A 57,373-nucleotide genomic window follows, 5' to 3' on the forward strand; every position below is an offset into this window, starting at 1 on the left:
CCCAGTTCGGCCATGGCGCGCTCGGCGTCGGCGTACTGGCCGGTGTTGAAATGAGCCAGGAACAGCGTCTCCAGGCACCATTCATCGAAGGGATCCAGCTTGAGCAACGCCTGAGTGTCGTCGATGAGGGCGTGCCACTGTTTGAGCTCCAGCAGTGAGCGGGCGCGAATGGCCATCAGGTCATAGCTGGTGGGATGCAGCTGCAGGTACTGACTCAGAGACTCGCAGGCCTGCTGATGCCGAGACTGGAAGTGAGCCACCAGTCCGTCAAGGCGCACAAATTCCGCCGAGGAGAAGTTGAAGGCCTGGGCCCGTTGCAGCCATTGGTCGGCGTCGTCGAATCGCTCCAGGGCGATGCAGGCACTGGTGGCGGTGATGTAAGTGGCGGCAATGCCGGGTTGCAGCTGGTGGGCTCGCTGGCAGCTGTCGATGGCCAGTTGAAACTCCGAGGACTGGTAGTGGCAGCCCGCCAGGTTCTGATGGGCGCCGGCATAGTCCGGTGCCAGCTCGAGGCAGCGATTGAATGCGGTCACCGCCTGCTCCATCTCGCCGCTCCACACCTCCAGGTAGCCAAGGTGGAAGTGGCACAGGTGGTTATCCGGCATCAGCCTCAACGCGTCTTGCAGGCATTGGCGGGCCGACTCACGCTCCCCCAGTTGAAACAGTGCTAAAGCACGCTTGAGCTGCACGTCCCCTGCCGACAGCTGGGATGCCGAATGGTTGACCAGAATCAGCGCCAGACGAGGTAATTTCACGCTCATCAACAGCTCAAACAGCTCATTGAGGGCGGGGAGGGCGAGCTCGCCGCTGGTCAGCAGTTCACTGACAACCAATGTGAAGGCTTCATGGGCGATCCAGTCGTCGCTGTGGTCGCGATTATTGATGTCGGTGAGCCGTTGCTGCGTTGACTGAAAGGTATCAATCAACCGGGCTTCGGTTTGCGGATAGCGTTCTTCAGCGTTATAGATTCGATGAATTTGCTGAAGCAGGGTGAACCACTTGGTTTCCAACACTTGGGCCTCGCCGTAATGGAATGGTTAATGGAGAGGATCTTTGTTGTTTTTTTGAATGGTCAAAAGGTGAAAACCGGACCCTGAATGATAAAAATCTGCCCTTAGAAGAAAACTGTGATCTTTCCCATTTATAGGGAGACTTAAAATACTCATAAAACAACGGTTGTTGATGGGTTTTTGCTTATTTTGGGAGGGCGGATGCAGATCGAAATGTGTGGTTTGTCCTAGTAAATTTCAGCGGTGAGGTGAAGCGCAATGGATTGAGCCAAGGAAAAGTAAAAGCCGGGACTTGATCACGAAAGTCCGCTCTGCAACTTCCGATAATTCATTATTCACACAGTGACGTATTGAGAGCGTGATGAATACAGATGATCTTGCCTTGTTTATTGCTGTCATTGAATATGGCAGCCAGAGTGAAGCGGCCAGAGTATTGGGGATTCCGGTATCAAAAGTCTGCCGCAGAATAGCTTTATTGGAAGAAAAGCTCGGCAGCCGTTTATTAGAGAGAACCACTCGAAGCCTGGCATTAACTGAGGCGGGTGAGGCGCTGCTCGAGCGGGCCAATGTCATTTTGGCGGAGATCGATACCCTGGAGTTGACGGTCGGCAGAATGCAGCAGGAGCCCGAGGGCGACGTGGTTATTGCGGCGCCAATCGATTTTGTGAACAAGTTAATGGTGCCGTCACTGCGGCAGTTTTATGACCAGTACCCCAAATTAAGGCTGAAATTCCTCTCCTATCAAAGCCGACAAAACCCCATGGACATTCAAGCCGACATTACCATCTTTATCAGTCAGTTCAGTCCGCCGGACTCGTCATTGGTGGGGCGAAAGCTGGCCTCATTTCAGCGTGGTTTTCTCGCCAGCCCGGAGTTTATTGCCGCTCATCCGCACCTGACTCATCCGCGGCAACTGGTGGATTATCCTTGCCTGATGTCACCCAAGGGCGTAAAGCCGGGCAACCTGTGGATGTGGAACGATGGCAGCAATGACCATTGCATCGAAGTGGATGGACCCATCGAGTCGGAGAATAATGGCTTGTGCATCTCGGCGGCGGTGGCGGGCATGGGGGTGGTCTGGGCGCCGTTGGTGATGTGCATGGAGGAGATTCACAGTGGTCGGTTGCAGTTGCTGTTTGCTGGCCGTTATTGTTGCGAGGTCAACACCTGGGGCTTGTACTCCTACCGCCGCTTTTTGTCTCACAAGGTGAGTCTGGCTCTTGATTTCGTTCAACGGGAGTATCAGCGGTTGCAGCAACAAGTTGAGCAGATGGCGCCAGAGGGGCTGGATATCGAGGCTCAGGGGAAGCGCACTTCCCCTGAGTCCTGAATCAGAATGATTTGGTCAGGGTAAACACCACCGAGCTGCCTTCGCTGGTGTTCTTTGCCCCGAACTCGGTGGCGTAACGCAGGTTGCCCTGCAGATGCCAGGGCAGGTACATCAGGTTCAGCTCGGCGCCGACACTGTAGCTCTCCTTGTGATGGTCAGCCACCACGCCGGGTGCGTCTTTGCTGTCATCGCTGATCTGCCAACTGGCGCCGTAGCTGATGCCGGGGCGAGCCAGCCAGCGGTCATTGAGGGCAAATTGCTTGCCGATGCCCCCCTCAACCGCAAACTCGGCGCCGGGGCGAATGTTGGTGTCATCCTGCTTGCCGTTGTAGATGGTGCGGGTCAGGATGCTGGCGCTCCAGGAGCGGTTGTCGCCCATGTAGTAGGTGCCGCCCAGGGTCAGCATGCCGCTCCAGAATCCCATGCCGGCAGAGGCGGCGTCGTGAGCGTCGTAGTCGCCAGTCGGGGCGATCGCCGCCAGACCTAGGCAGGCGTCGAACTCCTCGCCGTACCAGAACAGCGCCAGCGGTTCCAGAACCACGTCGCCGAGGCTGAAGCTGGTGTTGTCGTGGATTCCCAAGGCATCGGAACTGAATTTCTCATGCACCATTGGCACGATCACATTGTAGGCCCAGTTGGCGCCGAATAACTTTTTGTCGGTGACATGCACCAGCCGGTGCAGCTGCACGTAAGCGTCAATGTCGACGTCCAGCCCGGTGTCATCGCCGTTGTTGTCGGTGAGTTTATCGGCACTGTACCAGGTGTTGTACATACGGTAATGGACACCGGGAGGCGGCGGGGTGCCGGCCATGACCCCTTCACCACCAATGGGATAGTGAGAACCGGAAGTGGCGGCAAAGGCTGAGCTGGCCATGATGGCAGTCAGAGCGAAAGAAAGGGGAAGCGTTTTCATCATTGGTTCCTCGATACTGATATAAATGAATTAGGTCGAGTTATTTTTTAATTTATTTTGTTGCTGATGCCGAGTTTTGAATTAACTCATAAACTTAATTCGGCTTTGAATATGTTTGGCTTACTGTTTTGGTGAGCGTTTCTATTCGGTGCTCATTCTATTGGTCAGCATTAATGCTTTATGTGAGTTTGATCTTTATCTGCGGTGATTCTTTTTTGCTTAATTTGCAAAGGTGTTTTTCAAGCGAACTTTTAAATAGGGTTAGATATTGGGTGTAGAGTGTTTGCCAACGTATTTACATGTTGTTTATTCAATACAGGGGTAACCATGAGTGATAAACCGGAAGTCGGTGTCGATGAGAGTCGTCGCCAGGTTCTGAAACTGGGCGCCGGCGCCGTTGCCGGAGTGGGCGCAGTGGCCGGTGCCGGGGCCTGGCTGAAGCACAAGATGGAGGGGGTGGAGCTGGATGGCTATCCCCGTCCGCTGGCTGCTGACTTCAAGCCGTTTGACCAGCGCAATGTGCTGCTGACCTACGCCTGCAGCAAGGCGCTGGTGGAAGCGCATCCGGAGCGCAACCTCAATTTCAGCCAGGACAGTGGCGGCCCCACCCGCAATGGTGAGACCCCGTTTAACTTCCAGCAGGGGATGTTCCGTTTTGCCACCGCCCACCAGCGGGCGGATAACAGCAAGCCGGGCTACACCCAGCTGGACTTCGCCCTGGAGCAGGCGTGCTGGCATGGCCAGGATGTCATGGCGCCGTTGCAGTCTGCCGGCATTCCCAATAGCGGTGTGTTGGGCTGGGATCAGTCCGGGGTGGATGAGCATCGCTATCCCTTCAAGGGATCGGTCGAGAAGATCAGTGCCATTAAGACTGCCGCCAAGACCTTTGGGGCGGTGCGGGTAGGGATCTGTAAGCGCGACAAGCGCTGGGATTACGATCCCATCTACGACGTGCGCTCGGAGCAGGCGCTCACCTGGGAGGAGGATTTTCCGTTCGAGCCCAAGAGCGTGATCGTGATGCTGGTAGAGATGGACTACGAGGCGATGGCTACCGCACCGGCAATCCCCGCCTCCTCCACCGCTGGTATGGGCTACAGCAACAGTTGCCTGATCGCCGGCTCCATGGCCCACTTCCTGCGCAAGTTGGGTTATCAAGCGGTGGGCTCCGGCAACGACCTGGGCAACTCGGTGGCCTACGCCATCTCAGCCGGTCTCGGTGAAGGCGCTCGCAATGGCGCCCTGGTGGCGCCCAACCTGGGTCCTCGGGTGCGCATCTGCAAGGTGTATACCGATCTGGACCTGGATGAGGTGGCCTACGACAAGCCCCGTGACTTCGGCATCATCTCGTTCTGTGAGCACTGCAAGCGTTGCGGTGACGCCTGTCCCTCCGGTGCCATCTGCATGGATGACAAACCCACCATGGCGCCCGCCTACGACGGCTCCGATAACCCAGAGTACTGCTGGGAAAACCACAAGGGCGTGCTGAAGTTCTACAGCGACTCCAAGAAGTGCTTCAAGTTCTGGGCCGAGAATGGCGGTGACTGTGGCATCTGTATCGCCGCCTGTCCCTGGAATAAGCCGGACTTCTGGCATCACCGCCTGATCGATGCCTCCAACACCTTCACCGGTGGCATGGTGCACAGCATGATGACCCAGGCGGACATCCTGTTCGGTTATGGCAACGTCAACGATGAAAAGGCGATTGAGAAGTTCTGGGTCAGCGGATTCAGTGGCGACTTTAGTTAAGGGGAACAAGCGATGATGGGATTGATGTGGTACTTGATGGGAATGGGCACCACGGCGGCGCTGTGGGGCTACCTGAGGCTGCGGTGCACCTTTGCCCTGGACTGGAAAGCCAACCTGGGTCTTTGGCTGGCTTTTGTGCTGCTGTGGGTGTGTGTGGGCTGGTCCTGGGGGTCCTTTGCCGAAGGGGAGCCCCAGTCTGGCGCCATGGGCTTGTTGTGCTTTGGCTTGTCCTCACTGATGGTCACGGTATTAACCGTGCGCCATTGGGTCCTGCCGGCGAGAAAGTGAGCCTGTGCGGTCTCCATGCCGGCCATGGGGGCCGTTTTCATAAGAGAAGACGATGAAGCAATCGAACAACCGCGGCAGCAACGCGTCGCGGGCGGATACCAATAGGCTGCCATGGTTACAGCGCCTGTGTTGGCTGTCTCTGCTGGCCGCCTTGGTGGTGGGGTTGGTGTGGCGCCAGCCGGATCACCGTTTGCCGTTGCAAGGGGTATTTCCTGGTGCCGAGATTCAGCGACTGGCGGAGGCCTCTGGCGAGCAGTATCGAGTAACGTTAGGGAACCAGGTGATGACGGTGAGCCTGGGGCAGGGGCAGGGCTACGGCGGGCCTCTGGTGAGTGCGGTGATTCTGGATGAGCGGGGGCGGGTACAGGATACTCGACTGGTGTCGCATAAAGAGACGCCGGGATACCTGTTTCGTTTTGCCGACGGTAAGTTTTTGCGCCAGTTTCGCGGCCACATGGCCAACAGTGATTTTTTGCTGGGGCAGGGGGTGGATGCGCTCAGCGGTGCGACCCTGACTTCCCGGGGGCTGACGTCGAGCATTCGACAGGGAGCCCATCAGGCCGCAGCCGGGCTGGGGTTGACGCGATCCTGGGCCGAGCCTGAATTGCACTTTGGCCTGAAGGAGTTACTGGCGGTGTTGTTGTTTGTGGCGGCGGCCCTGAGCCGTCGGGTCCCTCGAGCTTATCAGGGGCGCTACAACCGGGTGCTGTCGGCGGCATCGGTGGTGCTGATTGGCTACTGGTTGAACTCGGCACTGTCCATCGGCCTGATCGGCTCGATGCTGCTGGGCTACTTCCCATCTCCGGCTCAGCAGCCGCTGTGGTACATCATGTTGGCGGGTACCTTAGGCGCGATCCTGTTGCTGGGACGAAATCTGTATTGCAGCCAGTTGTGCCCGTTTCACCAGATTCAGAAGTGGCTACAGCGCATCAGTGGCTTGAACCTGGCGCTGCATCCGGCATTGAAGCGTCGGGCCAAATGGCTGGCCAACGGCTTGCTGTGGTTGTCACTGATGCTGATTTTCTTGTCGCGGACCCCGGCCATGGGCGCCTACGAGCCGTTTTCGATGCTGTTTTCTCTCGATGGCCTGGGCGTTCAGTGGTATCTGCTGCCCTTGAGTCTGCTGGGGGCCTTTGTGGTCAGCGATTTCTGGTGCCGGCTGTTTTGCCCGCTGGGGCGGTTCTTGACCCTGATGCTGGAGCTTCGGGCCAGGGGGCGCCGTTTTCTGTCCGGGGCTCGGATCATTGGGAGGCGCTCATGAGTGGGCAGCGCAACAAAGCCGGGCGTCGCAGTCGCGAGGCGACCACCCGCGAGGCTCTGTGTACCACCCTAGTCATCCTCCTGACGCTTGTGGTTATCCTGTTGTTTTTTCTTCAGCAGTGGCGGGATAGTGGCGTGTTCTAACCCGGCTTAACTCTTGCTTTATTTTGGAATTACTCCTGTTAAACTGCCGCCACTGATGGTTGATTCACTGAGAATTCGATGAAACGATTTTTGTTGCTGCTGCCGGTGTTGTTGGTAACCGCTTGTGCCCAGAGGCTGGTTCAGCATGATGCCCTGTTTAGCTCTTTTGAGGATTTTCGTCCCGGCCCGCAAGGGGGCGTGGATCTGGTGTGGGCGGCACCGACCATCACCTCAGTGGCCGAATTGCAACAGCGGTTGAATGGCTACGATAAGCTGGCTCTGGAGCAGGTGTGGGTGGTGGTGGACGAGGACACCGGCATCACCACCGAGCAAGTGGATGAGCTGACCGGTTACATCACCGAGGCGATCGTGGCAAAGCTCGATGGCCGTTTCACGCTGGTGGACGAGGTGGATGATTCGACCCTGAGGATGAGCATTGCCCTGACCAACATCGAGACGCCGAATCCAATTTTGGCGGTGACCAGTACTGTGTTACCTGTGGGACTGGGGATCTCCACCCTGTCCAAAGTGGTCACCGGTGAATACACCAACGTCGGGGGCGGCACCATTGAACTGCTGGTCAGAGACGGCAAAACCGGCCAACCGCTGATCGCGGCCATCGATCGCCGTCAGGGGGGCAAGGGGCTGGGGGCGATCATCGACTCCACCGATGATGTCAAAGACGCCATCGATTGGTGGGTGGAGCGACTGGGGCAGTCTTTTAACAATTGAGCGTTAAATCGCCAACCCATAAGTCCAGGTGATAACATCCTTTTAATATCTTTATGGATGATTATACTGGCTGTGTTCTACATGGGTTGGCATATGCGCATCCATAAGCGCAGTTGGCCCGGTTATTCATGCAGATTCTGTGGGTCTCAGAATGAAAGAAGTCGCATTTCGCTGGGTGGACAAATGGCTGATCCACCTCAGTTTGAGAGAAAAATTCTACCTCATTTTCCTGTTGCCTTTAGTGGCTTTCCTGTTCTTTTCCTCGGTGCTGATACGGCAGGCGGACCATCGTGCCGACCAAGCTCTGGCTCAGCAACAGCAACTGGTGCAGGGGCTGTTAGCCGCTGCCGACCTGAATCGGACCGAGATGGCCGAACGGTTACAGGGCAGCGGTCTGACTCTGGAGCCAGACCGCTCCGCCAAGGGATACCGGGTGGTGGCCAGTCCACAGCCCGGCCTGTTGTTACAGCTGGCGGCCTGGCAATGGACGCTGTTGGCACTGCTGGTGGTGGTGGCGGCAATGGTGGCGTATTACGTTATGACCTTTATTGGCGGGGCGATGTTCAGTACCTATCGGGCCCTGCAGAACCTGGCCGATGGCGATCTGCAGCAACGACTGAACTACATTCCGGTCCGGGATGAGTTCAGCCTGCTGGCGGTGACCATCGATCGGGTTACCGAGCGTGAGCAACAGTTGGTGTTGGAGATGCGCAACGCCTCATCGCTGCTGTCCAGCATTGGTGAGGAGCTGGCCAGCATGAGCCAGCAGTCTGAGTTGCTGGCGGCGGACCAACAATCGCAGATCGACGGCCTGGCTGGCGCCAGCGTGCAGATGGAGGCCTCCATTCGGGAGGTGGCGGCGCATGCCGAAGACTCTTCGGCACAAACTCAAGATGCGGCCGACGCATCCAATGAAGGGCAGCGCAAGGTGAATGACACCCGAGGTGCCATCGGTACCCTGGCACAGGAGATTGAGCAGGCGCGTCAGGCGGTGGCGGAGCTGGATGCCAGCAGTGTCGAGATTGGCAAGGTGCTGACCACCATCAACGCCATCTCCGAGCAAACCAACCTGCTGGCGCTGAATGCGGCCATTGAAGCGGCCCGGGCCGGTGAGCAGGGGCGCGGGTTTGCGGTGGTTGCCGATGAGGTGCGAACCCTGGCCAGCCGGACTCAGCAGGCCACGGTGGAGATTCAGGGGATGGTCGAGGGGCTGCAAGGACACAGCTTGGGGTTGAAGCGGGTCACCGACAGCACGGTGGACAACGCCCATCAGAGCCAGACCCTGATGAGCGGCGTCCACGATGAGATTGAGCGGGTCAGTGCCCTGAACCTGTCGATTTCCGATCGCAGCGCCGAAATTGCCGCCGCGGCGACCCAGCAGGGCAGTGTGGCGGCGGAGATCGCCTCCAGCCTGGAGCGAGTGCGCAGCCAGTCCCATGACGTGGTGGGGATGATTCGCGATTCCGCCGGCAATGTGGATCGCATCAGCCAGCAGGCACAGGTCATCGAGCGGCTGGTGAAAGATCTCAGGGCGTAACGCACCTGGGAGTGATGAAACCGGCCGTTGGCCGGTTTTTTTGTGTCTGTTCGTCGGAGTTTGGCTTAAGTGACTGTTATGTTTGAATCGAGTTTTTGATACTCTGATATCAAATTTTTACAATGCTAAGGATGGGCAATGGGCTTAACTCTGGCGATGATGGCGGCTGCGCCGCTGGCGACGCAACAGCAGCAGTGCCTGCTGCAGGCGCTTGAAACGGCGACGGCACACACCACCGTGGCTGAGCTGCGCGCCCAGTGCGCTGAGCCGATCGAGACCGATACCCTGGCGGCACAGCGTCGCGACACTGACGTCAGCGAGCCCCAGGAGTCGGCGCTGGAACAGCGCATCGAGGATGAGGAAAAGGTGGCTGGATCCGATTTCAGCCTCACAGCGCACCGACACAATTACATCCTGCCTTTTACCTATAACGACACACCGAATCAGGCGCCGTTTGACCCTGAAGAGTTGCCGTTGCAGCGTTCGGAGATCAAATTTCAGTTCAGTTTCAAGTTGCCGCTGACGGTACCACTGTTCTCTGACTCCGGTCGGCTGTTTTTTGCCTACACCAACCAAAGTTGGTGGCAGGCATACAACACCGACCACTCGGCGCCGTTTCGGGAGACCAACCACGAGCCAGAGCTGTTCTGGGCACAAAAAGTGGATTGGCAGCTGGGAGACTGGCGGTTGCCGGTCGTGGGCTTTGGCATCAACCATCAGTCCAATGGTCAAAACGGCGACAAGAGTCGCAGTTGGAATCGTCTGGTGGGGACGGCGGTGTTCGAACGCGGCGATTGGACCGTGGCGGCCACGGGATGGTATCGCTTGCCAGAGGACGAAAAGACCTCTCCCGAGGATAGCCGCGGCGATGATAACCCGGACATCACCGACTACCTGGGCTATGGCGAGTTAGGGGTGCTGTACAAGTATCAAGAGCACACCTTCATGGGCCAGTTCCGAAATAACCTGGATGTGAAAGACAACCGTGGCTCGGCGGAGCTGGGGTGGACCTTTCCGTTGGGGAACAAGGTCCGTGGCTATGTGCAGTACTTCTATGGCTATGGAGAAAGTTTGATCGACTACAACGTTAAGACCAACCGCATCGGTGTTGGTTTGGAGATGACCCCGATCCTCTAGGTTGCTGCCACCGGGAGCGCCAGCTCCCGGTGGTTTGAGTGACGATTGGGGTCAGGGTGAAGTCAGTCCTGAATATCAGGGGTAAGCTTCGCGGAAGCATTCGCAGAGGTCGATTGCCTCTGGTACCAATTGACATGGCGGGTGATCACCATCACCAGGCTCAATATCGCAAAACACAGCAGGCTGCCCATTAACAGCGCGTAACTCTCCGCCTGAAGCAGGCCAAACAGCATGGCGTACAGCGCCAACAGACAGGCCGAGAACACCCCTCCCTGACGCCGTCCCGGCAGCATTCCGCTAACGTACACCCCCAGCAAGGTTGTGGAAGCCAGTGCCGAGATCAGGTACGCGGGGTTGAAGCCAATGTGTTCGCTGAGTGAAATCAGCAGCAGATAGAACAGCGCCAGCGCCAGACCGACGAAGCCATATTGGATCGGGTGAATCGGCCGCGCTTGAAACAGCTCCAACAGAAAGAAACTGGCGAATATTAGGGTGATCACCAGCAGTGAGTAGTTTACCGTCCGGTGGGACTTCAGATAGTGATCCACCGGGTCGATCAGGCTGACACCCATCTGCCTGGCATTCAGCTGACCGCAGTTGGACGAGCTCTGCAGGCACAGGGTGAACAGCTGGCGAATGTTGGTGGAGAAGTTGTTGGTTACCCAGTGGGCGCGAAAACCGGAGTGGTCGATGTCAGAGCTCACCGGCAGGTAGTCACCGATAAAGCTGGGGTGTGGCCAGGGTGAGGACAGTGTGACCTCGGTGGCATTTCCCACCGGCATTACCTCCAGTTGCCCCATTCCCTGCAGTTGCAGCGCCAACTCGAACGCGAGCGGTGTCTGTTGCTGCAGCAGCGACAGCGGCAAGGGGGCATGAAACCCTTGTGGCCATTGGCGCAACTCGGTGCCGGGTTCCACGTCATAGGCTTGGCCGTCGAGGGTCAGGGTGTCGATGGCGCCGATGCCGCGGCTGTCGCTGACTGCCACCACCAAAGCCAGCGACTCGATGCTGTCCTTGGGCAGATCGCTAAGCGTGGAGAGGTTCAGGCTTCCCTGTACCTGGCTGTCGGCCCGATACAGGCGGGCAGTGTAGATGCCGCGGTATTTCTCGAAACTATTGAGATTGGCCTGGAACTGATAGCGTTCCGGTAACACGATGGCCTGCCGACTGACCTGGTGGGATTGGCCTTCGAGGGTGACGGTTTCCTGATAGCGGGCGACGAGCAGCGGGCCGATGAACTGCTGGGGGCCACTGCTGCTGCGGGCGATCTCCTGCTTGACCTCCTGCTGCCGCAGGTTGCGCTCAGCAATCAGGCTGTCGATCATCATCAGTGGTATCTGCAGCATCAGGAACAGCAGTATCACCACGCCAAATTTAATGGCCATCTCATTGCGTATTATGGGTTTCATATTCACTCTCCTGGTGGGGTACAGGCAGAGTAAAACCCTTGTGTGGAGCGCGTATGGAGCCTGTGTGGAGAGTTTATGGAGACGGTAGCCGCAGGGTCGCCAGAACGCCATCCTGATGATTCTTCAGCTGCAACTCTCCGCCATGGAGAGTGGCAACCTGTTCCACAAAGTGAAGCCCAAGTCCGCTGCTCTTGGCGCCATCAGGGCGTGCCAGGGAGAAGAACCGCTCTCGGACTCGAGGCAGAGCGTAGTCGGGAATGGCCGGCCCCTGATTGAACAGGGACAGCGCAATGCTGCCATGGTCGCACTGGGCCTGCCAGCTGAGGCTGGCGCCCGAAGGGGCAAAGTCGAGGGCGTTGTCCATCAAATTAAACAGGGCCTGGCGCAGCAAGAACCGGTTTGCCTGAATCTGCAGCGAGCCGGGCAGCGACGCTTGGCACTGGAGCTGTTTCAGGGTCAGCCTTGGGGCGGCGGAGGCAATCACCTCCTCCACCAGTGACGCCAGCATTACCGGCTCAACCTGTTCCAACTGAGGCAGCTTTTCCAGTCGAGCCAGTTGCAGCAATTGATCGATCAGCGACTGCATCCTGCGGGCTTCACGTTCAATATTGCCGGCGAAGCGGTTTTGCTTGTCCGCTGGCAGCGGTGCCTGCAAGATCTCGCTGGCCCCACGGATGGCGGACAGCGGGCTTTTCAGTTCATGGGTCAGGGTCTGAACATAGTCCTCTACGTACTGCTTGCCGTCCAGCTGGTTGCGCATCTGCTCCAGGGCATCGCTCAGTGCTCCGTATTCGTAGAAGATGCGAAAACGGGGTTTGGTCACCGGCTTTCCCTGTCCCATATGATTGGCGTAATGGATCAATCGGCTCAGGGCGGTGTTGATACGCCAGGCGACCAGGGCGCCGGCCAGCAGAACCAGCAGGGTCATCATCAGCATCCAAAACGCCACTTTTTGTTTCGACAGGTCGATAAACGGCTGAACAGAGCGGTTGGCCTTGGCGACGGTGACACTGCCGATGATGGCGCCGTTATCCATGATGGGAGCGGCGACGTGCATCACCGTGGACAGCGGGTCATCGGGATCCAGCGCGGTACTGCGGGCGCCGTATTGGCCCCGTAGGGTCAGGTAGACGTCGTTCCAGCGGGAAAAGTCCTGGCCAATGTCCTGTTGCCAGGAGTCGGCTACCACTATGCCATTGCGGTCGGTGATGTAGATGCGGTGGTTGATGGTCTTGTGGCCAAACTCCCACAGTCGTCCCTGTGGCTGTCGTTGGCCATAGGTGCTCAGCAGCTCGGCAAACCGGCTCTGGTTGAGGTTACCGGCGGCCATCGGTTGCTGTGCCAGCACGGCCAGCAGGTTGGCCACGTCCACCAGGGTCTCTTCGGTGGCCTGACGTACGGCCGGTTTGACCTCCTGAATCACGGTTTTGCTGACAAAGTAGGCGGTCATTGCCACCAGGACAAAAAACAGCAGAAACAGGCGCAGTCCAAGAGGAATACGGGGCCAGCGGCTCATGGTGCCGCCCTCTGGTAGTAGTAGCCGAACCCGCGCTTGGTGTGCAGCCGGGCGTCGTGCCCAGCGGGTTTCAGTTTTTGTCGAATCGCTTTGATGTGGGAGTCGATGTTGCGCTCGTACACCGCATCGGCAGCCATGTCGGCGGCGATCATCAACTGCTCGCGGCTCAACACTCTGGGGCCAGCCTCGATCAGCTTGCTGAGTATCTTGAACTCCACCGCTGTCAGGCCCAGAGGCTGGCCATTGCAGTTGAAATCGAAATTGTGGCTGATCAGTTCGCCGTCGGTGGTTGTGGTGCTGTGTGCCTCGGCGGCGCGGGGGCGAATGCGCAATTTGATTCGGGCCAGCACCTCTCTGGGACTGAAGGGCTTGGTGACGTAGTCGTCGGCACCGATCTCCAGCCCCACCACACGGTCGATGACGTCGTCGCGGGCGGTGAGGAAGATGATCGGAATGTCGGAAAAGCCACGGATGGTTTTACACAACTCGAAGCCGCTGACGTCCGGCAGACCGACATCCAGAACCACAAGGTCGGCGTGCTGCTGACGCAGGTAGGTCAGCCCTTCACCGCCGCTGGCAACCCAATGGCTGTCGTAGCCGTCCATCTCCAGGACGTGGATTAGGGTATCGGCAATGGCGGGCTCGTCTTCGATAATCAGGATATTCAATGTGTTACTCAATCTGGCGACGTTGCTGACAGTATACCCGCTTCTGCCTGGGTCTGCTTGTGGTGGCCGAATCGGTGTTGCTGGAGTCAGAGAAAAACGTTACCACTTTGTTGTGGCTGGTTATAATGAAATCAACGCTGAATTTCAGGGAGTTAAGGTGATGGCAGGGACCGGATGTCGATGGCTGGCCGTGGCGATGATAGGGGTGTTGTGGAGTGGCTTGGTGTTGGCCGAGTCCGAGGAGTTGTACCGGCCGCAGGTCACCAACAGCAGTTGGGAGCAGAAGGCGGTGTCACCGTCGGCGTACGACGATCCCTATCGGGTGTCGCTGTTTGATGCTCCCCATGGGGAAGACCAGGCGCGGCTGTGGTCACAAACCAAGTCCCTGGCCTGGTATGGCGTTGGGGTGGCGGGGGTGATTGCGCTGCTGCCGGAGGATATCTCCAACTGGGACAAAGACAACGCCAAGCCGTTCAGCAAGTGGTGGGATAACGTCTCTCAGGGACCGGTGTGGGATCGGGATAACTGGCAGATCAACTACGTGGGCCATACCTATTTTGGTGGTGTCTATTACCAGGTGGCCCGCAAGTCCGGTTACCGGCAGTGGGACGCTTTTATGTACTCCTTCCTGATGTCGACCTTCTATTGGGAATATGGGTTGGAGGCGTTTGCCGAGGTGCCCTCCATTCAGGATATCGTCGTTACACCGGTGTTGGGCTGGGTGTATGGGGAATGGGCGTTTCAGACCGAGCAGGCGATCTGGGCCCAGGGGGGTAAAGTGTGGGGGTCTCAGACTCTGGGGGACACCGCGCTGTTCTTCCTTGACCCGGTGGATGCGCTGGGGCGGGGCATCAATAGCCTGTTTGAGCGGCAGGTGATCAAGGCGGGTACCGGTTACATGACCGTCAGCGAGGTGCCCATGGGCAACAGCCGCAGCGATACTCAGGTGCAACTGGGGCTCAGGTACCGCTTTGGTGGCAGCAGTGGCGAGGCCGGAGAGCTTTCCTCTTCCCGAGGCTCCGCCAGTCATCACGCCGAGGACCCGGTGGATTTTGGCATTGTCGGGTTGGGGGTTGGGATGGCGCAGCTGAACCCGGATGACTTCTGGGCCGTCGAGAGTGGCAGCGTACCGGTGGTGAGCCTGGGACTGTATTTCTCGCCGCGCTGGTCGACCCGTTTGAGCTACGCCAGGACCGATCTCAATGAAAAGATTACCGGCAAGGAGCTCACCTATGAAAACTACAGCGCCGATGTGCAGTACTACTTTAATGGCGACAGTCGCCTGCGGCCGTTTGTGACGGCGGGGATTGGGGAAACTCTGCGGGATCAGGACCGGGATAAGAAGACGTTTCAGGTCAACGGTGGTCTTGGACTGCATTGGCAGCTGCACCCGAACTGGGCGTTACAGGCAGACTGGCGCCACTTCCACAGTACCCGTTTTTCTACCACTGACGACCTGTTGGCAACTCAGCTGATCTACCGCTTTGGCCGCGGTGAGCGCCTCTGAGCCCGCCCTGAAACGACGCCGCCCGGCACAGGCCGGGCGGAGAGTCAGCAACGCTAAAAGGGGTTAGCGCTTCATGTTCAGGTAGGCATAGCCGGTGGCGAAGGCGTTTTCCTGAAACTGCTTCAGGCCCACCTCTTTCATGCCGATGTCCACCGGCTGACGCTTGAGGCTCTCTTTGATGGCGGTGCCGGAGACCACTTCCACATCGATGCCTTCCGCCAGTTGCATGGCCGCTTCCATCTTAAAGCCGATGGCACTGCCGGCAAATTTGCCTTTCATTGGTCGCTCGCGAATGACCACTTTATCGACCTTGTAGTCGCTGACCAGCTTGGCGAACTCCGCCTGAAACGCTTTCAGCGGCTTGACCGCAGTGCCGTCATTCAAGGTCAGCTTTCGGGCGCGGCATTCGGCCACATTAAACAGACCCCGATCCAAGCCAAGGATGCAGACAATGGCTTCGTTACTTTTTAATTCAACCGCACAAATTTTCATTTTTTCACCTAATTCAGGTCTGCCTGGTGGCCAGATCGCCGGCTAGTATAGTGGAATCCGGCTGCGGGCGGGAGGGACGATGGCGGTTTTGCTGCTCTTTTGGCTGAGAAATGTCCAGCGGACCGGGTCTGGCAAACAAATAGCCTTGCATGCGGGTGACGCCTCGGGCCAACAGGTACTGGCGCTGGGCTTCGGTTTCCACCCCTTCGGCAATGAGGGTGATGTCGAGCCGGTGTGCCAGTTGCAGAATCGAGTCCAGCACCGGCTGAGTGTCGCTCTGATGCTGAACCATCTGCACGAAACTTTTATCCACCTTAAGGAAGTCTGGCTGAAATACCTTCAGACTGGCTAGGCCGTTATGGCCGGTACCAAAGTCGTCAATGGCCACCTTAAAGCCCCGCTGCCGAATGTCGTACAGGGTTCTCTGAAAATGGGCGGATTGAAAGTCCAGCACTTCACGTTCGGTGATCTCCACCACCAGTTGCCTGGGCTCGATGCCGATCTGTCGACTCAGGTGCTCCAGAAAATCCCCCAGGTTGCGGTTCTCGCTCAGCAATTGCTGGCCGGCCAGGTTGATGCTCAGGTAGCCGTGCTGTTCGGGCTGATATTGGCATTGAGGGGCCAATTCATACAACAACCTGTCCAACTGATGGTGGAATTCCAGCAGTGGAATGAATTCATCGGGGGGGATGGTGCCGAGCTGAGGATGTTGCCATCGGGCCAGCAGTTCGTGCCCCAGTACCCGCTTGTCGCGGCCATCGACGATGGGCTGAAACACCGGGTAGATTTCACGATTGCTGAAGGTGTCCAGCAAGTCTTCCGGGTGCAGGCCATGGTAGCTGCGCCAATACAGCAGCAACAGTGTGGTGGTCAGGGCGACAAACAGCGATACCGGTACGCCAATCGCCAGGTTCTGTTTCATGGCCATCAACAGGTGTTCGGGGTGCAGGTAGAGGCTGATCTCCAGGTCGCCGCGGCCATCCCGGTATTCTTGTGACAACCAGGTGCGGACGCTGCTGCCCAGAGTGATGATGGTTTCCTGTTTGTAGTTGAGGGTGATCAGCGAGTGGCTCAAAAACTGCTCTTCCGGAAACAGCAGTTTCATCAGACGGCGGCTCTTGCTGATGCCGAACAGGTAGCGGTTGCCTTCGAGCCGAATGGCCATCAGCTGATAGGACTGCAGGTGATGACTGTCGTTCTTCATCCAGATGGGGCCAGCCCCGGAGGCCACCACATCAAAGGCGGTAGAGGGGGCGATGATCAGGTCCTGATCGCGGCAAAACCCCTGTTCGTCGCTCATGGTGGCCAGATAGTCAAAGTAGTGGGAGCGTTTGGCTGCCCGCTTCAGTTCCCGTTCGGAGTTGGCATTACAGATGCCCCAGGGCACCGTTTGAGCCAATTGGCTGAGTTCATTGTGACTGTGATTGTAATAGGCTTCAAACAGGGACAGGCCCAGAGACAGGCGGGAGTTGATGGTGTTGGAGTGGTTCATCAGGCCCAGGGCAATGCTGAAGATCAAGCCCACGGCCAGAGTGATCGAGAAGTAGCGCCATCCCAATCGAATCAAGCGTCCAAGTTGCCACCTCAGTTTGCTCATCTCAGGTTCATCGTCCTTTGGGAACCTCCACTGTGAGGCTCAACTTATCATATTTGTTGTCGAAAAAAATCCACTCGCGTTGATGTTGTGAAAAAAATGTAACCGCCAATTTGAATGTCCATATGCTTGAATTGACAGACTTTCCGTCTCGCCTATTTGGCTTTGTTACTCGGCACGGCCCGTCCTGATTGCTTTTCAAGTCCATCGCAGTGGCAGGACATTTCTGGCTGCGCTGCCAAGACGACAACCCCAAACTCGTTTTAGCCATAAAGCTGGCCGCCCAGACGGCTGTGATCCCGGCCACAGAACCTCATTTCTGCGCACTCGCTCACGAATGAGGTTCGGGCTTAGTTCTCATATTAATCAAATGTTAAAAAAATAACCTTTCTCTTTTTGGCCAGAAATTCGACCTGTCCCCTATCTCTTAAGGAATACCCCCTAAGGGGTATGGTTACTCCAGGGTCAAAAAAACACCATCACTATTAACTTGTTGGAACCGAGTTGGTGAACACCTTGACAGAATCTATTCACATAAGCGGCCTGGTGGTCCACTGCCATAAAGAGGCACAGCCTGAGGTCGTACCGGCCCTGGCGCAGATCTCTGGCTGTGAACTGCACTCTCAGACAGAGGACGGCAAGCTGGTCGTCACTCTGGAAAGCGACAGCCAGCAAAGCACCAATGCAGCAATTGAAGCGATAGGCGCCATAGACGGAGTGATTAACACCGGCTTGGCCTATCACCGTGTAGAACAACTCTAATAATTATCAAGAGGATGATATGAGCTTGAACAGACGCGAGTTTATTAAAGCCAATGCGGCGGTGGCAGCCGCTACCGCTGCCGGCGCCATCTTGCCGGTCACCACGGTGAATGCGGCCGAAGGCAAGGATGACCTGGAGTGGGGCAAGGCGCCCTGCCGCTTCTGCGGTGTGGGCTGCTCCATTATGGTGGGTACCCGCGATAACAAGGTCATGGCGACCCGAGGCAACCCGGACAGCCCGGTCAACAAAGGCATGGCCTGTGCGAAAGGCTATTACCTGTCCAAGATCATGTACGGCAAGGATCGTCTGACTACGCCACTGCTGCGGATGAAAAATGGCCAATACGCCAAAGACGGCGAACTGACTCCGGTAAGCTGGGATCGCGCCTACGAAACCATGGCGAACAAATGGAAAGCGGCCCTGAAGAAAAAGGGCCCCAGCTCCATCGGTATGTTTGGTTCCGGTCAATGGACCGTATGGGAAGGCTATGCCGCCGTTAAGATGATGAAGGCAGGCTTCCGCTCCAACAACATCGACCCGAACGCCCGTCACTGTATGGCGTCGGCGGTGGTCGGCTTCCTGCGTGCCTTTGGCATCGATGAGCCCATGGGCTGTTACGATGACATCGAGCATGCCGATGATTTCGTGCTGTGGGGCTCGAATGCCGCCGAAGCGCACCCGGTGCTGTGGAACCGCGTCACCGAGCGTCGCCTGGGTCATCCTGGCGCGCAGATTCACGCCATCTCCACTTATAAGAACCGCTGTTTTGACATCGCCGATACCGGCCTGATCTTCAAGCCTCAGACCGACTTGATTCTGCTGAACTACATTGCCAACTACATCATCGAAAACGATGCGGTAAACAAAGAGTTCGTCAACAAGCACACCAAGTTTGCCATGGCGACCACCGACATCGGTTACGGCCTGCGTCCGGATCACCCTCGTGAAAAGGCGGCCAAGAATCAGAAGTCGGCTAAGAAGATGACGCCGATGAGCTTTGAGGAATACGCCAAGTTCCTCAGCACCTACACCCTGGATTACACCGTTGAAAAGACCGGTGTCGACGCCGATGCGCTGGTGAAAATCGCCAAGGCCTACGCCGATCCTAAGCGTAAGGTGATGAGCATGTGGTGCATGGGCGCCAACCAGCACGTGCGTGGTGTTTGGGTCAACAACTCCATCTACAACATTCACCTGCTGACCGGCAAGATCTCCGAGCCCGGTAACAGCCCGTTCTCCCTGACCGGTCAGCCGTCTGCCTGTGGTACCGCCCGTGAAGTCGGCACCTTCGCCCACCGTCTGCCTGCCGACATGGTGGTAATGAAGAAGCCCCATCGCGACATTACCGAGAAGCGTTGGCAGTTGCCGGAAGGCACCATTCCGCCAAAGCCGGGTTACCACGCGGTGCTGCAGAGCCGCATGCTCAAAGATGGCAAGTTGAACTGCTACTGGACCCAGGTCACCAACAACCTGCAGGCCGGCCCCAACATCAATGAAGAGACCCTGCCAGGGTTCCTGAATCCGGAAAACTTCATTGTGGTGTCCGACTCCTACATGACCGTGACCGCTTCCATGGCCGACCTGGTACTGCCTACCGCCATGTGGGTGGAGAAAGAGGGCGCCTACGGTAACGCCGAGCGTCGTGGCCAGTACTGGCATCAGCTGGTGAAGCCGGTGCCCGGAGCCCGCTCCGACGTCCTGCAGGTGGTGGAGTTCTCCAAGTACTTCAAGATGGAAGAGGTATGGCCGGAAGAGTTGCTGGCTGCCAAGCCGGAATACCGCGGCAAGACCATGTTTGACGTGCTGTTCGGTAACGGCGTGGTGGACAAGTTCCCGGTCTCTGACTGCAAAGGCAAGTACAACGACGAGTCCAAGTCTCTGGGCTTCTACCTGCAGAAAGGCCTGTTTGAAGAGTACGCCGACTTTACTCGCGGTCACCAGCATGATTTGGGTGCCTTCGATGACTACTTCGGTGAAGGTCTGCGCTGGCCGGTGATTGATGGCAAAGAGACTCTGTGGCGCTTCAAAGAGGGCCTGGACCCTTACGTTAAGCCAGGCAGTGGCTTCGAGTTCTACGGTAAGCCAGATGGCAAGGCGATGATCATTGCCAACCCCTATGAAGGACCGGCGGAAGACCTGAGTGCCGACTACGACCTGTGGTTGTGTACCGGTCGAGTGCTGGAGCATTGGCACACCGGCACCATGACCGGGCGTGTGGATGAGCTCAATGCCGCTTACCCCAATGCCAAGGTGTACATGAGCAGCGAAGACGCCGCCAAGCGTGGCCTCAAGCGTGGCGACGAAGTGCTGGTGTCCAGCCCTCGCGGTTCACTGCGCACCCGCATCGAAACCAAGGGCCGCTACGACATGCCTGAAGGGGTGGTGTTCATGCCGTTCTGCGATGCCAAGCAGCTGGTCAACAAACTGCTGCTGGATGCCACGGATCCGATGTCGAAAGAGACCGACTTTAAGAAGTGTCCGGTTCAAATCGTCAAGGCTTAATCGAATAGGGAAGGTGCCGCCGAGCGGCACCTCTGGAGAGACCAATGAAAGCAAAAATCATAATGGTAGCAGCGGCCTTCATCGTGGCTGGCTGTCAGATGAACGCCGCCGACGCCCCTCAGAATGAGGCTAAATCCCGTCGTGGTGACACGGTAGTGAATACTCAGGTTCCTGCAGCCGAGATCGCCAACTACCCGAAAAAGGCCGTGGTTGCCGATGTGTTTGCCGGCCAGCCGCCGCTGATTCCGCACAAGGCGACTTACCCCATTAACCTCAAGCGCAATGGCTGCATGAGCTGCCACAAGCCGAAGAAGAACACGCTGCCGGTGAGCCACACCGTCGAAGGCAAGGTGAAAGGCAACCTGTACCAATGCCGCGTTTGCCACCTGCCGCAGGCCGATAACGTCGCCGCACGCTAATTACACCCCACAAGAGGGGCAGCAGAGACTGCCCCCTGGGAATGTCACAACAGGAGATGAAAATGAAACTACGCTACCTGGCAACTCTGCCTATGCTGGCTCTGTCCACCGCCGCCGTTGCCGCTGAGCCGGCGTCCCTCGCCGACGCGGTTGCCCAGAGCACGGTCAAGCTGGATGCCCGCCTGCGTTATGAAAACGTCAGCCAGGACAACGCGCTCAAAGACGCCGATGCCCTGACCCTGCGTACCCGCCTGACCATGGAAACGGCCGCTTATCAGGGTTTCTCTGCCCTGATTGAGTTTGAAGACTCCCGCGATGCCTTCGGTGTCAACGACTACAACGACAAGATTGGCAACAAGCCGGAGTACTCGGTGATTGCCGATCCAAACACCACCGAGCTGGACCAGGCGTTCCTGCGCTATCAGCGTGGCATGTTCAAGGGTACCCTGGGTCGTCAGGTTGTGACTCTGGATAACCACCGCTTCGTTGGCCACGTTGGCTGGCGTCAGGATCGTCAGACCTTTGATGGCGTCAACCTGTTGTTGACTCCGGCCAAAGACCTGACCCTGAACTACGTCTACATCAATCAGCGCAACCGCATCTTCGCCGAAGAGAAAGACGTCGATTCCCAGGATCACCTGGTTAACATCGGCTACAACACCGCCTTCGGTAAACTGAGCGCCTACGCCTACCTGCTGGAAGTGGACAACAACACCGACAACGGTCTGGACACCTACGGTGTGCGTTTTGCCGGCGGCACCAAGCTGGGTGAACTGCCGGTTAAGTACCAGTTGGAATACGCCACTCAGGAAGACGATGCGTCCGGTTACGAAGCCGACTACTACCTGATTGAAGGTGCGGCGACCTTTGCCGGCCTGACCGCCAAGCTGGGTTACGAAGTGCTGGGTTCCGACAGCGGTGAGTACGGCTTCAGCACGCCTCTGGCGACGCTGCACAAGTTTAACGGCTGGGCAGATCAGTTCCTGACCACCCCGAAAGAGGGTCTGGTGGACTTGTACGGTGGCGTGTCCGGTAAGGCACTGGGCGGCAAGTTCGCGGTGATCTACCACGACTTTACTGCCGATGAAGGTACCTCTGCCGATGACTTCGGTAGCGAAATCGATTTGAGCTACACCACCAAGGTGGCTAAGAACTACACCCTGGGTGTGAAGTACGCCATGTACGATGCCGGTGACATCAAAGTCGATACCGATAAGCTGTGGCTGTGGGCCAGCGCCAGCTTCTAAATCCTGGCTGGCAGCCACTGTGGCTGCCAGGTTCGGATTCAACATCCTGCAATACCCTGTAAAGACAAAGCACCGCTTCGGCGGTGCTTTTTTTGATCACGTTCACCGCTGAGCGGTTAACCTATCCCCCCTGTTTGGACAACACCTCTTCAAACAGCACTTGCATCAGCTTTTGACCGTTGTCGCTGCTCCAGTCCTGAGCCAGTTCGGCGATCAACTGATTGGTGGTGGTCAGGGTGATGCCGTGGGATTCCATCCTCCTTAACGCCGTTTCGTCGGCAAGAGTGGTCGGAGAGCCGGAACCGTCGACGACGACCTGGACGTTATACCCCGCCTGTACTGCGGTGATCGCCGGGTAGACCACACAGACGTCGGTGGTGATGCCAGCAATGATCAGGTTGTTGCGACCGGTGGCGGAAACGGCATTGGCGAAATTGGCGTCCTTCATGGCGTCGACGATGCCAGCACGTTGAACTCGACTGGCGTAAGCCTCTGGGGCGGCGTCAATCAGTTCGTCAAACAGTGGCCCTTGAACTTGATCCTCCTGGCTGGAAGTCAGAATGAGCGGCATGCCGGTGACGATGGCCGATCGGGCCAGGGCGACGGTATGCCGCTTAATCTCATCCAGGGAGTTGGACTTGACCCAACCTAGGGTGCCCACTTGATGATCGATCAGCAACAGCGTCGCATTGCTTGGGGAAAATGTGTTATTTGTCATGGGATTACCTCTCTGTGGGTGGTGTGTTGTGGCGCAAAGCCTGTAGTAAGCGTTGTACTTCATTGGTGCCAGCCAGCAGGTTTTCCTGACTGGAGTGAATTGAGGCGCCGCTGCTGATTATCGGCTGTGTCAGCGGTTGCCCGCTGATCAACAGAAACTCGGCGGCCACGTCGGTGGCCTCGATTTCAATGTGCTCACTGCCTGCGCGGAATACGCCCAGTTGACCGGACTTGAGTTGCGCATCGCCGACCAACAGACGGCCGGATCGGCAAAACACAAACGCGGTGGCGTGTAGCTCCGGACTTTGGTGTGTCCAGCGGGCGCCTGCGTCAATGGTGATATGAAGGTAGGTCATATCGATGCAGTGCTGAATTGGGCTGCGCTGCCGTTGATGCTCTCCTATCAGCACTCGAGTGGTGGAGCCTGAATCAGTGACCACGGGTAAGGCCGATTTTTGAGCCGTTGCGTAGGTCACGGAACCCATCTCGGCACTCTGTTGTGGCAGCAGGGTCCAAAGCTGGAATGCTTCTGCGTGGCCTTGCTGTGGATGCACGACCTCTTTATGAATCACGCCTTTTCCTGCACTCATGATCTGGATGCCACCGGCAAACAGATGGCCGCTGTGACCACTGCTGTCGGTGTGCTCGATGTCACCTACCAGTGGGTAGCTGATGGCGGCAACACCGGAGTGGCCGTGAAACCCAAACCCTGCGGTTTCGATGGTATTGGTAATCATGAAGTGATCCCACAACACGAAGGGATTCAACTGGGTGAGGGTGCTGGGCGAGATGTAATGGGCGACCGGAGGATGAGTCTGGCCTGAACGAATCTGTTGCAGTTGACGGCTCATGGAGGTAGCTCTCTGTACGGGTAATGACCACAGTGTAGAGAGCAAATGATTATATGATTAGATGGTATAATTGAACTTCTCTATCCCATATTTGAAGGTAAATGTGGTGAACCTCAATGATGTGAATGTGTTTGTGCGGGTGGTTGAAGCGGGCAGCTTTGTGGGGGCCGGAAAACTGCTGTCCATGCCGCCTACCACGGTAAGCCGCAAAGTACAGCAGTTGGAGGCCAATTTGGGCGTGCGTCTGCTGAATCGTAGCACCCGGAAGTTGTCGCTAACCGATGCCGGAGAGCAGTATTTTCGTCATTGTCATCAGCACATGCTGGGCATTGAGGAGGCCAATCAATGGGTCAGCCAGGCACAGACATACCCCAAGGGCCGGTTGCGAATAACCGCACCGCTGGATTTTGCCGTTATGTATGTTCAACCCTGGATCAACGCGTTCCTGATGAGATACCCCGAGGTTGATATTGAGCTGAAACTTACCGACCATCAGGTGGACTTGATTGAAGAGCGGATTGATGTGGCGTTTCGGTCCGGTGTACTGAGTGACTCCAGTTTGGTGGCCAGACGGCTGCTCCCTAAGATCAGCGTGTGTTGTGCCAGCTCCGATTATCTGGCTCGCCATGGTGCTCCTGTCCATCCCCGGCAACTGACGGATCATCAATGTGTGTTATGGGGCAATGCCGTTCAGGGGCAAAGCTGGCACTTTCGATCGGAACAGCAACAGTTGGATGTGCCGGTTCGAGGGCGGTACGCTGCGGACGCCACTCAGCTTCTGATTGAAGCAGCCGTGGCCGGAGTGGGGATCGCCAAGCTGCCAAGGCCTCTGGTTGAGCCTTATGTTGAACGGCAGCAACTGAGGGTGTTGTTTCCCGAGTTTGAGATCCCCTCAGGCAATATGTACGTGGTGTATCAGTCTCACCGCTACTTAAGCCAGTGTGTCCGTCAGTTCATTGACTTTGTTCTGCAGCAGTTGCCGGATTGACAGTTACGGCAATGGCTTAGTCTTCGGCGGCGAAAATGTGACCAGCGCGCTTTGGTTTGGAGTACAGGAACCCTTGTTGATGGATGACGCCACGGCTGAGCAGGTACTGGCGTTGCTGCTCGGTTTCCACCCCTTCGGCGATGATGCCGATGCCCATGGTGTTGGCCAGCTGAATGATGGAGTCCAGCACCGGGCCCTGAATGGCGTCGCTGTGAATGGTATGCACGTAGCTCTTGTCAATCTTGATGTAATCCGGGGCAAACAGCTTCAGGCAGGCGATGCCGTTATGGCCGGTACCAAAATCGTCGAAGGCCAGCTTGATCCCCGCCTGCTTGAGTTCCATCAGGGTGGCCAGCAGGCTGGGGTTGTCGTAGTCCAGCGCCTCACGTTCGGTGATCTCAATCATCAGTTGCTGTGGCAGGATGCCGAGCCGGTTGGTCAATTCGAGAATGAAACTGGCGGGATCCCTGAGGCTGTGGGTCAGTTGGTTGGCCGACAGGTTGATGCTCAGGTAGCAAATGCTGGGGAGCTGTCGTTGCACCTGGCTGGTCAGCTCTTGCAGCAATTGATCCAGGCGCCCGAAGCGCTCCATCATCGGAATGAAGGTGTCCGGGGTGATGGGGCCCATGGTGGGATGCTGCCAGCGGGCCATCAATTCATAGCCCACAGGCTGGCGGGTGCGGGCGTCAACAATGGGTTGCAGCACCGGGTAGATTTCATTGCGACGATAGGCGAGGTTCAAATCGTCCAGGAAGACCCCTTTGTGACTACGTCGATACACCAACATTGCCGGCATGCTCATCCCCAGCAGCAGCATCAGGGGAATCCCGTAGATGACCCACTCCATCCAGATGGCGTGCAGGGGCTGGGGCACATAGTTGATGTCGGCGCGGACATTGCCAATGCTCAACTGGCGCTGCATGGTCAGTAGGGGCTGACCATCGATGCTGTCTTGCTGATACAGCAATCGATTGTCCACGTACAGTGACAGTTGCGCCTGAAGCCGTTGGTAGTGGTAGGAGAACAGCCGCTCAAGCAGGTGGACGGTTTTGGCCACTCCGATCAGGTAGGTTCCCGGCGCCAGTTGGGCGATAAACACCTGGTGAGGCACCAGGGCGCGGTCATCGCTGCCGATCCAGATCGGCCCGCTCTGGCTGTCGAGGAGTTCGCCGATAAACATCGGTGACAGCGGGTTATTGGCGGCGCGGCAATAGCCGGCTTCGTCGCTGAGGTAGGCCAGGTAGTCGAAGGCATTGGAGCGGATGGCGGCCTGGGTCAGGCGGTACTGGGCGTCTTTATCGCAGCGGTTGGGGACGATCTCCCGGCTGAGGGTGTCGAGCTCGCCGGAGGCGCGGCGGTAGTAGTCCTGAGTGGACAGCACTATGCTCTCCAGCCGGCTGTCCAGCCCGTTGGAGATCGAATGCCAGCATGCCAGGCTGATGCCGAGCAGGCTCAAAATTTGTATCAGAATAAACCATTGCCATCCGTGGCGAATGTAGCGTCCCAGCTGCCATAGTCGTTGAATCATTGTTGTTACTGGCGTGCACTGGTGGTCAGAACCCAAAATGTGTCGAAAAGGTAACAAAAATGACATCGAAAGAGAATTATTCGAACCCGATTTATTGTTGCGCCTGAGGCTGTGCTGCGGCGCTGTGGGAGGGCTTCGAAGTTATCGGTTTGGTTTTACTTAAAAAAAACCGAAAGCCGTGGCGGCTTTCGGTGTGTGGGAATCAATAGGCGTCGTTGTGGACATTGGCCACGGCGCGCCCGGAGGGGTCGGCCAAGCCCTGCAGGCTCTTGTCCCAGGCCAGCGCTTCTGGAGTGGAACAGGCCACCGATTTACCGCCGGGCACACAGTTGGCACAGGCGTCGCCGGGGAAGTGCTGTTCAAACAGGGTGCGGTAGAAGTAGCCCTCTTTGGTGTCCGGGGTATTGATGGGGAAGCGGTAGTGGGCGTTGTCCAACTCCTGATCGCTGACCTGCTCGGCGGCATAGGCTTTGAGGGTGTCGATCCAGGAGTAGCCAACACCGTCGCTGAACTGCTCTTTCTGGCGCCAGGCCACCGATTCCGGCAGGTAGTGGGCAAACGCCTCCCTGAGTACCTGCTTTTCGATGCGACCCTCGGTAATGGTTTTGATCGCCGGATTCATGCGCATCGCTACGTCGACAAACTCCTTGTCCAGGAACGGCACCCGGGCTTCGATGCCCCAGGCGGCCATGGCCTTGTTGGCCCGCAGGCAGTCAAACTGGTGCAGTTTTCCTACTTTGCGCACCAGCTCTTCGTGGAAGGCCTGGGCGTTCGGCGCCTTGTGGAAATAGAGATAACCACCAAACAGTTCGTCGGCCCCTTCGCCGGACAGCACCATTTTGATGCCCATCGCTTTAATTTTCCTGGCCATCAGGTACATGGGCGTGGAAGCGCGGATGGTGGTGACGTCGTAGGTTTCCAGGTGGTAGATGACGTCGGTCAGGGCATCGATGCCATCCTGAATGGTAAAGGTCACCTGGTGATGGACGGTGCCAATGTGAGCCGCCACTTCGGCGGCGGCCTTGAGATCCGGCGAGCCCTCCAGGCCAACGGCGAAGGAGTGCAGCTGCGGCCACCAGGCGGGGCTGGATTCATCCTCTTCGATGCGACGGGCGGCGTACTTTTTTGCCAGCGCCGAGGTGATGGAGGAGTCGAGGCCACCGGACAGCAGCACCCCGTAGGGCACGTCCGACATCAGCTGACGTTTGACCGAGTCCTCCAGCCCCTGTCGCAGGGCGGTGACGTCGGCGGGGTTGTCGGCCACTTCGGCAAAGGCCTTCCAGTCGCGCTGATAATAGTCGCGGGGGCCTGTCAGCCAACTGGCCAGGTAGCGACCGGGAAGAAACTCGTCAATCTGGCGGCACTGGGGTACCAGGGCTTTCATCTCTGAAGCCACATAGAAGTTGCCTGAGGCGTCGAAGCCGGTGTACAGCGGAATGATGCCGATGTGGTCGCGGCCAATCAGGTAGCGCTGCTGGGCTTTGTCCCACAATACAAAGGCAAAGATGCCATTGAGGCGATCCAGAAACTGCTCACCGTATTTCTGATACAGGGCCAGGATCACTTCGCAGTCGGAGCCGGTTTGAAACTCGTACTCGTCGGCCAGCTGTTGGCGAAGCTCGCGGTGGTTGTAGATCTCCCCATTGACGGCCAGCACCAGGTTACCGTCTTTGCTGTACAGCGGTTGGGCGCCGTTATCGATGTCGACAATGGCCAGCCGTTCGTGAACCAGGATCGCCTGATCGTCGCAATAGATGCCAGACCAATCCGGGCCGCGGTGGCGCATCTTCTTGGATTGGGTCAGGGCCAGGGCGCGAAGCTCGCTGGCGGGGGACTTCAGGTCCAGGATGCCGAAAATACTGCACATGGTGAGGGTCACTCCTTCTGCGGCGGGATTGGGGACAGTCTGTTCACATTGCCAGCAATTGCGGAGTTTGCCAACCGGCAACCGCCATAGCATTCGCAGATGAATAGATAACCAAAAAAAACGCCCGCTTAAGCGGGCGTTGTGGCAGCTGGACAGGGTTTAGCCGATGGCGCGTTTCAGCTGCTCCATCAGACTGGCGACCGGCGTGGCGGCGTCCCAGGACAGACTGCGGTAGCTGTCGCCACGGAAACTGCGATCCACTTCGATCAGGGCGTGCATCTGTTGGCCCTGAGGCACAAAGGAGATCTCTACCTCTTTAACCCCGAACAGGCTGAGGCCGGAAGGCACGAACTCCAGTTCTTGATAGGCGCCGCTGACGCTGCTGAAGCCCTGACCGTTGAGATGGCCCCGCTCTACGTCGACTTTTTGCAGCCGGTAGCCACTCTGCTCCATGGCATCCAGCAGGGTTTGCATTGCCGGCACGGGCTCCACCAGCAGCATGTCTTTGTCGCTGGGATCGATGGCCATGTCCACTTCCAGTCCGGTCTGCAACCATACTCGGCTGCGGTTGCGGCGGCCGCCGATGCCCGTCAGCGGCGTTTCCGGGTGCAGGTTGGCCTGGAATGGCAGTTCATAGGTGGCACCGGCTTCGATGGTCATGGTGTCACTGAGTGACCAGCTGTCCAGCGCCATATGTTGATAGGTAGTGTGATCGTCCACTTCGGTTTTGACTTCGGTCATCAGCGTCAGGGTCAGGCCAGAGATCTGCTGGTCGACGTCGCCCCCCTGAATCACGATGGTGGCGGAGAAGGGCTGGCCGGGCATCAGCACCGCATCGTCCAGTTGGGTGTCGACTTTGGCCGCGCCAATGCCGACGGAGGCCAGGAGTTTTTTAAACATAATGTGTCCTTATCGTGAGCCGTTCATCGACCGCAGATGCTCAAGCTGCGCAGGCGCCGCCCTGAGCAAGCTGTGGTAGATAGCCTAACTGGCTGGTCGCAATGAGTAAAATTCGCTTTCTGGTTTGAAGCCTGGCCATTGGTCGCTGTTGGCCAGGGCCGCTCCCGCCCGATAGAACACCTCGATGTCCTCGAGGGCACCAGACAGGTTCCAGTTGTCTCGGTAGATGTCGCAGCTGTTGTGGTAGCAACCTTTCATCTCCTGCTTCATCTGCTTGCGGTAGGCTGCCAGTGCCTCGGTTTTGGGGGTGCTGCCACCACCGGCAAACACCGCCGGCACGCCGCGCTTGACGAAGGAGAAGTGATCCGAGCGGAAAAAACCGCCGGCACCGGGGTGGGACTCGGCAGCCAGGGTTCGCTGTTGAACCCGCGCGGCGTCACCCAGATAGTCGTCCAGTTGCGACTGGCCCAGGCCGATGACGGTGAATTCCTTAACAGCACCATAGACGTTGGTGGAGTCCAGGTTGAACACACCGGCAGTTTTGTCCAGAGCGGTGGTGGGGTTGTCGACGTAGTAACGGGATCCCAGCAGGCCCTGCTCCTCACCGGTGACGGCAATGAACTGAACACTGCGCTTGGGGGGCGTCGGTGCGCTGGCAAACTGGCGGGCAATCTCGAGGATGCCGGCCACGCCGGTGGCGTTATCCAGGGCGCCGTTGTAGATCTCGCCATTGTGCATGCCGATGTGATCCCAGTGGGCGGTGTAGCTGACGGTCTCTTGCGGCCGTTGGCTACCGGGCAGCACCGCGACCACATTGTGGCTGGTGGCGTAGGCCACGCTTTGCTGGTAGCGGGCGTGGGCCACGGCATTCAGGCTCAGGTGTCCGGGTTGCTGAGTGGCGCGGGCGGAGAGGGCATCCAGGTCGTAGCCCTCGGCCTCGAGCAGCTGTTGTGCCACCGACTTTTGAATCCACCCCTCCAGGTTGGGGTGGGGATCGCGGCTGTCGGCCAGATCCAGCTGGGGGCCGGTCCAGCTGTTGGCTACTACGCGCCAGGGGTAGGAGGCCGGTTTGGTATCGTGAATGATCAGGGCGGCCTTGGCCCCTTGACGTCCGGCTTCGGCAAATTTGTAATCCCAGCGACCGTAATAGGTCATGGTGCTGCCCTTAAATCGGGCCGGGTCTTGGGTGGCAAAGCCAGGGTCGTTGACCAGAATCAGCACGGTTTTGCCACGGACATCGACATCCTCATAGTCGTTCCAGCCGTATTCTGGCGCATTGATGCCGTAGCCGACAAACACCAACTGGCTGGCATCCAGAGTCTGGGACGGCGCGTCGTGAAAGCTGTTGAGCACCGCATCTTCTGGAATCGACAGCGCCTGATTGCCAAGGCTCAGTTCGGTGCCGGTGCCGGCGGTGTAGGTCACCATAGGCACAGGCTGAAGGTAGGAGTCGCCATTGCCCGGCTTCAGGCCCATGGCCTTGAATTGTTTCTCCAGGTAAGCCAGGGTCAGAGTTTCCCCCTCGGTGGTGGGCAGTCGCCCCTGGTAGCGATCGGAAGACAGCTCTTTGATGTCGGCGCGAAAGCGGGTTTCATCGATACCATGTGGTGTGGGTGGCATCGGAGCGCAGCCGGCACAGAGCAGGGCGGTGGCAAGCCATGGAAGCAGTTTCATTGTGAGTCCTTGTGTATTGAGGCTGAATCTTCTGTTCAGTTTTCGGGGCATTGAATGCGTCCCGATGCCATCATTGCCTGTCGGTCCGGCTCAGGCAAGCGCGAATTGTAAGCGGGTATTCGAGGCGTAAAAAAAGGGTGGCATGGCCACCCTGTTGTGATGGTGTTCCGGGTTACAGCACGTCGATCTCTTCCACACAGGGGAAGATGTGGTTGGGGCGGAACGGGTGCTTGTCGAGCTCTTCGATGTGGGTGACGCCGGACAGCACCAGAATGGTTTCCAGTCCCGCCTGTACTCCGGCCAAAATGTCGGTGTTGAGGTTGTCACCGATGATCACCGTATCGCCGGAGTGACTGCCGAGGTGATCCAGGGCGCTGCGGATGATCCAGGACGAAGGTTTGCCCACATAGAACGGCCGTTTGCCGGTAATCCGTTCGATGGGGGCACACAGAGCCGCACACGCCGGGCTGTAGGAGGGGCCGTGGGTGTCCGGGTTGGTGGCAATGAAACGGGCGCCGTTGGCAATGAAGCTGGCGGCGCGGTGAATCATGTCCCAGTTAAACGAGCGGGTCTCTCCGACCACCACGAAATCCGGATTGATGTCGGTGATGGTGAAGCCGGCCTGATACAGCTCGTGGGTCAGCGCCCCTTCGCCGATGACGTAGGCTTTGTTGCCCTGCTGGTGGCGCAGAAAGTGAGCGGTGGCCATGGCGGAGGTGAAAAACGCGCTCTCTGGCAGTGTGATGCCGGCGGAGCCCAGGCGGTTGGCCAGGTCCTTGGCGGTCTGGGCCGGGTTGTTGGTCAACAGCACCAGCGGATTGCCTTGCTCTTCCAGTCGCTTAATGAAGCGGTCGGAGCCGGGGATCAACTGGTTGTCGTGCATCAGCACGCCATCGATATCACAGATAACGCTTTTCAGGTGGGTCGCCATGGTGTGGGCTTACTCCTCGCTTGCGTACCCTTGCAGGGGCAACGCTGTTCCATCCAGACAGGCTTGGTTGTCGATCATGGACAGCCGGCCTTCGCAAAACCATTTTACCACCAACGGGTAGATGCGGTGCTCCTGAGTGTGCACTCGCTCCGCCAGGGTGGACTCGGAATCATCCTCGAACACCGGTACCTTGGCTTGCAGGATCACCGGTCCGCCATCGAGTTCCTCGGTAACGAAATGGACGCTGCAGCCGTGTTCTTGGTCACCGTTGTCCAGTGCCCGCTGGTGGGTGTTCAGGCCCGGGTAGCGTGGCAACAGGGACGGATGGATGTTGACCATCCTGCCCTGAAACTGTTGCACAAAGCCCGGGCTCAGAATGCGCATGTATCCCGCCAGTACCACCAAATCCGCTTGCATCCGTTCCACTTCCGCCGCCAGACGCCGGTCGTAATCGGCTCGGGCTTCACCGGGCTCTGGCGTCAGCGCCACCGCCTCGATGCCGGCGTTACGGGCACGGGTCAGGCCGAAGGCATCGGCCTTGTTGCTGAGTACGCCCACCACCTGGCCGGGGAAGGGGGCAGTGGCGCAGGCGTCGATGATCGCCTGCAGGTTGCTGCCGCTGCCGGAGATCACCACTACGATTCGTTGGGTCATGATCGGGCCTTACTCAATGATGACTTGTGGCTCGTCGCCATCACGGGCGGCGATGGAACCGATGACCCAGGCGGTTTCGCCGTGCTGGTTCAGCAGGGCCACAGCGGCGTCGGCCTGCTCCGCCGGTAGGGCGATGACCAGTCCGACACCACAGTTGAAGGTGCGGTACATTTCGTGCTGCTCGATGTTGCCCACCTGCTGCAACCAGTTGAACACCGACGGCCACTGCCAGCTGCTGCCGTCGATCACCGCTTTGGCATCGTCGGGCAGCACTCGGGGAATGTTTTCCCAGAAGCCACCGCCGGTGATGTGCGAGATGGCATGAACCGAGTGGGACTCCAGTAAGGCCAAGGTGGATTTGACGTAGATGCGGGTGGGCGCCAGCAGGGCGTCGATCAGCGGGGCGCCGTCCAGGGTTTCACCGCGGGGATCGTCAATGCGTTCCAGCACTTTTCGAATCAGTGAGTAGCCATTGGAGTGGGGGCCGCTGGAGCCCAGGGCAATCAGTGCGTCACCGGGGGCCACTTTGCTGCCGTCGATCACATCGGCTTCCTCGACCACGCCGACACAGAATCCGGCCAGATCGTAGTCTTCGCCGTCGTACATGCCCGGCATTTCGGCGGTTTCGCCGCCAATCAGGGCGCAACCGGCCAACTCACAACCGTCGGCAATGCCACTGACCACCTGAGTGGCGGTGTCGACCGACAGCTTGCCGGTGGCGTAGTAATCCAGGAAAAACAGCGGTTCGGCACCCTGAACGATCAGGTCATTGACGCACATGGCCACCAGATCAATACCGACAGTACCGTGTCCTTGATAATCCATGGCCAGACGCAGCTTGGTGCCGACGCCGTCGGTGCCTGAGACCAGCAGGGGTTTTTTGTATTTTTCCGGCAGGCTGCACAGGGCGCCGAAGCCGCCCAGGCCACCACGGACTTCCGGACGATGGGTGCGTTTTACTGCGGATTTGATGTTATCAACCAGGGCGTTACCGGCGTCAATATCAACACCAGCATCTTTATAACTCAGGGAATCGGGGTTATTCACAGAGGCCTCATTGTTTTTTTGTAGGTTTTTTATAGCTATCGCCGTTGTCGACGTTTGATGTTCTGGCGCGCATTTTACCAGCTGCTGCCTTTGTGCCCAAGTTTTTATGATCCCAGTCACGTCGGTGGCCGCAGGCAAAAAAAAACGCGGTATTTTTCGGGCTAATTGTGCTGAATGTCACGGATTTGTCATGCGGGTTGAGGTGGGGCTTTTCAGGTTGGAGTTTTGCCGCTATGATTCCGCTGTTTACCTGTCGATCACTGTCCGGAGAAAAGAATGAAAGTCACTGAGGTCAAGCACCCGCTGATTCAACATAAATTGGGTTTGATGCGCGCTGCTGATGTAAGCACCAAGCGTTTCCGCGAGCTGGCGAAAGAGGTTGCCGCTCTGCTGACCTACGAAGCGACTTCCGGGTTTGAGATGGAAACCGTCGAAATTGACGGTTGGAATGGCCCTATCAGCGTTAACCAGATTAAGGGTAAGAAAGTGACCGTGGTGCCTATTTTGCGTGCCGGTCTGGGAATGATGGACGGTGTGCTGGAGCACATCCCTGCGGCCAAGGTGTCTGTGGTAGGCATCTACCGTGACGAAGAGACGCTGGAGCCGGTTCCTTACTTCGAGAAGCTGGTGTCCAACATCGAGGAGCGTATTGCCCTGGTGGTGGATCCGATGCTGGCGACCGGTGGCTCCATGAATGCCACTCTGGATCTGCTGAAGAAGCGTGGTTGTCAGCAGATTAAAGTGCTGGTCCTGGTGGCGGCCCCTGAAGGCCTGAAAGCCGTTGAAGAAGCGCACCCTGAGATTGAGTTGTACACCGCATCTGTGGACGACTGCCTCAACGAAAAGGGCTACATTCTCCCGGGACTGGGAGACGCCGGAGACAAGATCTTCGGTACCAAGTAATTCCAATGACGGCGCCGATGGCGCCGTTTTTTTAGACCCAGAACAACATCGATTTTGGGCTGCCACCTGGCGGTAGTACCAAAGCGTACCCTAACAACCCGACATCACATCCACCCATCTGCTCGCTAGATGGGGCGATGAAGTGCGGGTAATAACATGATAATAATGAGGTTTGTATGCAGCAGCAGGCTGTTTCTTCGGGAGAGACCCCGGTACCGGCAACCTGGCGACAGGTGGTGGCGGGTACTCAGATGCTATTCGTGGCGTTCGGCGCCCTGGTATTGGTGCCCCTGTTAACCGGACTGGACGTGAACGTCGCCCTGTTTACCGCGGGCATTGGTACCCTGTTGTTTCAATTGGTGACCAAGCGCCAGGTTCCGGTGTTTCTGGCATCGTCGTTTGCCTTTATTGCTCCCATCTCTTACGGCGTCAGCCAGTGGGGGGTGTCGGCGACCATGGGCGGCCTGATGGCGGCCGGTCTGGTGTACGTGCTGCTGTCTCAGGTGGCGCGAGTGGGGGGCATGAAAGCGATTCAGAAGCTGTTGCCGCCGGTGGTGGTGGGACCGGTGATCATGGTGATCGGTCTGACCCTGGCCCCGGTTGCGGTCAACATGGCCCTGGGCAAGCAGGGGGACGTTCAGGCCTACGATACCAGCCTGGCGCTGATGATCGCCCTGCCGACCCTGTTCACCGCCCTGATTGTGGCGGTTATGGGCAAGGGGATGCTGCGGTTGCTGCCAATCATGTCGGCGGTGCTGGTGGGCTACACCCTGTCCTATTTTGCCGGCATCCTGGATTTCAGTGCCGTGGCGGCCGCCCCCTGGTTTGCCTTGCCCAGCTTTACCGCCCCCAGTTTCCACTGGGAAGCGATCCTGTTTCTGATTCCGGTGGCAGTGGCGCCAGCGGTGGAGCACATCGGCGACATGCTGGCCATCAGCAACGTGACCGGTAAGGATTACGTCAAGAAACCTGGCCTGCATCGCACTCTGCTCGGGGATGGTGTGGCTACTATGGCCGCAGCCAGCTTTGGCGGGCCACCAAACACCACCTATTCTGAGGTGACCGGCGCGGTGATGCTGACCCGCAACTACGATCCCAAGGTGATGACCTGGGCGGCGGTCTCGGCGGTGGTACTGTCTCTGGTCGGCAAGTTCGGTGCCATACTGGCAACCATCCCCACCGTGGTGATGGGCGGCATCATGATTTTGCTGTTTGGTTCCATTGCGGCGGTTGGCATGAGCAGCTTGATCACCAACAAGGTGGACGTGGCCGAACCTCGCAACCTGGTGATCGTGGCCGTGACCCTGGTGTTTGGTATCGGTGGCATGACCATCAACATGGGCGAATTTACCCTGCAGGGCATCGCCCTGTGTGCGGTGGTGTCCATCCTGCTCAACCTGCTGTTGCCCAAGGATCTGGGCCACCTGCAACATTAATGGTGTGACGACTGAAACGGGCCGGTCGATGACCGGCCCGTTGTTTTATTGTTGGCCGAGCTAGCCCCCCTGCTTGGCTTCTTTCTCTCTGGCTTCGGTCAGTGCCGCATTGGCTTCTGACAGGGCACTGTTGAGCATCATGATCTCCTGACGTTTTCCATCCAGCAGCTTCTGTTTCTGCTCTTCATCCATATCGGTTTGCTTCAGTGCTTCCAACTGCTCCTGCGCCGCCTTGATCTTCTCTTTGAGCATCTCAATGGTTTGTTTGATCTTCATGATGGCCGGAGAGTCGCCGCTGTTGTCGCTCTCTTCGCTCTTTTCATTACGCAGTTTTTGCCGGGCCTCATCGGAGATGGTGACCATATCCCGATTGCTGCCGGTGGATTTGGTAACAGCAGTGTCCGTCTCCGGCCCGATGTTGACCCGTTGATCGCCCTGGGTGGCGCTGATAAACGGGGTGTGTGGACCTGGTTGGGTAACATTCATGGGAACTCCTTGCTGATGCCGGCCTGATGCTCGGTTATCGGCATGGGTCACTTCATCTTTAACTAATTGATTTATTTGATTCAAAGTTGCGAGCGCTGCCGGGCTGTAATCAGGCTGTGGTGAAATTGTTTTCTCTCACTCGCTTGAGAGTTTGATCGCCTGGTCATTTCAGCTTCTTGGTGCCTGTTTTTTATAAAGAAGATCAACTCGCAGCCGATAGCAGTTTGAGCCAATAGTTGTTGATGGCAAGTGAGGGAAGTGTGCGGATTGCAACAAATACTACGGCGATGTTTACCGCGGATCTGCTGCGGCGTAACAGCGGCGGGGTTGCCGATTCCATGGAGCGGTTGTCTTCGGGAATGCGAATTAACAGTGCCAAAGACGATGCCGCCGGGTTGCAGATCAGCAACCGGTTGAGCTCGCAAATTAATGGCACCACGGTGGCGATAAAAAACGCCACCGATGCCATCTCCATGGCGCAAACTGCCGAAGGCGCGGTGGAAGAGGTCACCAATATGCTGTTTCGGCTGCGAGACCTTAGCCTGCAGGCGGCCAACGGTTCCAACACCGATCAGGATCGCGGTGCCATGCAGAAAGAAGCCAAGGCATTGTTGTCGGAGATCGACCGCACCAATGAGACCACCACCTTTGGGGGTAAGCGGCTGTTTAAGTCTACCGGTGCCAGTCGTATCGATACCAAGGAGCGAGACATCGTCAACAGCCTGGCGACCAGTTGGCTGTATGAATCGGAGCAGTTGATCAAAGACCATCTTGGCCTGGATGGCAAAGGGGCAACCCTGAAAATTGATTTGGAAAATGTGGACGGTGCCGGTGGCACCGCGGCCTATGTTCAGTCACAGGTTCCTGGTGGCGGTGGGCCGGCCTACAATCTCACCATGGTGATCGATCTGGACGATTTCGGCGCCTCCGGTGGTGGGGGATCCCTGGAGCTGGATGAGGTGATTTTGCATGAAATGACTCACGCCATTCAGGGGGTGAATTTTGCCGAGTGGGGCAACATGCCTGCCTGGTTCTCTGAGGGCAGCGCCGAAGCGATGCGAGGCGCCGACGATCGACTCAAGAATGACATCGCCAGCTTCGGCATCAACGGCATCTGGGGTGAAGTCAATGCCAAGCGCAACAGCAACGCCAACCCGGGCACGGCACTGGAAAACGCCGGAGCGTATTCCGGTGGCTATGTGATTCAGCGTTACATGCACAGTGAATTGGGGGAGGCCGGTTACAAATCCATCAACAGCGAGTTAGCCGGAGGAGCAACCCTGAATGCGGCCCTGAATACGGCCTCGGCCGGTCGCTGGGCCGATGTGAATGCGTTGTTTACCGAGTTGGGGGCCGCCGGGGGCGGCGGCGCGGCCACCAAGTTCGAGGAGTTCATCAATACCAATATGGATCTGACCAACGCCGACAACGGCTCATTGGCCGGATTCGATGCCACCGGTGTGGGACCGGAGCTGGAGAACGCCATGCAGGGGAAGACCGGCGGCGGTGATGGGGCGACTTCGTTTCAGGAGTATTACGTTTCCGGTGACGACGACACCACGCAGGCAGACTTTAACTCCGCCAATTGGGACACCAGTGGCGACCCCAGCATTACTGAAGTGGCCATCGAGAATTACTCGGCAGAGATTGGCGAGGGCGGGCATGAGGTTTCGGCTCAAGTTGGTGCCAACGCCCATGAGGAGGTGGTGTTCAACTTGGGGACCTTTGGCTCGGCCAACCTGGGCATTAGTAACATCGACCTGACCAAAGACCCTCAGGGGGCCATTGTGGCCATCGATGACGCCTTGAAAGCGGTGGACAGTTCTCGGGCGTCCCTCGGTGCCACCATGAACCGACTCGGCCACACGATTTCTAACCTGACCAACATCAATGAGAACGTCTCTGCCAGTCGTTCTCGCATTCAGGATGTGGACATGGCCAAAGAGTCGGCGTCGCTGGCCAAGCGACAGGTGTTGCAGCAGTCCGCCACGGCGATGTTGACCCAGGCCATCAATCTGCCCAGCAGTATGTTGTCGCTGCTGCAGTAGACCGGCTTAGGCCGGATTGGTCTGCATGGGTTTCTATCGGCGGTTTTGTCTCGGTGCCAGTGCCACAGACGTATTTGCATTGCCGAAGGCTGTGGTACACTTTGCGACACTTATGCATGGATTTTGGAACCTACGTGAAACGACTGCTTTTTTTGCTGCCCTTACTGATGCTATCGACCCTGGTTCAGGCGGTGGAGGTGACCAACCTCTACCAGGCCGAAGTGCAGGTGGAGACGCGCACTCGGGCGGAGCGGCAAAGCAAGATCAATGAGGCGTTGGTTCAGACTCTGGTGAAACTGACCGGAGAGGCACAGATTGAGTCCGACCCCAGGTTGAAGGGGATGCTGACCAATCCGACCCGGTACGTGACTCAGTTTGGCTATCAGGGCGAGCCACTGATGCTGCAGTACAGCTTTGATGCGTCTTTGTTGCTTAAAGAGATGCAGGCCAGGCAACTGCCGATCTGGGGCAAACAGCGGCCACTGACTTTGTCCTGGATTGCCATCGAAGATGAGGAGGGCGAGCGGCAACTGCTGTCTGAGCAAGGGGACCCACAGCGACTGCAGCGCTGGCAACAGCAGGCGGGGCTGCGGGGATTGCCACTGTCATTGCCGTTGATGGATCTGGAAGATGCCATCAATGTGGGGATCAACGACGTTTGGGGTTTCTTTGTCGATCCGGTGGCCCTGGCCAGCGAGCGTTACCCGGCCGATTTCTTTATGCTGGCTCAAGTGTGGCCCGACGAGGAGGGCTGGCAGTACAACCTGGCCTTGTACCCTTACCAGGCCAGCCAGTCGCAGGACCGCTATGGCTATGCCAGTGTGCGTCGCAGCGTGATGCAGAAAAATGGCCGAGCCGCGAGTCTGGATAATGGCCTCGAGGCACTGCAACAGGAGTTGGCACGCTACTTTGCCCGCCGCTACGCCACCGTTGCCAGCGGTGAGCAGGAGCAACAGACGCTGGTGTTTGAGATTCGCGGCGAGATGTCGGAGCTGGTGGCGGTCGAACGATACCTGAAAGGGTTGAGCGCGGTGTCCAATGTCAAAGTGAGTGCCCTTCAGGGCCGCCAGGTCAGCTTTTCGCTGGAGGTGGTGGGCTCGGAGCAGGCGCTGGAAGAGATGTTGAATCTGGAGCCCAAGGTTGAACGGTTGCCGGTTGATGATGATTTGGTCAATCAGGTTCGATATCGCTGGTTAGGTGACCAGTGAAATTGGGTGCATAACCCGGTCGTGTTACACTGGTTACAGTTAATCGATAGGAAGCCAAGCCGTACGTGAAAGCGAGTTCACCCATTCAATTGTCGTTACCCGTTTACCTGCCCGATGATGAGACCTTCGGCAGCTATTACCCTGCCGCCAATCAACAGCTGCTCGAGGCGATTCGCCAAGTCGCTGAAGGGGAGGGGGAAACGGTCACCTATCTTTGGGGGCAGGCCAAGTCCGGCCGCACTCACCTGTTGCATGCGGCCTGTGCCCACGCCCGTGAATTGAATCGGCAGGCGTTCTACCTGCCTCTGGGGATCCATGCCAGCATGTCGCCGGCGGTGCTGGAAGGGTTGGAAAACCTGTCATTGGTGTGTCTGGATGACATCGACCAGTTGGCGAGAAACCCGTTCTGGGAAGAAGCGATCTTCGATCTGTACAACCGCATCAACGAACAGGGGGACTGCCGGTTGATCGTCTCTGCCAGTGCGCCGGCGTCGCAGGCGGGCTTCCTGCTGCCGGACCTGGTGTCGCGCCTGAACTGGGGGGTGCACTATCAGGTACAGTCTCTTAGCGACAAAGAGAAGCTGACCGCCTTGCAGCGACGGGCCAAGGCCCGTGGCCTGGAGTTGCCCGAAGACGTTGGCCGTTTCCTGCTGACGCGACTGGCGCGTGATCTTCGCACCCTGTTTGATGTGCTGGATCGCCTGGATAAGGCGTCGATGCGAGCGCAGCGCCGATTGACCATTCCCTTTGTCAAAGAGACGCTGCACCTGTAGCCGCTTTGTGCCGTCGCTTCTGGTAAGAAAGGCCGCTTTGGCGGCCTTTTTTGATCCCGATACTCAGCGTTCGGACAGCTTCCAGTCCGGCCCTTTTCCTAAGTGGCGGCGCCCGGTCAGTGGCGGTCTCTCTCCGGCGGCAGCGGCGCCGATGCGCTGCACTTTGGCGGCCGGTCCCAGCACCAGGTTGGCGTTCCAGCTTTGTCCTGCCGCCATGGGTTGTGTGGCGGGCAGCGATTCGATCAGGCGGTCTGGGTCCAGCGAGGGCAAAATCTGCCGCAGCACCAGATCCAGTCTTGGCAGCAGGCTTGCTTCGCCGATGCGGCCTCGCTGACCCCAGTCGACGATGATGGTATCGCCATTGATGGCGCTGGGTTTGTCGGTGACTGCCACGTCCCGGAGAATGCCGTAGCGGTGGCTCATCATCGCCTCCTCGAACAGCATGGCCAGATCCTCCCTTGGCGTGAAATAGCTGTAGTCGTCGCTGGCGCGGTCCTGACTGAAAAAGCCGCTGACGTCCGTGGGGCGATAGGCTTTCTGGATGGCGCTGGCCGGTTGTCCCTGAAACTGCACTTTCGCCAGCTCAAACATCTGGCTGCTGGACAGCGGCAGGCTGTTGGTGAGCTGATCCGACACCAGTTGTCCGTCGGCGCTGCGAGAGTAATACTCCTGCAGCAGGGTGTCGGCATTGATGGCATCCAGGGTATCGACCGGGAAGAAGTCGTTGGCGTGGGCCAGTTCGTGGTAAAGCAGGCTGGCCAGATCCCCTTCCAGTTGATCGAAACTGCGGCTCTGTTCCAGGTACGGCGGGTAATAGGTGCTGGCGTATTGGTTGTCTTTGACGTATCGCCACGGCAGCAAGTACTTCAGCTCATTGCCAAAACCGCTGCGGTAGTCGGGGTCTTCGTTAATGCTGGCCTGCTGCCAGGGCTGGCGCCACAAGTCGCTGGGGTCCAGGTAGATGGCACCGGTGGCGACCCAGTAAAATGACGGTCGAATGTCGTAGCTGATGACGACCGCCGACACCGATGCCAGCAGCTGGCGGAAATCGCCATGTGGGTCGCGCTGCTGGAGGAAGGCCTGAAAGGCATCGCCCATCCAGGGGTGGGACACTACGACCCGGTTCATGACATCGGACACCGACGGTTGGCGCGTCTGCTGGCCAATCAGCGGCAGCTCCGACACCTGGCAGGTGTTGTTGCCGGCCAACTGAGTGCTATAGACGCAGCGCTCCAGAGCCGACTGCCATGGCGAGGAGGGGTTCCAGGCCTGAACTTGAGCTAGCGGGGTGTCAAACAGGGCATCCTTCACAGGACTGGGTTGGTCCGTAACCCAGACGTAAGCGTGATCGGTGATGACGGTGCCGGCATCATTGGCGATCACCTTCAGGGTCAGCAGCGAGTCTTTGTTTGGAGTCGAAGGGGCGGTAAAAGTAAGCAGCTCAGGATCGTCGCTGTTCATATCGGCAATGGGTGGGCCGCCCACCTGAGACCACTGAATCTGGGTCAGTGGCTGGCTCTTGTCGCCGCTTCGGCCCAGGCGCAGGGAGACCCTTCCGCCGCGGGAGACCACCTGATCGCCGCGAATTCGCACTGGGTTAAAGGCCGGTACACCCAGGGTCAGGGTGTTGCTGAGCTGGCTGCCGGCGCGGTCGGTCACCGTTACCTTAAGCTGATAATCACCGGCCGTTGGCGCATCGAATGCTGCCAGTGCCGAGCGAGGATTACTGATGTCGATGGCGGGGCCGGCCAGTTGCTGCCACTGGTAACTGAGATCGCGGCTTAGGACGCCATCCACGCTGGCAATGATCGCCACCGAGCCGTCGTCCGATTCGGATTGGGTAAATTCTATCGCCGCTTGCGGAGGCAAGGGGGAGGGTTCGGGGCTGCTGCCACCGCTGCCGCCGCAACCCGTGATCAGGATCAGCAGTACCGCCGGGATCGAACTCCGTATCATCTTGCCTCCTTGCCAGCCTTCAGTCGCTGGCGTTCTTTTTCTTAAGTCCTAAGCCTAACTCCCTACCGCGTGATCTGGCAAAAAAACTGCTCGCCATCAGCCAGGTCAGCAACAGCAGCGTGGCGATCAGTGGCCACAGGCGGTGACTGTCGCCCACCCACAACTGGGTGAGGCTGGAGAGCAGGTACAAGCAGGCAATAAAGCCCGACCAGGCATGGGTATAGGGCTTTCCTTTTAGCATACCGGGCAGTGGCAGTATCAGCGGCAGCAGCATCAACAGGCTGAAACCCAGCGAATAACCTAAGTCCGGGCTCAGACCCAGTTGCCACAGAGGAATGAACACCAGGCTGGCCAGGTAACTGCTCAGAGCGATGCGTTGCAGGGTGGAAGTTGACAGTGCCATCTAGTCCAGAATCTCCAGTACCTGCTCAGGAGGGCGGCCAATGGCGGCTCGTTGCTGGTGAACCACAATGGGGCGCTCAATGAGTTTGGGGGTGGTCAGCATTGCCTGTATTAACTGCGCATCGTTGGCGTCGGCCAGACCCTGAGCCTTGTATTCTGCCTCCTTGGTGCGCATCAGCGCGCGAGGAGAGAGCTTCAGTAACGCCAGGACCTGCTCAAGCTGGGCTTGTGTTGGCGGGGTCTTCAGGTATTCGAATATTTCAGGGGTGATGCCTTGCTGTTCCAGCAGTGCCAGAGTCTGGCGACTCTTGGAGCAGCGGGGGTTGTGCCAAATTTGGGTAGGGTTGCTCATGGGGATCGTCCTGTGATCTGGATCTCAATGGGCCCATTCTACGGGCCCATGACAGTGAGTTAAAGTGATTTCAGCTCCTGCTCCGCTTGACGAAGTTCTTTGATGCGGGCATCGATGCGGGCTTTCTGCAACGGGTTGTTTCGGGTTTGTCGGTAGGCAAACTGCAGTTGCTCGATGGCCTGACTGAAGCCGCCAGACAAGGCCATCAGTTCCGCCTGAGCCATATGCCGGTTGGCCACCATGTTCAGCTGACGGTAGGTGGTGGACAGCAGGTCGTAGGCCACCACGCTGTCCTTATCCAGAACCACCTGACGCTCGAGGATAGTGCGGGCCTGCTCGTAGTCACCGTTCTCGATCAGAGCGTTGGCCAGGTTGAGCTCAATGACGGCGTTGTTAGGGCGAATCTTCTGCGCCTTTCTCAGGATCTCGGCCGCCTCTTTGGCCCGGCCTTGTGCCATCAGGGCATCGGTAGTGGTGTCCAGGTAAAACAGGTTATTGGGGGCGCCGTCGAGCAGTGGACGAATCACCGCTTCGGCCTGTTTCGGCTGGTCTTTTGCCAGTAACGCCAGGGCTTTACCGTACAGGGCGGCATCGCGCAGTACAGGATCGCCGTTGCTGGTCTGCTTTTCGAACAGATACAGGGCATGATCCTTGTTGAGGTTACTGTAACGGACCTGAACCCGGGACTTGGCCAGGTGGAACAGCAGACTTTCCGGCACCGGCCGATAGGGGTACAGCGCCGCCCGGGCCCGAGCATCGGCAATCCGGGATTCCGGTAAGGGGTGAGTGAGTAGCATCTGTGGCGGCTTGCTGGCAAAACGGTACTTGGCGGCCATCTTACCGAAGAAGCTGGGAACGGCATTGGGATCGAACCCGGCGGCCACCATGGTCTTGATGCCGATGCGGTCCGCCTCTTTTTCGTTGCTGCGGGTGTAGTTGATGGACGCCTGCTGACTCAGGGCCAGGGTCGACTGCAGGGCGGCAATTCCCGCCTCCGGAGACGCCATGGCCAGAATGATGGAGCCGATGACCCCCACCAGCGTGGCCGGGGCGGTTTTCTTCTGGGCCTCAATGGAGCGTGCCAGGTGGCGCTGAGTGACGTGGGAGATTTCGTGTCCAAGCACCGAGGCCAGTTCGCTTTCGTTGTCGGCAGCTTCGATGATGGCGGTATGTACCCCAACGTGGCCCCCGAAAAAGGCGAAGGCGTTCAATTCGGTGCTGTTGATCACGAAGAAGGTAAACGGCGTTTTGACGTTGTCGGCCTGAGCGACCAGGCGATTGCCGATGTCGTTCAGGTACTCGGTCATCACCGGATCGTGAATCACCGGCAACTGACCACGCAGCATCCGCATGTAGAAATCGCCAATCTGGTTTTCTTTATCAATAGACAGCGTGCTGGCAGCGACGGTACCCAGTTCCGGCAGTTCCGGCTGGGCCATGCTGGTGGCGGTGGTGCCCAGACCGGCCATTAGCAAAGCGGCAGCGCAGAGAGTTTTTAGCTTTTTGGTCACGTGTGCCTGGTTCCCCTTATGACAATCTCGACAGTGTACCTGTAAGCGCCGGCGTTCGGCTAGGCACTGTCCATTAAGGGTTAGTCTGCCACATCGGCCCGCAGGTTCCACGGGCTTTAACATTTTTTACCAGCAAACAGAGGCAGTTGATGAGCGGTAAGTGTCGCCAGGGGCAATGGTGGCTGCGGATTTAGAAGTGATAGGACCCGGCTCACAGTGTTGCATCATTTAATTGTGATGGGTGTTTGTAACTTGCCTCGGGGCACGGGATAATGGCCGCCAAAATAACGGGAGAGACCATGTTGCCGCTGGATTTAACCATGCACCGCTGTCCGCTGGCGTTTGTTAAAGCCAAGCAGGCGTTGATGAGTCTGGCACCGGGACAGCAACTGTTGATGATGTTGTCCGACCCCGGCGCCGTGCAGGATGTGCCAAAATATGCACAAAAGCAGGGCTTTGAAACTACGGTGACGCGGCTTGATGGTACCAGGGTTCTGGTGCAGTTACGTGCTCCTGACAGATGATGAAACGATAAGGTTGTTAGCATAATGTGGAATTTGGTCCGTAGCTGGTACCAGGAGAAGTTTTCTGATCCCCAGGCGGTGACCCTGGCGATGATTCTGGTGGTGGGGTTTGCCGTTATCTATTTTTACGGTCAACTGATCACCCCGTTGCTGGTGGCCATTGTATTGGCGTACATGCTGGAGTGGCCGGTGGCGCAGATGGCCAATCGCGGCATGCCCAGAGTGCTGGCGGCCTCGTTGGTGTTACTGACTTTTGTCGGTGCCATGGCCCTATTTTGCCTGGTGGCGTTGCCGCAAATCTGGAATCAGGGGATCAGTCTGGCCCGTGAACTGCCGGAGATGTTCTCCTGGGCTCAGGGGCAGGTGCTGACCCTGCCGCAGTTGTATCCGGAATTCATCAGCGAATCGCAGATTCACGACTTGATGCAAACCCTCAACGGCCGCTTGCTGGCCTGGGGACAGCAGGTTTTGCAGGTGTCTTTGGGGTCGCTGATCGATCTGGTGGCGTTGGCGGTGTACGCCATTTTGGTGCCGCTGCTGGTGTTTTTCTTCCTCAAAGATAAGCGTGAGTTGCTGCGGGGCTTCAGCCGTTTCGTGCCGGACAACCGTGAGCTGGCTAAGAAAGTCTGGACAGAGATGAATGGCCAAATCGTTAACTACATTCGTGGTAAGGCGATAGAGATTTTGATCATCGGTGTGACCAGTTACCTGACGTTCCTGTTTATGGATCTGCGCTACGCAGCCCTGTTGGGGTTGGTGGTCGGCCTGTCGGTGTTGATCCCCTACATCGGTGCAACCGTGGTGACCATTCCGGTGGCGATGGTGGGCCTGTTCCAGTGGGGCTGGACGCCGCAGTTTGGTTACCTGCTGCTGGCCTACGGCATCATTCAGGCACTGGATGGTAACGTGCTGGTACCGCTTCTGTTTTCTGAAGCAGTAAACCTACATCCGGTGGCCATTATTGTGTCGGTGCTGATCTTCGGTGGACTGTGGGGCTTTTGGGGGGTGTTTTTTGCCATTCCACTGGCGACCCTGGTCAAAGCGGTGGTGAATGCCTGGCCGAGCACCGAACTGCCTGCGCCTGCCGCTGAGCTGGAGTAGGAGAGGGCGATGAGTTTACCGGTCAATGAGCTGTTTGAGACCATCCAGGGCGAAGGTCAGTTTACCGGGGTGCCGGCGGTATTTGTGCGACTGCAGGGCTGCCCGGTAGGCTGTCCCTGGTGCGATACCCGCCATACCTGGGAGTTAAAGGACGCCGATGAGGTGGCTCGGGAAGGAGTCATCGGCATCAGTGGCGATGCACCACGTTGGGCGAGCTATGAAGTGGCGCAGTTAGTGGCTCTGCTTACCGATGGCCGCTTTCAGGCACGTCACCTGGTGATTACCGGTGGTGAACCCTGCCTGTATGACCTTCGGGCACTCACCGAGCAGATGCATCAGGCCGGGTGGCGCTGTCAGATTGAGACCTCCGGCTGTGCCGAAGTCAAGGTCGATGACCATACCTGGGTGACGGTATCGCCGAAAATCAATATGAAAGGCGGATTGCCGGTGCTAACGTCGGCGTTGCAGCGGGCCGACGAAATTAAGCACCCGGTGGCGCTAGAGAAGCACATCGAGGAGCTGGATCAATTGCTGCAGGGCGTGGCCTTGCCGCGTCAGCCACAGATCTGCCTGCAACCCATCTCGACTCAGAAACGGGCAACCGAGATGGCGATTCGAGTGTGCATTGAACGCAACTGGCGCTTATCGGTACAAACCCACAAATATCTGAACATCGACTGAGCCTCAAGCCTCAGAACAACAGACCCGAATGACTAAAATGCCGCTCACTTCACCTGAGCGGCATTTTGGTTACAGGGGCTGGCTTTAAAAAAGACACCCAGGTTAAAGTTTAAAAAAGACACCCAGGTTAAAGCGACCCTTCTGGGAGGGCTTTAAAAATGGCTTTAAAAAGACACCCAGGTTAAAGCGGTTCTTCTGAGGGAGAAAAGGCTCTGGTGGTTCATATTTAGAGGGCAGCTTGTGTCGTTTTTTTGGGCGCTGGTGCAGCGGAATTAAAGCTGGGGACGTTGTTGGTGATTGGCAGAACCTCATCAATATGAGTAAGACGAAATGGCTTTCCCAGTTTCTCCAGGCCGATATGGATAAGCTCCATATCAATGGCTGCTCTGTTGGCAAGGTGCAGGCGATGACCGTTGGTCAAGACGATGACCTTTTGATAATGCAGGTTATTTTTAGAACGGCTATAAAAAGACACCCAGATTAAAGCGGTCCTTCTGAGGGAGAAAAGGCTCTGGTGGTTCATATTTAGAGGGCAGCTTGTGTCGATTTGGGCGCGGGTGCAGCGGAATTAAAGCTGGGGACGTTGTTGGTGATTGGCAAAACCTCATCAATATGAGTAAGACGAAATGGCTTTCCCAGTTTCTCCAGGCCGATATAGATAAGCTCCATATCAATGGCTGCTCTGTTGGCAAGGTGCAGGCGATGACCGTTGGTCAAGACGATGACCTTTTGATAATGCAGGTTATTTTTAGCACCAGGGGTCAACTCAGTACCAATGCAATCGATCTGTTCCAGAGGAAGAAAAAAGGAATCATCAAAGTGCTCATTCGGGGATTGCCACTGCAAGCCTTGCTCATCCAAGGTGATGTGCCAGGCTCCGGAAAGGCGACGCAGAGCCATCGCATTCAGTAGCATGGGTAACACGCCTAGCGACCAGAAGAAGAGGAAGATACTCAGATAGCCCCAATTAACCCCAACATGAGATGTGAACCAGCCTGCGACCAGCAAAATAGCCAGAAATACCAACACTCCTGTGCGGTTAAGTTTACCCACGCTATCAGTACTGGGTTGCAGTATCAGTGGCAACTGCAGTTGCGCCAACTGTTGTTCTGTAGCGGCCTGTTTAGACATTCAGCTTTAACTTCTTCAAAGACAGACACCCACTCTAAGCATTGCCCCTATTGACATCAACTACACTGTGTTTTTGTTCGTTTCAAGGATGAAACCATGCCTACAGCCAGAAAGCAGCAGGTGTCGCTGCAGGATACCCCCTTTTACCACTGTGTTAGTCGCTGTGTCCGCCGCAGTTTTCTTTGTGGCGTTGATGCCTACACTGGTGTCAGTTATGAACACCGCCGTGATTGGGTTGAAAATAGACTACTTCAATTAACTCAGTCATTTGCTATTGAGGTGTGTGCCTTTGCCGTGATGAGCAACCATACTCATGTAGTGCTGCACGTGGAGACACAGAAAGCCACTGTCTGGAGCATGCGTGAAGTGTTCAGCCGTTGGCATCGACTGTTTGCCGGAACTGAGCTCACTCGGCGCTATTGTAATGACGAGCAGCAGGAAGCTCTTTCTTCTGCCGACCTTAATCTGCTGGAGCGTAAGGCTGAGCTCTATCGCAGTCGCTTGGCAGACTTAAGTTGGTTTATGCGTTCACTCAACGAATACATTGCTCGGGAGGCTAATAAAGAGGACGAATGCAGCGGCCGATTCTGGGAGGGGCGTTTTAAGTCTCAGGCACTGCTCGATGAACAAGCGCTGCTGGCTTGCATGGCTTATGTTGATCTTAATCCCATCCGTTCTGGTATCGCAAAAACACCGGAACAGTCGGATTTTACCAGTGTTCAGATGCGCATTCGGGCGGCCCTGAAAGGTAAGCAACCTGAGCGGTTAAAACCTTTCGATACCAAAGAGTTAAATTCACATTCCCTGCCTTGTCATCTCAATGATTATCTGGAGCTTGTGGAGTTTACCGGCCGAGTCATCAAACAGGGGAAAGACGGTATCATTCCTGTCTCCAGTGGAACGTTACTTCAACGGCTAGAGATTGATTTCGATAGTTGGATGGAGCTAACTGAAGGGTTCGAGTATCAATTCTGTCACCTAGCAGGCCGATTGCATAGTCTGCGACATTGTCGGCAAACCGACGGCATGCACCGAATTAGGGGGACTGGAAACGCCCAGCGCCTTTTTGGCGCTTAGCCGAACTTCAATCAGAAACCTAAACAATCCTGTAAACCTTTGATGCTGCTCAGAGGGGGGCTTTCTATGGTCCATTTTCTCACCTGGCCTGAAAAATCTGCTTCACTCAAGGGCGGTGACTGTAAACCGAATCCGTACATCACTCCAGTAAAGGCCTTAGTCGTGCCGTGGAGCGTTGCAGTTTAGTTTGGGTGTCTAAAGAAAAGGAAGGAGATAGATTGGGTGTCTACAGATGAGTGCACGAGGGCGGTGACTGTAAACCGAATCCGTACATCACTCCAGTAAAGGCCTTAGTTATGCCGTGGAGCGTTGCAGCTTAGTTTGGGTGTCTAAAGAAAGAGGGGAGGAGATAAATTGGGTGTCTTTAGATGAGATGGATTGGGTGTCTACAGATGAGATGGGGATGAAAAAAGACCGCGCAGGCGGTCTTTTGTGTTGGTAGGTCTGTGGCTTAGGCCATCAGCATTCGACGATGTTAACCGCCAGGCCGCCTTTGGCGGTTTCTTTGTACTTGGTGCGCATGTCCTGACCGGTTTCCCACATGGTTTTAATGACCTTATCCAGTGAGACCTTGTGCTGGCCATCGCCACGGCAGGCCAGTCGCGAGGCGTTGATCGCCTTGACCGCGCCCATGGCGTTGCGTTCGATGCAGGGCACCTGCACCAGGCCGCCGACGGGATCGCAGGTCAGGCCCAGGTTGTGTTCCATGCCGATTTCGGCGGCACACTCCACCACTGCCGGTGTGGCGCCCATGATCTCGGTCAGGGCGCCAGCGGCCATGGAGCAGGCCACACCCACCTCACCTTGACAGCCTACTTCGGCGCCGGAGATGGAGGCGTTCTTCTTGTACAGAATGCCGATGGCGGCGGCGGTCAGCAGGTAGCGACAGGCGATCTCTTCGTCCACCGGCTGTATGAACTTGTCGTAGTAGCACAGCACCGCGGGCAGAATGCCGGCAGCGCCGTTGGTGGGGGCAGTCACCACCCGGCCTCCGGCGGCGTTTTCTTCGTTAACCGCCAGGGCAAACAGATCCACCCAGTCCATGGCGTTGAGCGGATCGCGGCTGTTGTTGCCTTCGGCGGCCAGACGCCGATACAGGGTAGAGGCGCGGCGGCGCAGCTTGAGTCCGCCGGGCAGTATGCCCTCTTCCCGGCAACCGCGCTCGACGCAGCCCTTCATGGTTTGCCAGATCTGCCACAGTTGACGGCGAATCTCGGCTTCATCGCAGACCACCTTCTCATTGGCCATCATCAAGGAGGCGATGGACAGGCCTTTGTCGTTGCAGTGTTGCAGCAACTGGGCTGCGGTATCAAAGGGGTAGGGCAGTGCCGGGCCGCTGCTGACGGCCAGCGGCTGGGCGATCTCGCTTTTGTCCAGTACAAAGCCGCCACCGACGGAGAAGTAGGTCTGTTCATACAGCACCTGGCCCTGATCCAGGGCCCGCAGGGTCATGGCATTGGCGTGCTGAGGCAGGGTTTTGCGGCGGTGGTAGGTAATGCCCTGATTGCGGGTAAAGGCCACCTCGCGCTCGCCGTCCAGAGACAGACGCTGACCGCTGGCGACCTGCTCCAATTTTTGTTCCACAGAATCGGTGTCAACCGTTTCCGGTTGGTCCCCCAACAGCCCCAGTACCACCGCTTTTCCGGTGCCGTGGCCTTTGCCAGTCTGGCCCAGAGAGCCAAACAGTTCGCATTGCAGCTCGGTGGTGTGCTCAAACTGATGGTGCGCCCTGAGCGCTTCGATAAAGCGATTGGCGGCGCGCATCGGCCCGACGGTGTGGGAGCTGGATGGGCCAATGCCGATACTGAACATATCGAACACGCTAATCATAACGGTATCCCTGTTGAATGGTGCGTTGTGGCGAATGCCCTGATGGTACCCCAGCAGGAGGAAAAGCAAAATCGGACCTGCCTGATACAGTATAAAATGTTGCCTGCGCCGCTGCCGACAAGATGGTGGTCAACCTGAGCCGGTTTCACCAGCGCAAACCCCCTTATGGGGTGGGCGGCAATTTCGTCTTTGAATGGTTTTCATCGGGCATATGAAGCAAGACGTTGATGTTATGGCATCTTTATCACTATCGACGGCCGTTCGAGTTGGCAAAATGGGCCCGACCGTGATCCAGATCATCTTGAGTGCTTTGCTTGCGGTTTGCCAATGGCTATAGTGGATCCAAGCTAATGGAATGGTTTTACTATGATAATTTACCTGCACGGGTTTGACGCCACCAGCCCTGGAAACCACGAAAAAGTTCTGCAACTTCAGTTTGCTGACGAAGACGTGCGTTTTATAAGTTACTCCACCCTTCATCCTCGCCATGATATGCAGCACCTGCTGAAAGAGGTGGATAAACAGAGACGCTACAGCGATGACCCCAGTCCGCTGATTGTCGGCGTCGGCCTGGGAGGCTTCTGGGCCGAGCGCATTGCCTTCCTGACCGGCATGAAATCGGTGGTGTTCAACCCCAATTTGTGGCCGGAAGAGAACATGGAGGGGCGGATTGATCGCCCGGAAGAGTACCGCGACATCAAGGAAAAGTGCGTCACCGAGTTCCGTAAAAAGAACCGCGATCATTGCCTGTGTGTGTTGGCTCGCCATGATGAGGTGCTCGACACTTCCCGTATTGAAGCGGAGATGAAGCCCTTCTACCCCGTCATCTGGGACACCACTCAAACCCACAAATTTAAGGACATCTCCCGTCAACTGAAAGCGCTGGCAGAATTTAAGAGCGCTTGAGCCTGGGCGGAGCGTGTCTGCCCCTTCCTCCGTTCGGTCGTGTCGAACTCGGTGTCTGCGGATGCCGGGTTGGACTGTGCTTGGCTGAAAACGACGCCGATCAAGACGTTATTGTGGTTTGGGTGGGAAAATTCTAACCGCCGGGATAGCTGCTATAGTGAAGTTATCGACTTGAGGGTGGGCGATGCTATGAAGCGTTTGATGGTGAAGGTCAGTGGCCGGGTTCAGGGAGTGTGGTACCGGGCGTCGGCCCAGGAAGCGGCGCTGCGTCTCGGGGTTACCGGCTACGTTCGTAACCTGGATGATGGCAGCGTTGAGATGCTGGCCCAGGGGGCTGACAGGGCGGTGGACGCCATGTTGGACTGGGCCCATCAGGGGCCACCTCAGGCAGAGGTGACCGATGTGCTGGTGTCCGATTATGACGGCACCGACCTGTACCTGGATTTCGAGGTTACCGAGTGACCAGGGGGGTGGCTGCGGTTGCCGGCTCCATCTCGCTGGGTTGAGTCATGCGTCGAATCTGAATAACCACCCCCATTTTGGGGTGATCGAAGTAGTGAATCTCACGGCTGCGAACCCGGCGGGTTTGGCGCAGTTCGATGGTGTTCAGAAACGGCTCAGTGGCCGCCGAAGTGGCGCCATCTTCGGCTGCAACGAGTGTCGATTGATCAGCCTCTGGGGTCGCGACTGTCATCGATTCCAGGCCAGGCACCGGCCGCTCTCCCTCTTCACGCAGCTGCAATGACGTATCGATAAACAAAAAATGGTTCAGATAGATGCGTAACCAACCATCGAGTTCCCACACCGGCTCGGCCTGAGCGGTGGGCGGCGTCATTGAGAAGTTGAAGTCAAATACCGACCCCAGGGGGGGGGTGAGTGGGCGCAGGCGACCGTCGGCGTAGAAACGGTCGCTGAAATTTCGGCCGTTGTAGAGCCGGTAGGCCTGGCTGTTGCCGCGGCTGAATACCGGCTGGCGCCAGGCGCTGTGCAGCAGAACCCGAGCCCCTTTGTGGCGCAGTTTCGCCAGGGCGTCGTTGAACTGCAGTGACTCTGCCGGCAGCAGGAAAGGTGCACCAGACAGGGGGGAGCCGGTTTCCAGAGCGGTAACGGTTGCGGGCAGTTGACTTGGAATCGTTGCCGGCTCGGTCGGTTGCGGCTGGCAGTTCTCTGGCTGGCTCAGCCAATCACTGCTGTCGCAGGGGTTCAGGGCCTCTTCCAGTGCGCTGAGATCCGGCATCATGGCCGGCCCCAGCAGATCCAGGGTATCGGCCGTTTTAACCGGTGTGGTTTCCTGAGACCAAGTTTCGGTGGTCGTCTGCGGGCGCTGGAATACCGCAATTTCGACCTCAAACCAGGTGGCTTCTTCGGCCTGTGGGGCCGAACACGCCAAAGTCAGCATCAGGCCGGCGGTGAGTGCTTTCAGGTTGATCATCGTTTGTCCAATAGCTTGAGCAACTGCTCCACTGCATCAAGGCGAGACGCCGCATCCTGCAGGTCGCCTTGAAAACGTAATTTGGTGGGCCCATCCATTCGATAGCGTCCCGGATCCGATTGTAGCAAACCTATCAGGGTTTCCGGAGTGACGATTGTGTCTTGATTGAATTCAATGCTGCCGCCTTTGGCGTGGGCATCGATGCGACGCAGCCCCAGGGCCATGGCCCATAATTTGAACCGGGTCAGTTTGAGCAGGTTCTCGGTGGCGGCAGGCAGGGTGCCAAAGCGATCCACCAGCTCAACCCGGGTCTCCATCAGTTCGTCGTCATTCTGACAGGAGGCGACACGCTTGTAGAGGGCCAGGCGAGTGTTGACGTGGGGAATGTACTCTTCCGGCAGCAGCGCGGGGATCTTCAGTTCCAGCTCGGTTTGCTCCGCCAGGATCTGATCCAATGACGGTTCTTTGCCTGCCTTGAGGGCGGCCACGGTTTGCTCCAGCATCTCCATGTACAGGCTGAAGCCGATCTTGGCGATGTGACCGCTCTGTTCGTCCCCCAGCAGTTCACCGGCACCCCGAATCTCCAGATCCTGAGTGGCCAGCATGAACCCGGCGCCCAGGTCCTCCAGTTGCTCAATGGCTTCAAGGCGCTTTTTGGCGTCCTTGGTCATCTTCTTACCGGCGGTCAGCAGGTAGGCGTAGGCCTGGTGGTGGGAGCGGCCGACCCGGCCTCGCAATTGGTGCAGCTGAGCCAGGCCGAATCGATCGGCCCGTTCGATGATGATGGTATTGGCGCTGGGGATGTCGATGCCGGTTTCGATGATGGTGGTGCACACCAGCACATTGAAACGCTGGTGATGAAAATCGCTCATCACCTTTTCCAGTTCCCGCTCGCGCATCTGGCCGTGGGCGATGGCAAAACGGGCTTCGGGAACCAGTTCGGCCAGCTCTTTGGCGCAATCGTCGATGGTTTCAACACTGTTGTGCAGGAAGTACACCTGACCACCACGCAGAATCTCCCGCATCAGGGCTTCGCGGATCAGATCCCCCTGCTTGGGACGGACAAAGGTCTTGACCGACAACCGTCGTGCCGGCGGGGTGGCGATGATGGAGAGATCGCGCATGCCGGACATGGCCATGTTCAGGGTTCGCGGAATTGGGGTGGCGGTCAGGGTCAGGATATCCACCTCGGCCCGCAGCGATTTGATCTGCTCTTTTTGACGGACGCCGAAACGGTGCTCTTCATCCACAATCAGCAAGCCGAGGTCGGTAAACTTGATGTCGGACTGCAGCAACTTGTGGGTGCCGATGACGATGTCGACCTTGCCCTCACTGAGCTGTTTCAACACTTGGCGCTGTTCGGCGGCGGTGTTGAAGCGGGACATCACCTCGGTGCGCACCGCCCAGTCGGCGAAGCGATCCCTGAAATTCTCGTAATGCTGCTGCGCCAGCAGGGTGGTTGGCACCAGCACCGCCACCTGTTTGCCCTCGTTGACCGCCACAAAAGCGGCGCGCATGGCCACTTCGGTCTTGCCGAAGCCCACGTCGCCACACACCAGTCGATCCATGGCATTGCTGGTGCGCATGTCGCGCACCACCGCGTCGATGGCGGCTTCCTGATCGGCGGTTTCCTCAAACGGGAATGAGGCGGAAAACTTCTGGTAGTCGGCCTGATCCAGCTTAAAGGCGAACCCGGGTTTGGCTTCGCGGCGGGCATACACATCCAGCAGTTCGGCGGCCACATCGCGCACCTTCTCGGCGGCTTTGCGCCGAGCCTTGTCCCAGGCCTCGCTCCCCAGACGGTTGAGTTGAACCTCGCTGTCTTCGCCGGCGCTGTAGCGACTGATCAGGTGCAGGGCGCTGACCGGCACGTACAGTTTGGCCTGGTCTTTGTATTCCAGCACCAGAAATTCGGTGCTCATGCCGCCGGCGTCCAGGGTTTGCAGCCCCTGGTAACTGCCGACCCCGTGCTTCAGGTGCACCACCGGCTGGCCGACCTTGAGTTCGGCCAGGTTGCGGATCAGGGTGTCGGAGCTGACGGTTTTGCGTTGGCGGCGCCGCTGGCGAACCCGACCGCCAAGCAGTTCCTCTTCGCAGATCAGCGCCAGCTTCTCTTTCTCCAGCACCACGCTCTGTTCCAGCGGGCTGACAATCAGTCCCACCGGAGCGCTTGCGGCGATGAAGTCATCCAGGTGGGCGAACGATTCGATGTTCAGTTTCAGTGGCCGCAGCAGTTCCAGCAGCGCTTCGCGACGACCGTCGGATTCGACACTGAACAGGGTGCGTTTGACCTCGCCCATGCGGGCGCTCAGCGCCTGGGTCGGCTGCTTGAGTTGGTGATTGACGGCGATGTCACCGATGGCGGCCACCGCGGCTTTGGGCTCGCGGGCAATCTCACTGACTGCCCGGCTCAGTTGAATGCGGCCATGGGGCTTGATGCGGGCAAACAGCTCTTCGGTTTGCAGGAACAGTTGCGGCGGCGCCAGCAGCGGTCGCAGGGGATCGACCCCATAGTTGTCATAGCGGCTGTGAGCGTCTTTGAGGAACTGCTCACAGGCCTGTTGAATGTCGCCGCTGGTGAGCAGTTGCACTTGCTCTGGCAGGTAATCAAACAGGGTGGCGGTGGACTCGAAAAACAGCGGCAGGTAGCTCTCCACCCCGGCGGGCATCAATCCTTTGCTGATCTGCTGATACACCGACTCGCTCTCATTGCTGATGCGGGTAAAGTGCTGTCCCCACTGACTGCGAAATCGCTCGATGGCTTTGGCGTGGGTGGGAAACTCCCGTGCCGGCAGCAGCCGCACCTGCTCTAAAGAGCCGCCGCTGCGCTGAGTGTCGACGTCGAAGGTGCGGATCGCCTCCAGTTCGTCGTCGAACAGATCCAGCCGCAGAGGCTGATCACTGCCCATGGGGAACAGGTCGATGATTGAGCCTCTTACCGCGAACTCACCGTGCTCGAATACTTGCTCCACGTGGTGGTAGCCAGCCTGTGTCAGGTTATGGCGCAGGGTGTCGATGTGGATGGTCTGCCCAGGCTCCAGCAACAGCACGTTGCTGCCGACGTAGTCCACCGGCGGCAGCCGCACCAGGGCGGTACTGATGGGGACGATCACCAGCCCCCGCGTCATGGTCGGCAGGCGGTACAGGGCTTCCAGCCGCTGTGAAACGATGTCCTGATGGGGCGAGAAGCTGTCGTAGGGCAGCACCTCCCGATCCGGAAACAGGGTCACCGGCAAGTGCGGGCACAGGTAGCGCAACTCCTGCTCCAGATGCAGGGCGCTGGGGGTGTCCTGCGTAATCAGTAAGCTGATGCCGGCGTGCTGGCCGGCGAGGCGGCTGATGGTCAGAGACTGGGCACTGCCGATCAGTCCGGTAAGGCGACGTTTGGTGCCTGCACCGGCGCTGGCCGGGGCAAGGGGAGAGAAACTACTCATAAATCAAGCTTACTGATTGGTTTGGGGCTAGTGTAGACAACCGCAGCCAAGGCTGCGACCGTGGGGGTTAAGAGGCGTCATTTTGGCGACGGGCCTGGGCCCGTGCGCGCAGTTGCCGCTGTTCGATCTGCAGGCTGGCGTGCACCAGTTGCTCCTGATCCGCATCCATGATGCTGGTGAAGTCCATGGTCCACAAGAACTGATCGTCGTCGGCCTGGCAGTCGGTGATTTCGGCGATGGCGTAGATGGCAACGCTCTGTTCCAACAGTAACACCCGGGTTTCGACAATGCTACCGACCTCGATGGCACTGGTGTGGCGAGCCACCAGGCCGCTGCCACCAAAGCGGACGCCATCACAGCGATAGTGGGCGTCGCTGCTCTGGGCCAGTTGCATCTGCAGCACCAGGTCAATCTTCTTGTTCTGCAGGCTCAGGTACTCCGCCAGTTCGGCCGCGTGCTGTGCCAGGCTGTTCATCAGGGGCAGACAGCGTTGTTCGACGTCGTTGACCTGCGCCATCAAGCGGAACGCTTTTGGCATCATGGCCAGCAAGGCCTCTTTGTCGGTCAATCGCTGGCTCGGCTCCAGGGGATCCGCAAGCAGCAGAAAGTCACAGGGGACGCTGAAAAAGCTTTGTTGCTCGTTAGTCATGACCGGCGCTTGTGTAATAGGGGTGAATAACTTTATTATCCGATAACTTATCTATTTGGCAAATGGTTAAATGTCACCGTCAGTATCCCTATTTATCGGTCTTCGCTACTGGCGCTCCCGTAAAGACACCCAGTTCGTCTCTTTTATTACCTTTTTTTCCGT

General features: G+C 57.7%; 52 protein-coding genes (2 of these 52 running past the window's edge). 25 read left to right on the plus strand and 27 right to left on the minus strand.

The window, feature by feature from the left end:
* On the minus strand, nt 1-1,013 hold the 5' portion of the coding sequence (locus J8Z22_RS06370) for a tetratricopeptide repeat protein (RefSeq protein WP_252009535.1). The gene continues 88 nt to the left of window position 1, outside the view; only the first 1,013 of its 1,101 coding nucleotides appear in the window; the start codon lies at nt 1,011-1,013; its stop codon lies off the left edge, out of view.
* Between the two features lie 358 nt (nt 1,014-1,371).
* On the opposite strand from J8Z22_RS06370, the gene J8Z22_RS06375 reads away from it, so the two are divergent.
* Nucleotides 1,372-2,340, plus strand: coding sequence for a LysR family transcriptional regulator (locus J8Z22_RS06375; protein ID WP_252009537.1), 969 nt, complete (start codon nt 1,372-1,374; stop codon nt 2,338-2,340).
* A gap of 1 nt (nt 2,341) precedes the next feature.
* Here J8Z22_RS06375 and J8Z22_RS06380 read toward each other — a convergent pair whose 3' ends face one another.
* On the minus strand, nt 2,342-3,256 hold the full coding sequence (locus J8Z22_RS06380) for a transporter (protein ID WP_252009539.1): 915 nt from the start codon (nt 3,254-3,256) through the stop codon (nt 2,342-2,344).
* Between the two features lie 324 nt (nt 3,257-3,580).
* Here J8Z22_RS06380 and J8Z22_RS06385 point away from each other — a divergent pair, with 324 nt between their 5' ends.
* The 6 genes from J8Z22_RS06385 to J8Z22_RS06410 all read left to right on the plus strand — a co-directional run bounded on the left by J8Z22_RS06385 (nt 3,581) and on the right by J8Z22_RS06410 (nt 10,097).
* Entirely contained in the window at nt 3,581-4,999 is a 1,419-nt protein-coding gene (locus J8Z22_RS06385; protein WP_252009541.1) for a reductive dehalogenase, read from the plus strand.
* Between the two features lie 12 nt (nt 5,000-5,011).
* Nucleotides 5,012-5,287: a hypothetical protein gene (locus J8Z22_RS06390; RefSeq protein WP_035415967.1), complete on the plus strand. Its 276-nt coding sequence runs from the start codon at nt 5,012-5,014 to the stop codon at nt 5,285-5,287.
* A gap of 52 nt (nt 5,288-5,339) precedes the next feature.
* Nucleotides 5,340-6,548, plus strand: coding sequence for an FMN-binding protein (locus J8Z22_RS06395; protein ID WP_252009543.1), 1,209 nt, complete (start codon nt 5,340-5,342; stop codon nt 6,546-6,548).
* Between the two features lie 221 nt (nt 6,549-6,769).
* The gene (locus J8Z22_RS06400) at nt 6,770-7,423 is read left to right on the plus strand and encodes a DUF3313 domain-containing protein (protein WP_252009545.1); all 654 of its coding nucleotides are present in this window, start codon (nt 6,770-6,772) and stop codon (nt 7,421-7,423) included.
* A gap of 151 nt (nt 7,424-7,574) precedes the next feature.
* Nucleotides 7,575-8,960: a methyl-accepting chemotaxis protein gene (locus J8Z22_RS06405; protein WP_252009547.1), complete on the plus strand. Its 1,386-nt coding sequence runs from the start codon at nt 7,575-7,577 to the stop codon at nt 8,958-8,960.
* A 138-nt stretch (nt 8,961-9,098) separates the two neighbouring features.
* Nucleotides 9,099-10,097: a phospholipase A gene (locus tag J8Z22_RS06410; RefSeq protein ID WP_252009549.1), complete on the plus strand. Its 999-nt coding sequence runs from the start codon at nt 9,099-9,101 to the stop codon at nt 10,095-10,097.
* Nucleotides 10,098-10,159: 62 nt separating this feature from the next.
* Here the strand turns inward: J8Z22_RS06410 and creD are convergent, their stop codons facing one another.
* From creD to J8Z22_RS06425, 3 genes are all read right to left on the minus strand, one after another.
* A complete protein-coding gene (gene creD / locus J8Z22_RS06415; RefSeq protein ID WP_252009551.1) occupies nt 10,160-11,506 on the minus strand; it encodes a cell envelope integrity protein CreD in 1,347 nt (448 codons plus the stop codon).
* A 73-nt stretch (nt 11,507-11,579) separates the two neighbouring features.
* On the minus strand, nt 11,580-13,022 hold the full coding sequence (gene creC, locus J8Z22_RS06420; RefSeq protein WP_252009553.1) for a two-component system sensor histidine kinase CreC: 1,443 nt from the start codon (nt 13,020-13,022) through the stop codon (nt 11,580-11,582).
* The gene (locus tag J8Z22_RS06425) at nt 13,019-13,690 is read right to left on the minus strand and encodes a response regulator (RefSeq protein ID WP_252009555.1); all 672 of its coding nucleotides are present in this window, start codon (nt 13,688-13,690) and stop codon (nt 13,019-13,021) included. Before J8Z22_RS06425 ends, creC begins: the two co-directional genes overlap by 4 nt.
* Before the next feature lie 160 nt (nt 13,691-13,850).
* Between J8Z22_RS06425 and J8Z22_RS06430 the strand changes: the two genes are divergently transcribed.
* The gene (locus J8Z22_RS06430) at nt 13,851-15,197 is read left to right on the plus strand and encodes a DUF3943 domain-containing protein (RefSeq protein WP_252010457.1); all 1,347 of its coding nucleotides are present in this window, start codon (nt 13,851-13,853) and stop codon (nt 15,195-15,197) included.
* Nucleotides 15,198-15,260: 63 nt separating this feature from the next.
* Here J8Z22_RS06430 and J8Z22_RS06435 read toward each other — a convergent pair whose 3' ends face one another.
* Both J8Z22_RS06435 and J8Z22_RS06440 read right to left on the minus strand, forming a co-directional pair.
* A complete protein-coding gene (locus J8Z22_RS06435) occupies nt 15,261-15,689 on the minus strand; it encodes a DUF3010 family protein (protein WP_028113765.1) in 429 nt (142 codons plus the stop codon).
* 13 nt (nt 15,690-15,702) lie between these two features.
* Nucleotides 15,703-17,286 carry an EAL domain-containing protein gene (locus J8Z22_RS06440; RefSeq protein WP_051252769.1) on the minus strand — a complete coding sequence of 528 codons (1,584 nt, stop codon included), beginning with the start codon at nt 17,284-17,286 and terminating at the stop codon, nt 15,703-15,705.
* A 513-nt stretch (nt 17,287-17,799) separates the two neighbouring features.
* Between J8Z22_RS06440 and J8Z22_RS06445 the strand changes: the two genes are divergently transcribed.
* The 4 genes from J8Z22_RS06445 (at nt 17,800) to J8Z22_RS06460 (ending at nt 22,214) form a co-directional block, all read left to right on the plus strand.
* Entirely contained in the window at nt 17,800-18,045 is a 246-nt protein-coding gene (locus J8Z22_RS06445) for a chaperone NapD (protein ID WP_028113764.1), read from the plus strand.
* Between the two features lie 19 nt (nt 18,046-18,064).
* Nucleotides 18,065-20,548 carry a nitrate reductase catalytic subunit NapA gene (gene napA, locus J8Z22_RS06450; RefSeq protein WP_252009557.1) on the plus strand — a complete coding sequence of 828 codons (2,484 nt, stop codon included), beginning with the start codon at nt 18,065-18,067 and terminating at the stop codon, nt 20,546-20,548.
* 44 nt (nt 20,549-20,592) lie between these two features.
* Entirely contained in the window at nt 20,593-20,967 is a 375-nt protein-coding gene (locus J8Z22_RS06455) for a nitrate reductase cytochrome c-type subunit (protein WP_252009559.1), read from the plus strand.
* A 62-nt stretch (nt 20,968-21,029) separates the two neighbouring features.
* The gene (locus tag J8Z22_RS06460) at nt 21,030-22,214 is read left to right on the plus strand and encodes an alginate export family protein (protein ID WP_252009561.1); all 1,185 of its coding nucleotides are present in this window, start codon (nt 21,030-21,032) and stop codon (nt 22,212-22,214) included.
* Between the two features lie 121 nt (nt 22,215-22,335).
* Here the strand turns inward: J8Z22_RS06460 and J8Z22_RS06465 are convergent, their stop codons facing one another.
* Together J8Z22_RS06465 and J8Z22_RS06470 are read right to left on the minus strand one after the other, a co-directional pair.
* Nucleotides 22,336-22,932, minus strand: coding sequence for an isochorismatase family protein (locus tag J8Z22_RS06465; RefSeq protein ID WP_252009562.1), 597 nt, complete (start codon nt 22,930-22,932; stop codon nt 22,336-22,338).
* Between the two features lie 4 nt (nt 22,933-22,936).
* Entirely contained in the window at nt 22,937-23,782 is an 846-nt protein-coding gene (locus J8Z22_RS06470; protein WP_252009563.1) for a pirin family protein, read from the minus strand.
* A 106-nt stretch (nt 23,783-23,888) separates the two neighbouring features.
* On the opposite strand from J8Z22_RS06470, the gene J8Z22_RS06475 reads away from it, so the two are divergent.
* The gene (locus J8Z22_RS06475) at nt 23,889-24,770 is read left to right on the plus strand and encodes a LysR family transcriptional regulator (protein WP_252009566.1); all 882 of its coding nucleotides are present in this window, start codon (nt 23,889-23,891) and stop codon (nt 24,768-24,770) included.
* A 16-nt stretch (nt 24,771-24,786) separates the two neighbouring features.
* Here the strand turns inward: J8Z22_RS06475 and J8Z22_RS06480 are convergent, their stop codons facing one another.
* The 7 genes from J8Z22_RS06480 to purM all read right to left on the minus strand — a co-directional run bounded on the left by J8Z22_RS06480 (nt 24,787) and on the right by purM (nt 33,371).
* Nucleotides 24,787-26,298 (minus strand): EAL domain-containing protein, encoded by a 1,512-nt coding sequence (locus tag J8Z22_RS06480; protein ID WP_252009568.1) that lies wholly within the window; start codon nt 26,296-26,298, stop codon nt 24,787-24,789.
* A gap of 202 nt (nt 26,299-26,500) precedes the next feature.
* Complete coding sequence (gene asnB / locus J8Z22_RS06485) at nt 26,501-28,165, minus strand: asparagine synthase B (protein ID WP_028113758.1); 1,665 nt, start codon at nt 28,163-28,165, stop codon at nt 26,501-26,503.
* A gap of 159 nt (nt 28,166-28,324) precedes the next feature.
* Nucleotides 28,325-29,065, minus strand: coding sequence for a sporulation protein (locus tag J8Z22_RS06490; RefSeq protein WP_028113757.1), 741 nt, complete (start codon nt 29,063-29,065; stop codon nt 28,325-28,327).
* Nucleotides 29,066-29,149: 84 nt separating this feature from the next.
* Complete coding sequence (locus J8Z22_RS06495) at nt 29,150-30,739, minus strand: M28 family metallopeptidase (protein WP_252009569.1); 1,590 nt, start codon at nt 30,737-30,739, stop codon at nt 29,150-29,152.
* Between the two features lie 172 nt (nt 30,740-30,911).
* A complete protein-coding gene (locus J8Z22_RS06500; protein WP_028113755.1) occupies nt 30,912-31,658 on the minus strand; it encodes an HAD-IIA family hydrolase in 747 nt (248 codons plus the stop codon).
* Nucleotides 31,659-31,679: 21 nt separating this feature from the next.
* Nucleotides 31,680-32,324 carry a phosphoribosylglycinamide formyltransferase gene (purN, locus tag J8Z22_RS06505; RefSeq protein WP_252009571.1) on the minus strand — a complete coding sequence of 215 codons (645 nt, stop codon included), beginning with the start codon at nt 32,322-32,324 and terminating at the stop codon, nt 31,680-31,682.
* Between the two features lie 9 nt (nt 32,325-32,333).
* Nucleotides 32,334-33,371: a phosphoribosylformylglycinamidine cyclo-ligase gene (gene purM / locus J8Z22_RS06510; protein ID WP_252009574.1), complete on the minus strand. Its 1,038-nt coding sequence runs from the start codon at nt 33,369-33,371 to the stop codon at nt 32,334-32,336.
* A 276-nt stretch (nt 33,372-33,647) separates the two neighbouring features.
* Here purM and upp point away from each other — a divergent pair, with 276 nt between their 5' ends.
* Nucleotides 33,648-34,274: a uracil phosphoribosyltransferase gene (gene upp / locus J8Z22_RS06515; protein ID WP_028113752.1), complete on the plus strand. Its 627-nt coding sequence runs from the start codon at nt 33,648-33,650 to the stop codon at nt 34,272-34,274.
* A 251-nt stretch (nt 34,275-34,525) separates the two neighbouring features.
* Complete coding sequence (locus J8Z22_RS06520) at nt 34,526-35,710, plus strand: solute carrier family 23 protein (protein WP_035416021.1); 1,185 nt, start codon at nt 34,526-34,528, stop codon at nt 35,708-35,710.
* Between the two features lie 60 nt (nt 35,711-35,770).
* Here J8Z22_RS06520 and J8Z22_RS06525 read toward each other — a convergent pair whose 3' ends face one another.
* Complete coding sequence (locus tag J8Z22_RS06525) at nt 35,771-36,196, minus strand: hypothetical protein (RefSeq protein WP_252009576.1); 426 nt, start codon at nt 36,194-36,196, stop codon at nt 35,771-35,773.
* Nucleotides 36,197-36,456: 260 nt separating this feature from the next.
* On the opposite strand from J8Z22_RS06525, the gene J8Z22_RS06530 reads away from it, so the two are divergent.
* From J8Z22_RS06530 to hda, 3 genes are all read left to right on the plus strand, one after another.
* On the plus strand, nt 36,457-38,244 hold the full coding sequence (locus J8Z22_RS06530; protein ID WP_371878109.1) for a flagellinolysin: 1,788 nt from the start codon (nt 36,457-36,459) through the stop codon (nt 38,242-38,244).
* A 134-nt stretch (nt 38,245-38,378) separates the two neighbouring features.
* Complete coding sequence (locus tag J8Z22_RS06540) at nt 38,379-39,452, plus strand: DUF2066 domain-containing protein (protein WP_252009578.1); 1,074 nt, start codon at nt 38,379-38,381, stop codon at nt 39,450-39,452.
* Nucleotides 39,453-39,517: 65 nt separating this feature from the next.
* The gene (gene hda / locus J8Z22_RS06545; protein ID WP_028113747.1) at nt 39,518-40,225 is read left to right on the plus strand and encodes a DnaA inactivator Hda; all 708 of its coding nucleotides are present in this window, start codon (nt 39,518-39,520) and stop codon (nt 40,223-40,225) included.
* A gap of 63 nt (nt 40,226-40,288) precedes the next feature.
* Here the strand turns inward: hda and J8Z22_RS06550 are convergent, their stop codons facing one another.
* Genes J8Z22_RS06550 through J8Z22_RS06565 form a run of 4 tightly spaced genes read right to left on the minus strand, consistent with a single transcriptional unit; the run spans nt 40,289 to nt 44,446 of the window.
* Nucleotides 40,289-42,181 carry a hypothetical protein gene (locus J8Z22_RS06550; protein WP_252009580.1) on the minus strand — a complete coding sequence of 631 codons (1,893 nt, stop codon included), beginning with the start codon at nt 42,179-42,181 and terminating at the stop codon, nt 40,289-40,291.
* A gap of 19 nt (nt 42,182-42,200) precedes the next feature.
* Nucleotides 42,201-42,584 (minus strand): DUF2069 domain-containing protein, encoded by a 384-nt coding sequence (locus J8Z22_RS06555; RefSeq protein ID WP_051252764.1) that lies wholly within the window; start codon nt 42,582-42,584, stop codon nt 42,201-42,203.
* Nucleotides 42,585-42,935, minus strand: a complete 351-nt coding sequence (gene arsC / locus J8Z22_RS06560; RefSeq protein ID WP_028113745.1) for an arsenate reductase (glutaredoxin) — start codon at nt 42,933-42,935, stop codon at nt 42,585-42,587. It abuts the gene before it with no gap.
* A 59-nt stretch (nt 42,936-42,994) separates the two neighbouring features.
* The gene (locus tag J8Z22_RS06565) at nt 42,995-44,446 is read right to left on the minus strand and encodes a M48 family metalloprotease (protein WP_028113744.1); all 1,452 of its coding nucleotides are present in this window, start codon (nt 44,444-44,446) and stop codon (nt 42,995-42,997) included.
* 299 nt (nt 44,447-44,745) lie between these two features.
* On the opposite strand from J8Z22_RS06565, the gene J8Z22_RS06570 reads away from it, so the two are divergent.
* The 3 genes from J8Z22_RS06570 to queE are packed head-to-tail and all read left to right on the plus strand — an operon-like array spanning nt 44,746 to nt 46,752.
* Nucleotides 44,746-44,970: a sulfurtransferase TusA family protein gene (locus tag J8Z22_RS06570; protein ID WP_028113743.1), complete on the plus strand. Its 225-nt coding sequence runs from the start codon at nt 44,746-44,748 to the stop codon at nt 44,968-44,970.
* Nucleotides 44,971-44,994: 24 nt separating this feature from the next.
* Nucleotides 44,995-46,071 carry an AI-2E family transporter gene (locus tag J8Z22_RS06575; protein WP_028113742.1) on the plus strand — a complete coding sequence of 359 codons (1,077 nt, stop codon included), beginning with the start codon at nt 44,995-44,997 and terminating at the stop codon, nt 46,069-46,071.
* A 9-nt stretch (nt 46,072-46,080) separates the two neighbouring features.
* Entirely contained in the window at nt 46,081-46,752 is a 672-nt protein-coding gene (gene queE, locus J8Z22_RS06580) for a 7-carboxy-7-deazaguanine synthase QueE (RefSeq protein ID WP_252009582.1), read from the plus strand.
* Between the two features lie 226 nt (nt 46,753-46,978).
* Here the strand turns inward: queE and J8Z22_RS06585 are convergent, their stop codons facing one another.
* Nucleotides 46,979-47,227 carry a hypothetical protein gene (locus tag J8Z22_RS06585; RefSeq protein WP_252009584.1) on the minus strand — a complete coding sequence of 83 codons (249 nt, stop codon included), beginning with the start codon at nt 47,225-47,227 and terminating at the stop codon, nt 46,979-46,981.
* 50 nt (nt 47,228-47,277) lie between these two features.
* Nucleotides 47,278-47,883, minus strand: a complete 606-nt coding sequence (locus tag J8Z22_RS06590; RefSeq protein WP_252009586.1) for a hypothetical protein — start codon at nt 47,881-47,883, stop codon at nt 47,278-47,280.
* A 96-nt stretch (nt 47,884-47,979) separates the two neighbouring features.
* On the opposite strand from J8Z22_RS06590, the gene J8Z22_RS06595 reads away from it, so the two are divergent.
* Nucleotides 47,980-48,960, plus strand: a complete 981-nt coding sequence (locus J8Z22_RS06595) for a hypothetical protein (protein WP_028113739.1) — start codon at nt 47,980-47,982, stop codon at nt 48,958-48,960.
* Between the two features lie 459 nt (nt 48,961-49,419).
* On the opposite strand, the gene J8Z22_RS06600 is transcribed toward J8Z22_RS06595, so the two are convergent.
* Nucleotides 49,420-50,790: an L-serine ammonia-lyase gene (locus tag J8Z22_RS06600; protein WP_028113738.1), complete on the minus strand. Its 1,371-nt coding sequence runs from the start codon at nt 50,788-50,790 to the stop codon at nt 49,420-49,422.
* A 366-nt stretch (nt 50,791-51,156) separates the two neighbouring features.
* Between J8Z22_RS06600 and ycfP the strand changes: the two genes are divergently transcribed.
* Together ycfP and J8Z22_RS06610 are read left to right on the plus strand one after the other, a co-directional pair.
* The gene (gene ycfP, locus J8Z22_RS06605) at nt 51,157-51,696 is read left to right on the plus strand and encodes an alpha/beta hydrolase YcfP (protein WP_028113737.1); all 540 of its coding nucleotides are present in this window, start codon (nt 51,157-51,159) and stop codon (nt 51,694-51,696) included.
* A gap of 189 nt (nt 51,697-51,885) precedes the next feature.
* Nucleotides 51,886-52,158 (plus strand): acylphosphatase, encoded by a 273-nt coding sequence (locus J8Z22_RS06610; RefSeq protein ID WP_028113736.1) that lies wholly within the window; start codon nt 51,886-51,888, stop codon nt 52,156-52,158.
* Here the strand turns inward: J8Z22_RS06610 and J8Z22_RS06615 are convergent.
* The 3 genes from J8Z22_RS06615 to J8Z22_RS06625 form a co-directional block, all read right to left on the minus strand.
* On the minus strand, nt 52,148-53,128 hold the full coding sequence (locus tag J8Z22_RS06615) for a peptidoglycan binding protein CsiV (protein ID WP_252009588.1): 981 nt from the start codon (nt 53,126-53,128) through the stop codon (nt 52,148-52,150). The genes J8Z22_RS06610 and J8Z22_RS06615 overlap by 11 nt on opposite strands.
* Complete coding sequence (gene mfd / locus J8Z22_RS06620) at nt 53,125-56,562, minus strand: transcription-repair coupling factor (protein ID WP_252009590.1); 3,438 nt, start codon at nt 56,560-56,562, stop codon at nt 53,125-53,127. The genes J8Z22_RS06615 and mfd overlap by 4 nt, the downstream gene beginning before the upstream one ends.
* A gap of 67 nt (nt 56,563-56,629) precedes the next feature.
* Nucleotides 56,630-57,211: a hypothetical protein gene (locus J8Z22_RS06625; protein WP_028113734.1), complete on the minus strand. Its 582-nt coding sequence runs from the start codon at nt 57,209-57,211 to the stop codon at nt 56,630-56,632.
* Nucleotides 57,212-57,281: 70 nt separating this feature from the next.
* Between J8Z22_RS06625 and J8Z22_RS06630 the strand changes: the two genes are divergently transcribed.
* Nucleotides 57,282-57,373 carry the 5' portion of a lipoprotein-releasing ABC transporter permease subunit gene (locus tag J8Z22_RS06630; RefSeq protein ID WP_252009593.1) on the plus strand. It continues 1,132 nt past the right edge of the window, so 92 of the gene's 1,224 nt are visible here — the first part of the coding sequence; its start codon is at nt 57,282-57,284; its stop codon lies beyond the right edge, outside the window.

The sequence above is a fragment of the Ferrimonas sp. SCSIO 43195 genome, assembly GCF_023716685.1.
Taxonomy (GTDB): Bacteria; Pseudomonadota; Gammaproteobacteria; order Enterobacterales; family Shewanellaceae; genus Ferrimonas; species Ferrimonas kyonanensis.

Bases quoted from the DNA above. Each gene is read 5' to 3' on its own strand.
- J8Z22_RS06375 (WP_252009537.1), top strand. From the start codon at position 1,372: ATGAATACAGATGATCTTGCCTTGTTTATTGCTGTCATTGAATATGGC.
- J8Z22_RS06380 (WP_252009539.1), bottom strand. From the start codon at position 3,256: ATGATGAAAACGCTTCCCCTTTCTTTCGCTCTGACTGCCATCATGGCC.
- J8Z22_RS06385 (WP_252009541.1), top strand. From the start codon at position 3,581: ATGAGTGATAAACCGGAAGTCGGTGTCGATGAGAGTCGTCGCCAGGTT.
- J8Z22_RS06390 (WP_035415967.1), top strand. From the start codon at position 5,012: ATGATGGGATTGATGTGGTACTTGATGGGAATGGGCACCACGGCGGCG.
- J8Z22_RS06395 (WP_252009543.1), top strand. From the start codon at position 5,340: ATGAAGCAATCGAACAACCGCGGCAGCAACGCGTCGCGGGCGGATACC.
- J8Z22_RS06400 (WP_252009545.1), top strand. From the start codon at position 6,770: ATGAAACGATTTTTGTTGCTGCTGCCGGTGTTGTTGGTAACCGCTTGT.
- J8Z22_RS06405 (WP_252009547.1), top strand. From the start codon at position 7,575: ATGAAAGAAGTCGCATTTCGCTGGGTGGACAAATGGCTGATCCACCTC.
- J8Z22_RS06410 (WP_252009549.1), top strand. From the start codon at position 9,099: ATGGGCTTAACTCTGGCGATGATGGCGGCTGCGCCGCTGGCGACGCAA.
- creD (WP_252009551.1), bottom strand. From the start codon at position 11,506: ATGAAACCCATAATACGCAATGAGATGGCCATTAAATTTGGCGTGGTG.
- creC (WP_252009553.1), bottom strand. From the start codon at position 13,022: ATGAGCCGCTGGCCCCGTATTCCTCTTGGACTGCGCCTGTTTCTGCTG.
- J8Z22_RS06430 (WP_252010457.1), top strand. From the start codon at position 13,851: ATGGCAGGGACCGGATGTCGATGGCTGGCCGTGGCGATGATAGGGGTG.
- J8Z22_RS06435 (WP_028113765.1), bottom strand. From the start codon at position 15,689: ATGAAAATTTGTGCGGTTGAATTAAAAAGTAACGAAGCCATTGTCTGC.
- J8Z22_RS06440 (WP_051252769.1), bottom strand. From the start codon at position 17,286: ATGAGCAAACTGAGGTGGCAACTTGGACGCTTGATTCGATTGGGATGG.
- napA (WP_252009557.1), top strand. From the start codon at position 18,065: ATGAGCTTGAACAGACGCGAGTTTATTAAAGCCAATGCGGCGGTGGCA.
- J8Z22_RS06455 (WP_252009559.1), top strand. From the start codon at position 20,593: ATGAAAGCAAAAATCATAATGGTAGCAGCGGCCTTCATCGTGGCTGGC.
- J8Z22_RS06460 (WP_252009561.1), top strand. From the start codon at position 21,030: ATGAAACTACGCTACCTGGCAACTCTGCCTATGCTGGCTCTGTCCACC.
- J8Z22_RS06465 (WP_252009562.1), bottom strand. From the start codon at position 22,932: ATGACAAATAACACATTTTCCCCAAGCAATGCGACGCTGTTGCTGATC.
- J8Z22_RS06470 (WP_252009563.1), bottom strand. From the start codon at position 23,782: ATGAGCCGTCAACTGCAACAGATTCGTTCAGGCCAGACTCATCCTCCG.
- J8Z22_RS06480 (WP_252009568.1), bottom strand. From the start codon at position 26,298: ATGATTCAACGACTATGGCAGCTGGGACGCTACATTCGCCACGGATGG.
- asnB (WP_028113758.1), bottom strand. From the start codon at position 28,165: ATGTGCAGTATTTTCGGCATCCTGGACCTGAAGTCCCCCGCCAGCGAG.
- J8Z22_RS06490 (WP_028113757.1), bottom strand. From the start codon at position 29,065: ATGTTTAAAAAACTCCTGGCCTCCGTCGGCATTGGCGCGGCCAAAGTC.
- J8Z22_RS06495 (WP_252009569.1), bottom strand. From the start codon at position 30,739: ATGAAACTGCTTCCATGGCTTGCCACCGCCCTGCTCTGTGCCGGCTGC.
- purN (WP_252009571.1), bottom strand. From the start codon at position 32,324: ATGACCCAACGAATCGTAGTGGTGATCTCCGGCAGCGGCAGCAACCTG.
- upp (WP_028113752.1), top strand. From the start codon at position 33,648: ATGAAAGTCACTGAGGTCAAGCACCCGCTGATTCAACATAAATTGGGT.
- J8Z22_RS06520 (WP_035416021.1), top strand. From the start codon at position 34,526: ATGCTATTCGTGGCGTTCGGCGCCCTGGTATTGGTGCCCCTGTTAACC.
- J8Z22_RS06525 (WP_252009576.1), bottom strand. From the start codon at position 36,196: ATGAATGTTACCCAACCAGGTCCACACACCCCGTTTATCAGCGCCACC.
- J8Z22_RS06550 (WP_252009580.1), bottom strand. From the start codon at position 42,181: ATGATACGGAGTTCGATCCCGGCGGTACTGCTGATCCTGATCACGGGT.
- J8Z22_RS06555 (WP_051252764.1), bottom strand. From the start codon at position 42,584: ATGGCACTGTCAACTTCCACCCTGCAACGCATCGCTCTGAGCAGTTAC.
- arsC (WP_028113745.1), bottom strand. From the start codon at position 42,935: ATGAGCAACCCTACCCAAATTTGGCACAACCCCCGCTGCTCCAAGAGT.
- J8Z22_RS06570 (WP_028113743.1), top strand. From the start codon at position 44,746: ATGTTGCCGCTGGATTTAACCATGCACCGCTGTCCGCTGGCGTTTGTT.
- J8Z22_RS06575 (WP_028113742.1), top strand. From the start codon at position 44,995: ATGTGGAATTTGGTCCGTAGCTGGTACCAGGAGAAGTTTTCTGATCCC.
- queE (WP_252009582.1), top strand. From the start codon at position 46,081: ATGAGTTTACCGGTCAATGAGCTGTTTGAGACCATCCAGGGCGAAGGT.
- J8Z22_RS06590 (WP_252009586.1), bottom strand. From the start codon at position 47,883: ATGTCTAAACAGGCCGCTACAGAACAACAGTTGGCGCAACTGCAGTTG.
- J8Z22_RS06595 (WP_028113739.1), top strand. From the start codon at position 47,980: ATGCCTACAGCCAGAAAGCAGCAGGTGTCGCTGCAGGATACCCCCTTT.
- J8Z22_RS06600 (WP_028113738.1), bottom strand. From the start codon at position 50,790: ATGATTAGCGTGTTCGATATGTTCAGTATCGGCATTGGCCCATCCAGC.
- ycfP (WP_028113737.1), top strand. From the start codon at position 51,157: ATGATAATTTACCTGCACGGGTTTGACGCCACCAGCCCTGGAAACCAC.
- J8Z22_RS06610 (WP_028113736.1), top strand. From the start codon at position 51,886: ATGAAGCGTTTGATGGTGAAGGTCAGTGGCCGGGTTCAGGGAGTGTGG.
- J8Z22_RS06615 (WP_252009588.1), bottom strand. From the start codon at position 53,128: ATGATCAACCTGAAAGCACTCACCGCCGGCCTGATGCTGACTTTGGCG.
- mfd (WP_252009590.1), bottom strand. From the start codon at position 56,562: ATGAGTAGTTTCTCTCCCCTTGCCCCGGCCAGCGCCGGTGCAGGCACC.
- J8Z22_RS06625 (WP_028113734.1), bottom strand. From the start codon at position 57,211: ATGACTAACGAGCAACAAAGCTTTTTCAGCGTCCCCTGTGACTTTCTG.